This window comes from Arthrobacter sp. efr-133-TYG-120 (genome assembly GCF_030209785.1).
Taxonomy (GTDB): Bacteria; Actinomycetota; Actinomycetes; order Actinomycetales; family Micrococcaceae; genus Arthrobacter.
The window spans coordinates 114,998-171,629 of sequence record NZ_JARVRI010000002.1 but is presented as its reverse complement, the minus strand read 5'-3'; the positions used below and the strand labels follow the sequence as shown (position 1 = coordinate 171,629).

Annotated in this window: 57 protein-coding genes (2 of these 57 cut by a window edge); 48 read left to right on the top strand and 9 right to left on the bottom strand. The window is 64.3% G+C overall.

What is annotated here, in order from left to right:
* The 10 genes from argS to QRN51_RS02010 all read left to right on the top strand — a co-directional run.
* Positions 1-1,357, top strand: partial view of an arginine--tRNA ligase gene (gene argS, locus QRN51_RS02055; protein WP_284988419.1) — the 3' portion only. 293 nt of this gene lie to the left of the window's left edge; only the last 1,357 of its 1,650 coding nucleotides appear in the window; the start codon falls outside the window, past its left edge; the stop codon is at positions 1,355-1,357.
* 5 nt (positions 1,358-1,362) lie between these two features.
* Positions 1,363-2,832, top strand: coding sequence for a diaminopimelate decarboxylase (gene lysA, locus QRN51_RS02050; protein ID WP_284988418.1), 1,470 nt, complete (start codon positions 1,363-1,365; stop codon positions 2,830-2,832).
* Positions 2,825-4,141: a homoserine dehydrogenase gene (locus QRN51_RS02045; RefSeq protein WP_284988417.1), complete on the top strand. Its 1,317-nt coding sequence runs from the start codon at positions 2,825-2,827 to the stop codon at positions 4,139-4,141. The genes lysA and QRN51_RS02045 overlap by 8 nt, the downstream gene beginning before the upstream one ends.
* Positions 4,142-5,248 carry a threonine synthase gene (gene thrC, locus QRN51_RS02040; protein WP_059387608.1) on the top strand — a complete coding sequence of 369 codons (1,107 nt, stop codon included), beginning with the start codon at positions 4,142-4,144 and terminating at the stop codon, positions 5,246-5,248.
* A 2-nt stretch (positions 5,249-5,250) separates the two neighbouring features.
* Complete coding sequence (gene thrB / locus QRN51_RS02035) at positions 5,251-6,225, top strand: homoserine kinase (protein WP_284988416.1); 975 nt, start codon at positions 5,251-5,253, stop codon at positions 6,223-6,225.
* Positions 6,226-6,526: 301 nt separating this feature from the next.
* Positions 6,527-8,629, top strand: coding sequence for a transcription termination factor Rho (gene rho, locus QRN51_RS02030; protein WP_284988415.1), 2,103 nt, complete (start codon positions 6,527-6,529; stop codon positions 8,627-8,629).
* Positions 8,630-8,805: 176 nt separating this feature from the next.
* On the top strand, positions 8,806-9,879 hold the full coding sequence (gene prfA, locus QRN51_RS02025) for a peptide chain release factor 1 (protein WP_028264759.1): 1,074 nt from the start codon (positions 8,806-8,808) through the stop codon (positions 9,877-9,879).
* 18 nt (positions 9,880-9,897) lie between these two features.
* The gene (gene prmC, locus QRN51_RS02020) at positions 9,898-10,770 is read left to right on the top strand and encodes a peptide chain release factor N(5)-glutamine methyltransferase (RefSeq protein ID WP_284988414.1); all 873 of its coding nucleotides are present in this window, start codon (positions 9,898-9,900) and stop codon (positions 10,768-10,770) included.
* A 12-nt stretch (positions 10,771-10,782) separates the two neighbouring features.
* Positions 10,783-11,598, top strand: a complete 816-nt coding sequence (locus tag QRN51_RS02015; protein WP_284988413.1) for an L-threonylcarbamoyladenylate synthase — start codon at positions 10,783-10,785, stop codon at positions 11,596-11,598.
* The gene (locus tag QRN51_RS02010) at positions 11,595-12,374 is read left to right on the top strand and encodes a WecB/TagA/CpsF family glycosyltransferase (RefSeq protein WP_284988412.1); all 780 of its coding nucleotides are present in this window, start codon (positions 11,595-11,597) and stop codon (positions 12,372-12,374) included. The genes QRN51_RS02015 and QRN51_RS02010 overlap by 4 nt, the downstream gene beginning before the upstream one ends.
* A 22-nt stretch (positions 12,375-12,396) precedes the next feature.
* Here the strand turns inward: QRN51_RS02010 and QRN51_RS02005 are convergent, their stop codons facing one another.
* On the bottom strand, positions 12,397-13,293 hold the full coding sequence (locus QRN51_RS02005) for a glycosyltransferase (protein ID WP_284988411.1): 897 nt from the start codon (positions 13,291-13,293) through the stop codon (positions 12,397-12,399).
* Between the two features lie 213 nt (positions 13,294-13,506).
* Here QRN51_RS02005 and QRN51_RS02000 point away from each other — a divergent pair, with 213 nt between their 5' ends.
* The 14 genes from QRN51_RS02000 to QRN51_RS01935 all read left to right on the top strand — a co-directional run bounded on the left by QRN51_RS02000 (position 13,507) and on the right by QRN51_RS01935 (position 26,992).
* Positions 13,507-14,616 carry an MraY family glycosyltransferase gene (locus tag QRN51_RS02000; RefSeq protein ID WP_284988410.1) on the top strand — a complete coding sequence of 370 codons (1,110 nt, stop codon included), beginning with the start codon at positions 13,507-13,509 and terminating at the stop codon, positions 14,614-14,616.
* A 128-nt stretch (positions 14,617-14,744) separates the two neighbouring features.
* Positions 14,745-15,233 (top strand): Cg1360 family ATP-synthase-associated protein, encoded by a 489-nt coding sequence (locus tag QRN51_RS01995; RefSeq protein ID WP_284988409.1) that lies wholly within the window; start codon positions 14,745-14,747, stop codon positions 15,231-15,233.
* The gene (locus QRN51_RS01990; RefSeq protein WP_284988408.1) at positions 15,220-15,558 is read left to right on the top strand and encodes a hypothetical protein; all 339 of its coding nucleotides are present in this window, start codon (positions 15,220-15,222) and stop codon (positions 15,556-15,558) included. Before QRN51_RS01995 ends, QRN51_RS01990 begins: the two co-directional genes overlap by 14 nt.
* A gap of 81 nt (positions 15,559-15,639) precedes the next feature.
* On the top strand, positions 15,640-16,440 hold the full coding sequence (atpB, locus tag QRN51_RS01985) for a F0F1 ATP synthase subunit A (RefSeq protein ID WP_059387612.1): 801 nt from the start codon (positions 15,640-15,642) through the stop codon (positions 16,438-16,440).
* 82 nt (positions 16,441-16,522) lie between these two features.
* On the top strand, positions 16,523-16,741 hold the full coding sequence (gene atpE, locus QRN51_RS01980; RefSeq protein ID WP_028264751.1) for an ATP synthase F0 subunit C: 219 nt from the start codon (positions 16,523-16,525) through the stop codon (positions 16,739-16,741).
* 54 nt (positions 16,742-16,795) lie between these two features.
* On the top strand, positions 16,796-17,356 hold the full coding sequence (locus QRN51_RS01975) for a F0F1 ATP synthase subunit B (protein WP_078108476.1): 561 nt from the start codon (positions 16,796-16,798) through the stop codon (positions 17,354-17,356).
* Complete coding sequence (locus tag QRN51_RS01970) at positions 17,356-18,183, top strand: F0F1 ATP synthase subunit delta (RefSeq protein ID WP_284988407.1); 828 nt, start codon at positions 17,356-17,358, stop codon at positions 18,181-18,183. Before QRN51_RS01975 ends, QRN51_RS01970 begins: the two co-directional genes overlap by 1 nt.
* Before the next feature lie 83 nt (positions 18,184-18,266).
* The gene (gene atpA, locus QRN51_RS01965) at positions 18,267-19,904 is read left to right on the top strand and encodes a F0F1 ATP synthase subunit alpha (RefSeq protein WP_059387613.1); all 1,638 of its coding nucleotides are present in this window, start codon (positions 18,267-18,269) and stop codon (positions 19,902-19,904) included.
* Between the two features lie 93 nt (positions 19,905-19,997).
* Positions 19,998-20,885, top strand: coding sequence for a F0F1 ATP synthase subunit gamma (locus QRN51_RS01960; RefSeq protein WP_059387614.1), 888 nt, complete (start codon positions 19,998-20,000; stop codon positions 20,883-20,885).
* 86 nt (positions 20,886-20,971) lie between these two features.
* The gene (gene atpD / locus QRN51_RS01955) at positions 20,972-22,426 is read left to right on the top strand and encodes a F0F1 ATP synthase subunit beta (protein ID WP_059387615.1); all 1,455 of its coding nucleotides are present in this window, start codon (positions 20,972-20,974) and stop codon (positions 22,424-22,426) included.
* A 1-nt stretch (position 22,427) separates the two neighbouring features.
* Positions 22,428-22,712 (top strand): F0F1 ATP synthase subunit epsilon, encoded by a 285-nt coding sequence (locus QRN51_RS01950; protein ID WP_059387616.1) that lies wholly within the window; start codon positions 22,428-22,430, stop codon positions 22,710-22,712.
* Between the two features lie 10 nt (positions 22,713-22,722).
* The gene (locus QRN51_RS01945) at positions 22,723-23,154 is read left to right on the top strand and encodes a DUF2550 domain-containing protein (protein WP_059387617.1); all 432 of its coding nucleotides are present in this window, start codon (positions 22,723-22,725) and stop codon (positions 23,152-23,154) included.
* A gap of 5 nt (positions 23,155-23,159) precedes the next feature.
* Positions 23,160-24,431, top strand: coding sequence for an alpha/beta hydrolase (locus tag QRN51_RS01940; RefSeq protein ID WP_284988406.1), 1,272 nt, complete (start codon positions 23,160-23,162; stop codon positions 24,429-24,431).
* A 68-nt stretch (positions 24,432-24,499) separates the two neighbouring features.
* Positions 24,500-26,992 carry a bifunctional lysylphosphatidylglycerol flippase/synthetase MprF gene (locus QRN51_RS01935; protein ID WP_284988487.1) on the top strand — a complete coding sequence of 831 codons (2,493 nt, stop codon included), beginning with the start codon at positions 24,500-24,502 and terminating at the stop codon, positions 26,990-26,992.
* A gap of 73 nt (positions 26,993-27,065) precedes the next feature.
* Here QRN51_RS01935 and QRN51_RS01930 read toward each other — a convergent pair whose 3' ends face one another.
* The 3 genes from QRN51_RS01930 to nucS form a co-directional block, all read right to left on the bottom strand.
* Complete coding sequence (locus tag QRN51_RS01930; RefSeq protein WP_028264741.1) at positions 27,066-27,269, bottom strand: cold-shock protein; 204 nt, start codon at positions 27,267-27,269, stop codon at positions 27,066-27,068.
* 303 nt (positions 27,270-27,572) lie between these two features.
* The gene (gene nagA / locus QRN51_RS01925; protein ID WP_284984682.1) at positions 27,573-28,820 is read right to left on the bottom strand and encodes an N-acetylglucosamine-6-phosphate deacetylase; all 1,248 of its coding nucleotides are present in this window, start codon (positions 28,818-28,820) and stop codon (positions 27,573-27,575) included.
* A gap of 64 nt (positions 28,821-28,884) precedes the next feature.
* A complete protein-coding gene (nucS, locus tag QRN51_RS01920) occupies positions 28,885-29,580 on the bottom strand; it encodes an endonuclease NucS (RefSeq protein WP_284988405.1) in 696 nt (231 codons plus the stop codon).
* Between the two features lie 69 nt (positions 29,581-29,649).
* Here nucS and QRN51_RS01915 point away from each other — a divergent pair, with 69 nt between their 5' ends.
* Positions 29,650-29,982, top strand: coding sequence for an Rv1322 family protein (locus QRN51_RS01915; protein ID WP_236811708.1), 333 nt, complete (start codon positions 29,650-29,652; stop codon positions 29,980-29,982).
* Positions 29,983-30,000: 18 nt separating this feature from the next.
* Positions 30,001-30,795 (top strand): alpha/beta hydrolase, encoded by a 795-nt coding sequence (locus QRN51_RS01910; protein ID WP_059387619.1) that lies wholly within the window; start codon positions 30,001-30,003, stop codon positions 30,793-30,795.
* A gap of 24 nt (positions 30,796-30,819) precedes the next feature.
* Here the strand turns inward: QRN51_RS01910 and QRN51_RS01905 are convergent, their stop codons facing one another.
* Positions 30,820-32,010, bottom strand: a complete 1,191-nt coding sequence (locus QRN51_RS01905) for an AI-2E family transporter (protein ID WP_284988486.1) — start codon at positions 32,008-32,010, stop codon at positions 30,820-30,822.
* Positions 32,011-32,309: 299 nt separating this feature from the next.
* On the opposite strand from QRN51_RS01905, the gene QRN51_RS01900 reads away from it, so the two are divergent.
* The 8 genes from QRN51_RS01900 (at position 32,310) to QRN51_RS01865 (ending at position 41,872) form a co-directional block, all read left to right on the top strand.
* Positions 32,310-34,115: a DUF8094 domain-containing protein gene (locus QRN51_RS01900; protein ID WP_284988404.1), complete on the top strand. Its 1,806-nt coding sequence runs from the start codon at positions 32,310-32,312 to the stop codon at positions 34,113-34,115.
* A gap of 36 nt (positions 34,116-34,151) precedes the next feature.
* Entirely contained in the window at positions 34,152-35,117 is a 966-nt protein-coding gene (locus QRN51_RS01895; RefSeq protein WP_284988403.1) for a tetratricopeptide repeat protein, read from the top strand.
* Positions 35,117-36,220, top strand: a complete 1,104-nt coding sequence (locus QRN51_RS01890) for an NADH:flavin oxidoreductase/NADH oxidase (protein WP_284988402.1) — start codon at positions 35,117-35,119, stop codon at positions 36,218-36,220. The genes QRN51_RS01895 and QRN51_RS01890 overlap by 1 nt, the downstream gene beginning before the upstream one ends.
* Positions 36,221-36,317: 97 nt before the next feature.
* Positions 36,318-37,109: an ABC transporter ATP-binding protein gene (locus QRN51_RS01885; RefSeq protein ID WP_284988401.1), complete on the top strand. Its 792-nt coding sequence runs from the start codon at positions 36,318-36,320 to the stop codon at positions 37,107-37,109.
* The gene (locus QRN51_RS01880; RefSeq protein ID WP_284988400.1) at positions 37,091-38,662 is read left to right on the top strand and encodes an ABC transporter permease family protein; all 1,572 of its coding nucleotides are present in this window, start codon (positions 37,091-37,093) and stop codon (positions 38,660-38,662) included. Before QRN51_RS01885 ends, QRN51_RS01880 begins: the two co-directional genes overlap by 19 nt.
* A 93-nt stretch (positions 38,663-38,755) precedes the next feature.
* A complete protein-coding gene (nagB, locus tag QRN51_RS01875) occupies positions 38,756-39,538 on the top strand; it encodes a glucosamine-6-phosphate deaminase (protein WP_059387621.1) in 783 nt (260 codons plus the stop codon).
* Between the two features lie 36 nt (positions 39,539-39,574).
* Positions 39,575-39,913, top strand: coding sequence for a DUF3039 domain-containing protein (locus QRN51_RS01870; RefSeq protein WP_059387622.1), 339 nt, complete (start codon positions 39,575-39,577; stop codon positions 39,911-39,913).
* A gap of 180 nt (positions 39,914-40,093) precedes the next feature.
* Positions 40,094-41,872: a DEAD/DEAH box helicase gene (locus tag QRN51_RS01865; protein WP_284988399.1), complete on the top strand. Its 1,779-nt coding sequence runs from the start codon at positions 40,094-40,096 to the stop codon at positions 41,870-41,872.
* A gap of 24 nt (positions 41,873-41,896) precedes the next feature.
* On the opposite strand, the gene QRN51_RS01860 is transcribed toward QRN51_RS01865, so the two are convergent.
* Complete coding sequence (locus QRN51_RS01860; RefSeq protein ID WP_059390254.1) at positions 41,897-42,523, bottom strand: isochorismatase family protein; 627 nt, start codon at positions 42,521-42,523, stop codon at positions 41,897-41,899.
* A complete protein-coding gene (locus tag QRN51_RS01855) occupies positions 42,524-43,852 on the bottom strand; it encodes a nicotinate phosphoribosyltransferase (RefSeq protein WP_284988398.1) in 1,329 nt (442 codons plus the stop codon).
* Between the two features lie 169 nt (positions 43,853-44,021).
* On the opposite strand from QRN51_RS01855, the gene clpS reads away from it, so the two are divergent.
* The 6 genes from clpS (at position 44,022) to rdgB (ending at position 48,379) form a co-directional block, all read left to right on the top strand.
* Positions 44,022-44,420, top strand: coding sequence for an ATP-dependent Clp protease adapter ClpS (clpS, locus tag QRN51_RS01850; protein WP_059387623.1), 399 nt, complete (start codon positions 44,022-44,024; stop codon positions 44,418-44,420).
* Positions 44,413-44,979, top strand: coding sequence for a DUF2017 domain-containing protein (locus tag QRN51_RS01845; RefSeq protein WP_284988397.1), 567 nt, complete (start codon positions 44,413-44,415; stop codon positions 44,977-44,979). Before clpS ends, QRN51_RS01845 begins: the two co-directional genes overlap by 8 nt.
* Positions 44,980-45,074: 95 nt before the next feature.
* Positions 45,075-46,145, top strand: coding sequence for a glutamate racemase (gene murI / locus QRN51_RS01840; protein WP_284988396.1), 1,071 nt, complete (start codon positions 45,075-45,077; stop codon positions 46,143-46,145).
* Positions 46,142-46,939: an MBL fold metallo-hydrolase gene (locus QRN51_RS01835; protein WP_284988395.1), complete on the top strand. Its 798-nt coding sequence runs from the start codon at positions 46,142-46,144 to the stop codon at positions 46,937-46,939. The genes murI and QRN51_RS01835 overlap by 4 nt, the downstream gene beginning before the upstream one ends.
* 43 nt (positions 46,940-46,982) lie before the next feature.
* Complete coding sequence (gene rph / locus QRN51_RS01830; protein WP_078108499.1) at positions 46,983-47,741, top strand: ribonuclease PH; 759 nt, start codon at positions 46,983-46,985, stop codon at positions 47,739-47,741.
* Positions 47,738-48,379 (top strand): RdgB/HAM1 family non-canonical purine NTP pyrophosphatase, encoded by a 642-nt coding sequence (gene rdgB / locus QRN51_RS01825; RefSeq protein ID WP_284988394.1) that lies wholly within the window; start codon positions 47,738-47,740, stop codon positions 48,377-48,379. Before rph ends, rdgB begins: the two co-directional genes overlap by 4 nt.
* A gap of 75 nt (positions 48,380-48,454) precedes the next feature.
* Here rdgB and QRN51_RS01820 read toward each other — a convergent pair whose 3' ends face one another.
* Positions 48,455-49,219, bottom strand: a complete 765-nt coding sequence (locus tag QRN51_RS01820) for a VTT domain-containing protein (RefSeq protein WP_284988485.1) — start codon at positions 49,217-49,219, stop codon at positions 48,455-48,457.
* A 188-nt stretch (positions 49,220-49,407) separates the two neighbouring features.
* Here QRN51_RS01820 and QRN51_RS01815 point away from each other — a divergent pair, with 188 nt between their 5' ends.
* The 4 genes from QRN51_RS01815 to QRN51_RS01800 all read left to right on the top strand — a co-directional run bounded on the left by QRN51_RS01815 (position 49,408) and on the right by QRN51_RS01800 (position 52,766).
* On the top strand, positions 49,408-50,646 hold the full coding sequence (locus tag QRN51_RS01815) for an MFS transporter (protein WP_284988393.1): 1,239 nt from the start codon (positions 49,408-49,410) through the stop codon (positions 50,644-50,646).
* Positions 50,647-50,793: 147 nt separating this feature from the next.
* A complete protein-coding gene (locus tag QRN51_RS01810) occupies positions 50,794-51,054 on the top strand; it encodes a DUF4235 domain-containing protein (RefSeq protein ID WP_284988392.1) in 261 nt (86 codons plus the stop codon).
* A 71-nt stretch (positions 51,055-51,125) separates the two neighbouring features.
* On the top strand, positions 51,126-52,151 hold the full coding sequence (locus QRN51_RS01805; protein WP_284988391.1) for a 3'-5' exonuclease: 1,026 nt from the start codon (positions 51,126-51,128) through the stop codon (positions 52,149-52,151).
* 66 nt (positions 52,152-52,217) lie between these two features.
* The gene (locus QRN51_RS01800) at positions 52,218-52,766 is read left to right on the top strand and encodes a DUF4395 domain-containing protein (RefSeq protein ID WP_284988390.1); all 549 of its coding nucleotides are present in this window, start codon (positions 52,218-52,220) and stop codon (positions 52,764-52,766) included.
* Between the two features lie 12 nt (positions 52,767-52,778).
* On the opposite strand, the gene QRN51_RS01795 is transcribed toward QRN51_RS01800, so the two are convergent.
* Entirely contained in the window at positions 52,779-53,864 is a 1,086-nt protein-coding gene (locus QRN51_RS01795) for an ADP-ribosylglycohydrolase family protein (protein ID WP_284988389.1), read from the bottom strand.
* A gap of 77 nt (positions 53,865-53,941) precedes the next feature.
* On the opposite strand from QRN51_RS01795, the gene QRN51_RS01790 reads away from it, so the two are divergent.
* The 4 genes from QRN51_RS01790 to QRN51_RS01775 all read left to right on the top strand — a co-directional run.
* The gene (locus QRN51_RS01790) at positions 53,942-54,298 is read left to right on the top strand and encodes a YidH family protein (protein ID WP_059387628.1); all 357 of its coding nucleotides are present in this window, start codon (positions 53,942-53,944) and stop codon (positions 54,296-54,298) included.
* Positions 54,295-54,645 carry a DUF202 domain-containing protein gene (locus tag QRN51_RS01785; protein ID WP_059387627.1) on the top strand — a complete coding sequence of 117 codons (351 nt, stop codon included), beginning with the start codon at positions 54,295-54,297 and terminating at the stop codon, positions 54,643-54,645. Before QRN51_RS01790 ends, QRN51_RS01785 begins: the two co-directional genes overlap by 4 nt.
* A 142-nt stretch (positions 54,646-54,787) precedes the next feature.
* Entirely contained in the window at positions 54,788-55,714 is a 927-nt protein-coding gene (locus tag QRN51_RS01780; RefSeq protein ID WP_284988388.1) for an MIP/aquaporin family protein, read from the top strand.
* Between the two features lie 90 nt (positions 55,715-55,804).
* On the top strand, positions 55,805-56,632 hold the 5' portion of the coding sequence (locus QRN51_RS01775; RefSeq protein WP_284988387.1) for an exonuclease SbcCD subunit D. 360 nt of this gene lie beyond the right edge of the window; 828 of the gene's 1,188 nt are visible here — the first part of the coding sequence; the start codon lies at positions 55,805-55,807; the stop codon falls past the right edge of the window.

The window sequence follows — 56,632 nt, the reverse complement described above, 5'->3', positions numbered from 1 at the left end:
GGCCGCGGGTGCGCTGGCAAAGGCCATCGTCGAGGCGGGAAGCTCCTACGGAACCAACCAGGCGCTCGCAGGCCATGTGGTCAACATGGAATTCGTCTCGGCCAACCCCACGGGACCGCTGCACATCGGCCACACACGTTGGGCGGCCCTGGGAGATTCGATTGCCCGCGTCCTCCGCGCCTCCGGTGCGGACGTCACCGCAGAGTACTACATCAACGACGCCGGCTCGCAGATGAACGTTTTCGCGAACTCGGTGCTGTCCCGCCTGCACGGACGCGGCGTTCCGGAGGGCGGCTACCCCGGTGAGTACATCCGGGAACTCGGCGACGAGGTGCTCAAGGCCCATCCGGCAATCCGCGAGCTGACCGACGAGGCCGCACTGCCGGTGATCCGTTCCGCGGCCTACCAGGCCCAGATGAAGGACATCAAGGACACCCTGGCCGAGTTCGGCGTGGCTTTCGATGTCTTCTTCTCCGAGCAGGAACTGCACGACGGCGGTGCGATCGAGTCCGCCGTCGCCCGCCTCCGCGAGCAGGGCCACGTGTTCGACGACGGCGGGGCGGTCTGGCTGCGCACCACGGACTTCGGCGATGACAAGGACCGCGTGATGATCCGGGCCAACGGCGAACCCACGTATTTCGCCGCCGACGCCGCGTACTACCTGTCGAAGAAGGACCGCGGCTTCACGGAGAAGATCTACCTGCTCGGCGCCGACCACCACGGCTACATCAACCGGCTCAAGGCCATCGCAGCCTGTGCGGGCGACGACCCCGAGGTCAACATCGAGGTCCTGATCGGACAGTTGGTCTCGGTCAATGGCGCCAAGCTGTCCAAGCGTGCCGGCAACATCATCGAGCTCAAGGACTTGATCGAATGGCTCGGGAAGGACGCCGTGCGTTACTCGCTGGCCCGCTTCCCCGCCGATTCTCCGCTGACGCTGGATCCGGAACTGCTGAAGAAGAACAGCAACGAAAACCCGGTGTTCTACGTGCAGTACGCGCATGCCCGCTCCCGCGGCACGGCACGCAACGCGATCGAGGCTGGCGTCGACCACAGCGCCTTCGACGCGTCCTTGTTGGACCACGCCACCGAGAACGAGCTGCTGTCCTACCTCGGCAGCTACCCGTCCATCGTTGCCAAGGCCGCCGAGCTCCGCGAACCGCATCGTGTGGCCCGCCACCTCGAGGTCATCGCCGGTGCCTACCACCGCTGGTACGACGCTTGCCGCGTCTCACCGCTCGGCGACGAGCCGGTCCAGGACGTCAACCGCACACGGCTGTGGCTCAACGACGCCACGAGCCAGGTACTTGCCAACGGACTCGAACTCCTCGGCGTTTCAGCTCCGGAACGGATGTGATCAGCGTGCAAAACAACACCGCCGCCTCGCCCCTTGCCCCCGAGTGGCTCGTCGTGCCGGAGGACGTGAACGCGCTTCACGCGCCGATGTGGGCCGAAGGTGTCCAGAGGACCGACGACGGCGAGCTCGCCATTGACGGCGTTCCCGTCAGTGAGCTCAAGGCGCAGTTCGGCACTCCGCTGTTCGTCATGAGCGAAGGTGATTTCCGTGCCCGCGCCCGCTCCTTCAAGGACGCCTTTGACGCAGCTTTTGAGGACATTTGCGGGGGAGTGGACGTCTACTACGCCGGAAAGTCCTTCCTGTGTACTGCCGTGGCCAGTTGGGTGGCCGAGGAAGGCCTGCGCCTGGACACGTGCTCTGGGGGCGAACTCGCCGTCGCGGCCCGCGCCGGCATCGACGGCGCCAATTTGGGGCTGCACGGCAACAACAAGTCCGACGCCGAGATCAACCGGGCACTGGACATGAAGCTCGGCCGCATCGTGGTGGACAGCCTCGATGAGCTTGAGCGGGTCGCCAAGATTGCCTCCGGCCGCGGCGAGACGGCGAAGGTCATGCTGCGGCTGACTCCCGGCGTGCACGCCCACACCCACGAATTCATCGCCACGGCCCACGAGGACCAAAAATTCGGTCTCTCCATGGCCGGGGATACCACGGAGTCAGCCGGCCTCTCGGCCGCCGAAGAAGCGGTCGCTGCGGCGACTTCGTACTCCAATGTGGAACTCCTGGGCCTGCACTGCCACATCGGTTCCCAGATCTTCGAGCCTGACGGTTTCGCCCTGGCAGCCGAGAAGCTGTTGGGATTCCTCGCCGCGATGCAGGCGAAGTACTCCATCGTCCTGCCGGAACTGGACCTCGGCGGTGGCTACGGGATCGCCTACACGCCCGTGGACACACCCCGCCCGCCGGCCGAAATCGCGCAGGCGATGGCCGCCGTCGTTCGCTCCAAGTGCGCTGAGCTGGGAATCGCCTCGCCGCGCATTTCGATCGAACCGGGCCGCGCAATCGTGGGCACCAGCACCTTCACCTTGTACGAGGTCGGGACGCTGAAAACCGTCCGCGTGGACGCGCCTGTAGATGCCGGTGGCAACCAAAACGTTACGTTCCCGCGCCGCTATGTGTCGGTGGACGGCGGCATGAGCGACAACGCCCGTCCGGTGCTGTACGACGCGGATTATTCGGCCATTCTCGCCTCGCGGACCTCGGACGCTGCCGCGCAACTGTCCCGAGTAGTGGGCAAACATTGCGAGAGCGGCGACATAGTTGTTAGAGATGTATATCTGCCCGAAGACGTGGCAGCCGGTGATCTGCTCGCTGTACCGGGAACCGGCGCTTACTGCTGGGCCCTCTCAAGCAACTACAACTATCTGGCCAGGCCTGGCGTTGTCGCTGTGCGCAATGGATCCGCCCGGCTGATCGTCCGCGGGGAAACCGAAGAAGATCTCTTGAACCGCGACATGGGAGTGGCGAATGTCTGAAGTGCGAACCCTGAAGGTGGCCCTGCTGGGCTGTGGCAACGTGGGAGCCCAGGTAGCGCGGATTCTCCTTGACGACGCCGACGCCCTTGCGGCCCGCACCGGCGCACGCTTGCAGCTGTCCGGCATCGCCGTGCGGAACCTTGATTCAGAGCGCGACGTCGAACTGCCGCGCGAACTGTTCACCACCGACGCCGACACCCTGGTCAAGGACGCCGATCTGGTGATTGAGCTCATGGGCGGCATCGAGCCTGCCCGTTCGCTCATCCTGACCGCCATGCAGAACGGCGCCTGCGTCGTCACTGGCAACAAGGCACTCCTGGCACAGGACGGCCCGACCCTCTACGAAGAGGCCGACAAGGCGGGCGTCCAGCTCTCCTACGAGGCCGCCGTCGCCGGAGCCATTCCGATCCTGCGACCCATCCGCGACAGCCTCTCCGGCGACCGCATCACCAGGGTCCTGGGCATCGTCAACGGCACCACCAACTTCATCCTCGACCAAATGGACAGCACCGGTGCGCAGTTCGCCGACGCGCTGGCCGAGGCCCAGCGGCTCGGATACGCGGAAGCCGACCCGACTGCCGACGTCGAAGGCCATGACGCCGCAGCAAAGGCCGCCATCCTCGCGTCGTTGTCCTTCCACACGCGCTTCGCCCTCGAAGACGTGTACTGCGAAGGCATCACAAAGGTCAGCGCAGCGGATATCGCCGCCGCGAAGGACGCAGGCTTCGTCATCAAGCTGCTCGCCATCGCGGAGAAGATCACCAACGCAAACGGCGACGGCGGCATTTCAGTCCGCGTCCACCCCACCCTCCTGCCCCGCGAGCACCCGCTGGCGGCCGTTCGCGGTGCGTTCAACGCCGTCTTCATCGAGGCCGAGAACGCCGGCGAGCTCATGTTCTACGGCCAGGGAGCCGGCGGAACCCCGACGGCGTCTGCCGTCCTGGGCGACCTCGTCTCGGCAGCCCGCCGGGTGGTACTCGGCGGTCCCGGCCGTACCGAGACCACCACGGGCTACGTGCCTGCGCTGTCGATCGATGCCTCGACCACGAGCTACTACATCGGCCTCGACGTTGCCGACCAGGCCGGCGTCCTGGCCCGGATCACCCACATCTTTGCGGAGCACGGCGTGTCGATCGAAATCATGCGCCAGACGATCCACCGCGACGCCGCCTCGAAGGTTGAGTCGGCCGAGCTGAAGATCGTCACCCACCGCGCATCCGAAGCCGCACTCGCGGCAACCGTCGAGGCCGTCAAGGGCCTGGACGTCATCAATTCTGTGACATCCGTCCTGCGGGTAGAAGGGGTCTAAGTGGCTCACCAATGGCGCGGAGTAATCCGCGAATACGCTGATCGTTTGCCTGTAACGGAAGCCACGAAGGTCATTACCCTCGGCGAGGGCGGAACTCCGCTCGTCCACGCGCAGAAGCTCTCCGAACTCACCGGATCCACCGTGTACCTCAAGGTGGAGGGCATGAACCCCACCGGGTCCTTCAAGGACCGCGGCATGACAATGGCCATGACAGCTGCTGTCGAAGCAGGAGCCAAGGCCGTTGTTTGCGCCTCCACGGGCAACACCTCGGCCTCCGCCGCAGCCTACGCCACCGCAGCCGGGCTCAAGTGCGCCGTGCTGGTCCCCGAAGGCAAGATCTCCATGGGCAAGCTCAGCCAGGCGATCGCGCACGGCGCGACGCTCCTGCAGGTGGACGGCAACTTCGACAACTGCCTCGACATCGCCCGCAAGCTCGGCGAGTCCTACCCGGTGTTCCTCGTGAACTCGGTCAACCCGGCGCGTATCCAAGGCCAGAAGACCGGTGCCTTCGAAATCGTCGACGCCCTCGGAGACGCTCCGGACATCCACGTCCTGCCGGTAGGCAACGCGGGCAACATCAGCGCGTACTGGAAGGGCTACAAGGAGTATTCCGCCCCCTTCGAGTCCGCGACCGCCGGCACCCTTCCCGCCGTCTCCACCAAGACGCCGGCCATGTGGGGATTCCAAGCGGCAGGCGCGGCACCGTTCGTGGCAGGCCACCCCATCACCGAACCGGACACGATCGCCACGGCCATCCGCATCGGCAACCCGGCGTCCTGGGACACGGCCATTGCGGCGCGTGATGAATCCGGCGGCTTCATCGACGCCGTGACCGACGAGGAAATCCTCGATGCCCACCGCTGGCTCTCCGCCAAGGAAGGCGTCTTCGTGGAACCCGGTTCCGCGGCAGGCGTCGCCGGGCTTATCAAGAAGCACGCCGCAGGCGAGGTTCCCACCGGCAAGACGATCGTCATCACCGTCACCGGACACGGACTCAAAGACCCGCAGTGGGCACTCCGTACCGAAGACGGCAGTGAGGTCCAACCGGTCAAGGTGCCGAACGACGTCGTAACCGTGGCATCCGAACTGGGACTGGAAGAAAACTAAGAGTGGAAACCACGCAGCCCACCGCGACGGGTCTCACGCTTGTCGCGGCAGGCCAGCAGCTGACCGTCAGGGTCCCGGGCACCAGCGCCAACCTGGGCCCCGGCTATGACAGCCTCGGCCTGGCATTGTCGATCTACGACACCCTGACCGTCGAAACACTCACCACCGGAGAGCTCGAGTTCGAGCTCTCCGGTGAGGGAGCCGATTCCCTTCCCCGGGATGCGAGCCACCTCGTCGTGCGTGCCCTCAACACGGCCTTGGAGCGCCTCGGTTTCCGGCACAGCGGCCTCAGGATCACCGCGGACAACGTCAACCCGCACGGCCGCGGACTTGGCTCCTCGGCGTCGGCCGTGGTTGCCGCCGTGACCGCGGCCAACGCCTTGGTGCCCGAATCCGCACAGCGCGACCGCGACTGGATCCTGCAGCTCACGAGCGAGATGGAAGGGCACCCGGACAACGTCGCACCCGCGATTTTCGGCGGGTTGGCCCTGTCATGGCAGGACAGCGAGCAGTACAGCAGCACCCGCGCAGAAGTGGTCCCGTCGGTCATCCCGATCGTCGCCGTGCCTGACTATGAATTGTCCACCGAGACTGCCCGCGGTTTGCTGCCTGCTTCCATCGGCCACCACGCAGCAGCCATGAACTCAGGACGCGCGGCGCTCCTCATCCACGCATTGACGGCCGACCCCCGTTTCCTGCTTCCCGGAACCGAGGACTACCTGCACCAGAGCTACCGCGCAGAGGCAATGCGGCCCAGTGCGGCGCTGATCAAGGCACTGCGGTCTTCGGGCCATGCAGCCGTGGTCTCGGGAGCGGGACCCACAGTTCTGGCACTGGCCAACGGCGCGGATGAAGCCGAGGCGATCGCCGAATTGATTTATTCGTTCACCGCGGACAACACTCCGGATGTTGCGTGGCGCGTGATGACACTGGCAGTGGACGTTGAAGGTGCTAGAGTGGACTTGCACCGGCGGTAGAACCGCGGGCAGTTCCCTGACATTGGATCCCGGCTTATTGCCGTTCCCGTCTCCTACTGTGTCGAAGTCTGCCGGTGTCGTCTCCTTATCGGCCTGTCGCAGGTGCCACAGAACCCTTTCTGTTACCCGAGCCGTCAGCCCGCGCCCCGCCCGCCGGAGCATCGAAGACGTATTAGTATCCGGCCCTGCTGAAACTAAACCGGCAAGACCGAAATCACGGCTGCAGATCTGAACTGCAGTCCAGAACAAATCATCGCGTCCAGCTCTAGGTCTGGACGCCGTCGAGGGGGAAGGATCCTTCGTGACAGAAACCACTGAGCTGGCTTCAGCTGTGGACACAACATCTTCTGCAGCTGAATCAACGGCCGCAACCGCTAAGAGCAGCGGCCTTGCAGGCCTCAAGCTCGCGCAGCTCCAGGCTCTCGCCAGTCAGCTGGGCATTTCGGGCGGATCCCGGATGCGCAAGGGGGACTTGGTCTCGGCTATCTCGGCCCACCGTGCCGGTGCAACCACCAGCAAGGCTCCCACCGCGGCCAAGGCCGTGGCAGCAAAGGCCGCGCCTGCAGCCCCGGAAGCTGAGACCGCTGCCGCACCTGCCGCAGCACCTGTTGAAGCTCCTGCGCAGGACGGCACCCGTGCACGTGGCCGTGGCCGAAGCCGTCGCGCCACCAGCGATGGCGTTGTTGCCGCTCCTGCCGCCACGGAAACCGCGGAGGCTCCCGCCGCCGTCGTCGAGGCTCCCGCCGCTCCCGTCGCAGAAGCAAGCGAGGCCGCCGGTGAACGCCGCCAGCCGCGCACGCGGAACCGTCGTCGTGGCGAGGCCGCTCCGGTAGAGGCCGGTGAAGCCGCCGAAACCCGCGCCGCAGAGCAGCCCCAGGCCGAACAGCCCCGCGTAGAACAGCGCCAGCCTGAACAGCGCCAGACAGAGCAGCGCCAGCCCGATCAGCGTCAGGCACAGCAGCGCCAGGGCGAGCAGGCCTCTGTCGAAGCCGGCGAACCCGGCCAGCGCGAACGCCGCGACAACACCCGTACGCGTCGCGAAGACACGAACGACGGCGATGACACCGGCAACCGCCGCAATCGTCGCAACCGTCGCGACCGCAACGATCGTCCGGGTCCGCAGGACAATCGTGACAACCGCGATGGAAACACCCGTAGCGACCGCTTCCGCGACCGCAACGAACGCCGCCGTGGCCGTGGCCAGGGTCCCGACGTCGACGACGTCGAGGTCACCGAGGACGACGTCCTGCTGCCTGTTGCCGGCATCCTGGACGTACTGGAGAACTACGCGTTCATCCGCACCTCGGGGTACCTGCCCGGCGCCAACGACGTGTACGTGTCCCTCGCCCAGGTCAAGAAGTACAACCTGCGCAAGGGTGACGCCGTCGTCGGCGCAATCCGCGCCCCGCGCGACGGCGAGGACCGCAGCCAGCAGACCGCACGCCAGAAGTTCAACGCGCTCGTCCGCGTCACGTCGGTCAATGGCAAGACGCCCGAAGAGCTCAAGGACCGCGTCGAATTCGCCAAGCTGGTTCCGCTGTACCCGTCCGAGCGACTGCGCCTCGAAACGGACCCCAAGAAGATCGGCCCGCGCGTCATCGACCTCGTGGCCCCGATCGGCAAGGGCCAGCGCGGCCTGATCGTCTCCCCGCCCAAGGCCGGCAAGACGCTCATCCTGCAGTCCATCGCCAACGCGATCACCACCAACAACCCTGAGGTCCACCTCATGATGGTGCTGGTTGACGAACGTCCCGAAGAAGTCACGGACATGCAGCGCACCGTCAAGGGCGAGGTCATTGCCTCCACCTTCGACCGTCCTGCCGATGACCACACCACGGTTGCCGAGCTTTCCATCGAACGCGCCAAGCGCCTCGTGGAAATGGGGATGGACGTGGTGGTCCTCCTGGACTCCATGACCCGCCTGGGCCGCGCCTACAACCTGGCAGCACCGGCCTCCGGCCGTATCCTGTCCGGTGGTGTCGACTCCGCTGCGCTCTACCCGCCGAAGCGCTTCTTCGGTGCTGCGCGCAACATCGAAAACGGTGGCTCGCTCACTATCCTGGCAACCGCGCTCGTGGAGACCGGTTCCAAGATGGACGAGGTCATCTTCGAAGAGTTCAAGGGCACGGGCAACATGGAGCTCCGCCTGTCCCGCCAGCTGGCGGACAAGCGCATCTTCCCGGCCGTGGACGTCAACGCTTCGGGTACCCGTCGCGAAGAGAACCTGCTTTCGGCCGAAGAAGTCAAGATCATGTGGAAGCTGCGCCGCGTCCTCTCCGGACTCGAGACCCAGCAGAGCCTTGAACTCTTGACCAACAAGATCCGGGAGACCGGGAGCAACGTCGAGTTCCTCATGCAGGTACAGAAGACGACTCTTGGAGCCAAGTCGGATAACGACAAATAGCTGTTTTAGGGGCGGGCGCTGGTTCGTTCGTGCGGTTGGTGCCGCGCGGATGTTCCGCTCCCGCCCCTTCCCTTTGCAACGCGGGGTCACTTACGGCCCATGCCGAGGGCCTGGATGGGCCGTAAGTGACCCCGCGTTGCGTTATTAGACTTGTAGAAGTCGAAAGAGGTTTGAAAATGTTTGAGTCCGTACAGGGATTGCTTGACGAGCATGCTGCTATCCAGGCGCAGTTGAGTGATCCTGCCGTTTATGCCGACCAGGCTTTGGCCCGCAAGTTGGGGCGGCGCTCTGCCCAGTTGCAGGGCATCGTTGAGGCGTACAACCGTTGGCGCGGGCTCATGGACGATCTCGAAGCGGCCAAGGAAATGGCTTCCGAGGACGCCGAATTTGCTGCCGAGGTAGACGAAATCGAGGCGAAGCTTCCGGCAGCGCAGGAGAAGTTGCGCAGGCTGCTGATCCCTCGCGATCCCGACGACGCCCGCAACGTCATTCTCGAGGTCAAGGGCGGCGAAGGCGGCGACGAAGCTGCGCTCTTCGCCGGGGACCTGCTGCGCATGTACATGCGTTACGCCGAGTCCCGCGGGTGGAAGACCGAACTCATTTCGGCCACGGAATCGGACCTGGGCGGCTACAAGGACGTCCAGATGGCCGTCAAGGGCAACTCGAACGATCCCGCAGAAGGCGTCTATGCCCGCTTGAAGTTCGAAGGCGGCGTGCACCGCGTCCAGCGTGTTCCCGTCACGGAGTCGCAGGGCCGCATCCACACGTCCGCGGCCGGCGTACTCGTGCTTCCCGAAGTGGATGAGCCTGAAGAGCTCGAAATCAACCAGAACGACCTCAAGATCGACGTCTACCGGTCTTCAGGTCCCGGCGGCCAATCCGTCAACACCACGGACTCTGCCGTCCGCATTACGCACCTCCCCACGGGCATCGTGGTGGCCATGCAGAACGAAAAGTCCCAGCTCCAGAACCGTGAAGCCGGCATGCGCGTCCTTCGTGCCCGTATCCTGGCACACCAGCAGGAGCAGATCGACGCCGAGAACTCGGCCCAGCGCAAGTCGCAGATCCGCACCATGGACCGTTCCGAGCGCATTCGCACGTACAACTTCCCGGAAAACCGGATTGCCGACCACCGGACGGGCTACAAGGCCTACAACCTCGACGCCGTCATGAACGGCGACCTGGAGCCGGTCATCCAATCGGCCATCGAAATGGATGAACAGTCGCGCCTGGATGCCCTGGGCGAGTAACAGCCTGCAAGGATCTTCATGACGTTCTTTCCGGGCCAAAGCCTCGCCGACGCTGTCCGCGAGGCAACAGCCATCCTGTCCGACGCCGGAGTCCCCACTCCGCGCGTGGACGCTGAACTCCTCGCGGAACACCTCCTGGGCGTCGGCCTCGGCCGCCTGCGCGCCATGCTGCTGGGCGATTCCGAGGCCCCGGAAGGCTACGCGGACTTGGTGGCCGAGCGGGCCCAGCGCGTCCCGCTCCAGCACATCACCGGCGTCGCGCACTTCCGCTACCTCACACTCGCCGTGGGCCCTGGCGTGTTCATTCCGCGACCGGAAACGGAATCCGTGGTCCAGCTCGTCATCGACCACCTCCAGGGACTCGAGCACCCCAAGGTGGTTGACCTTGGCACAGGCTCCGGCGCCATCGCGGCGTCGATCGCCCACGAAGTGCCCGGGGCCGAGGTCCACGCCGTCGAATTCAGCACGTTCGCCCACGCCTGGGCCGCGAAGAACCTGAAGCCCCTCGGAGTGAAGCTCGTGCAAGGCGACCTTCGCAATGCACTGCCCGAACACGATGGAACGTTCGACGTCGTCGTTTCCAATCCGCCCTATATCCCGGCTGAAGCAATTCCGAACGAACCTGAAGTGGCGCTGCACGATCCGCCGGAGGCACTGTACGGCGGGGGAGCGGACGGAATGGAGCTTCCGACGGCGGCTGCAGCCTCCGCTGCCCGGCTCCTCAAGGGCGGCGGCTACTTCGTGATGGAGCACGCGGAAGTGCAGGCGGGCTGGATTGCCGAACACCTGAAGGCTGCCGGTTGCTGGACGCACGTCGCCACCCACCTCGATCTCAATGGCAAGGAACGTGCCACGAGCGCAGTGTTGGCAATCGCTGCCTCCGGGAAATGAAAGAATAGCGCTGTGACCACAAGCTACAACTGCACGTCAGAGGAACAACGCGCCGAAGGCCTGGAGCATGCGCAGCGCGCCATCAGCGAGAAAAAGTGTGTCGTCATGCCGACGGACACTGTCTACGGCATTGCCGCCGACGCTTTCTCGCCGCAAGCCGTGACCATGCTGCTTGTCTCGAAAGGCCGCGGCCGCCATATGCCGCCCCCGGTGCTGATTCCGCGGCTCAATGCGCTGGACGGGCTGGCAACCGATGTATCGGAAGAAGCCCGCAAGCTCGCGGAAGCCTTCTGGCCCGGCGGCCTGACGCTGATCTTCCACGCCCAGCCGTCCTTGGATTGGGACCTGGGGGAGACCCGCGGAACCGTGGCCCTGCGCATGCCCGACGATGAAATTGCGCTTGAACTGCTCAACCGCACCGGACCGCTAGCGGTGTCCTCGGCAAACCGCACCGGCCAGGCCGCCGCGCAGACAGCCTCCGAGGCGAGGACCCAGCTTGCTGAATCGGTCGAGGTGTACCTTGAGGGCGGCTTCCGGCCTGTCGAGGGAACCGAGTCCGTAGCGTCCACGATTGTCGACGCCACCGCGCTGCCGCTTCGGGTGGTCCGCGATGGTGCGATTTCCCTGGAACGCCTCCGCGAGATTGTTCCCGGGGTGCTGGCCCTCGGGGAAGCGGCGCCCGAACCCGCGGCTGAAGCCGCACCTGATACTGAACCGGCGCCTGAAACGGCCGCGGCTGAAACAGCGGCGGAACCGGCGTCCGAGACGGAAACAGCCCCGGAGGAACAGGCCGAGACCCCTGTCCACACGGAGACCAGGGCCGAATGAGCCTGGTCCGGGATCGCGTTCCCCTTCTGGACGTAGACGTCACCGCACTGTGCGCCGACGAACTCATCGAGGCCATCAGCGGGTACGTTTCGGACGGCACCACCAAGGTTGTCCTCGGGCACAATCTGCACAGCGTCACGCTGTTCCATTCGAGCCCGGATTTCCGCCGCCTCTATGAACGCAGCGATGTGGTGCTCATGGATGGTGCGCCTGTCGCCATGCTCTGGGGACTTGGACGGCGCGGAGCTTCACGGGGCGATGCCGCGGGGTTGATGGAATACCGTCTGGGATCCACTGACTGGGTGCCGGCGCTAGGCGGCGTCGAAGGCCTGCGCAGGATCGCCGTTGTCGGCGCCGGCCCCGAGGCCAACAGCAAGACGGTGGAGCGTCTCCGCAAAATCGTGCCGGGCGCCGAGGTCTCCGGGCGGCCCGGTGAGAATTGGGACGATGACAGCGAAGAGGCCGCCGTCGCCTGGCTCGCGGAATTCCGCCCGCAACTCGTGCTTCTTGGCCTTGGAATGCCGCTGCAGGAATCGGTCCTGCACCGCCGTCTCGACGAGCTTCCGCCTGCCGTCTACTGCACCGTGGGTGGCGCCATCGAACAGTTGGCGGGCCTCCAGAAGCTCGCTCCACGCTGGCTGGGCCGCCTCGGGCTCGAATGGGCATGGCGGCTCGTCCTGCACCCGGGACGCGTCGCCTACAGGGTCTTCGGCGAGCCGTGGGTGCTCCTCGGCCTGCTGGTCCGCCGTCGGCTCTCCGGCAGGAACTGCGCCTGAACCGAAGCGCCCGGCAGGACCGCTAGAACTTCTGGTCCTCCAGGGGGCCAAAGCCCTTGTCCCGCAAGCCGGCGGAGAACGCCCGGAACCATTCGGCGAGCCCGCGGAAGTCACCCCGGGGGAGGAAGTAGCCCAAGTAGCCTCCGACGTCGGCCACCATGGATTTTCCGCGGCGGTAGCGGCGGATCAAGTAGCCGCGGTTGCGGTAGTAGAAGTATCGCTTGAACGCCGAATCCGGCACGATCACGTGCCAGCGCGCGCCGAAGACGTGCTTTGTCTCGGAAAACGCGTGCGGGTGGCTGATCCAGGCCGTCGCGACGGTACCGAAGCGGATTCCCGCTTTCCTGAGGCGGATCATGAAGTCCACCTCGTCGCCCCGGATGAACAGCCGGATATCCGGCACTCCCACCTTGAAGAACACATTGGAACGGATGAGCGCGCCGTTGAAGAAGTGCCCGACGTCGGGCAGGAACCCCGCCTTCTCGACTTCGGCGCGTTCGTGGGTCACCTTGCCGTCGATGCGGAAGAAGAAGGAGAGCTTGTCCGGGTGGCCGGGCGCAACGACGAGCGGCACGACGGCGTCGAGTCCGCGGGCGTCTGCTTCGCGAACCAGGGTTTCAAGACAGGCAGGATCGCCGGGTTCGGCGTCGTCGTCCATGATCCAGACCCATTCGGCGCCGCTGGCGACCGCCTTGAGGATTGCGAGGGCGAAGCCGCCCGCGCCGCCCAGGTTCGCCTCCGAGCGGACGTAGTCCACTTTTGGATGGCTTGACGCAAGCTCCCGCGAAGGAATGGTTCCGCTGTCCACGAGGCAAATGGTGTCCACGGGCATGGACTGCTTGTTGATGGCGTCGAGCAAGACTGCTAGCTCTCCGGGGCGGTCAAAGGTCACAGCCGCTACGGCAACGGAGACAGTCATGTAGGGTTCCTTCCGGGCACTCGCGGGGAGGGTCCTCCCGGCTCGCCCTAGGGGCGCGTGAAACGGAGCAAAGCCGCCGTTGACGCTAGTATCTTGACAGAGTCCAACTGTAGTACAGCAATATTCGGCGGTGCGCAGAGGTGTTGCAGGTGTTGTGCCGGCAGCTAGTCGCCAGGGACATAATCCACCACCACCGCCAACAGGAGCCGCCACGTGATCATGTATTCGCTCATGATGCTCACGGCTGCCGTCGTGTCGTATCTCGCTACGTGGGTAGCCCGCCAGATGGGTAACAAACTCCGGCTTTTCGCCCCCATCCGCAGCCGGGATATGCACTCAGTCCCGATTTCCAGGCTCGGAGGCCTGGGACTCTTCGCAGGCTTCGCCGTGGCCCTCGTGGTAGCCAGCAATTCGTTCTTCGTGAAGGACATCTTCCACGGAAACGGTGCGCCGTGGGGAATCCTGGCGGGTGCCTTGGTGATCGTCGCGGTCGGTGTTGCCGACGACGTGATGGACATCCGCTGGTGGGTCAAGCTGATCGGTCAATGCACGGCGGGTACGATCGTTGCGGTCTGGGGCGTGCAGATGTCCGTGATTCCTTTTGTTCCGGAACCCATCCGGATCGAGGCGGAACCGCTGCGGATTGTCCTGACTGCGCTCCTCATCGTGACCACCATGAACGCCGTCAATTTCATCGATGGCCTCGATGGCCTCGCGGCCGGCGTCGCCGCGATCGGCGGGGTTGCGTTCTTCCTGACGGCGTATTGGGTCCACCGCAATGCAACGCTGACGGACCGCTCGGATCTGGCGGCGCTGCTGATGGCCATCATCGTCGGTTGTTGCATCGGATTCCTGCCGCATAACTGGTTCCCGGCCAAAATCTTCATGGGCGACTCCGGCGCCATGCTTCTGGGCCTCGTGATGGCCTCGGCCGGTGTGGTGTCCACGGGCCAGATCAGTTCCGGACTCTACGACCGCGCCAACGGTATTCCGACCATCGTGCCCATCCTGCTGCCGTTCGCGATTTTGTCGCTGCCGTTGCTGGACCTTGGCTTGGCGGTGTTGCGGCGGACAGCTCGCGGCCAATCGCCATGGTCTGCGGACCGCGGTCACTTGCACCACAAGCTCATCGAGCTCGGCCACACCCACCGCACGGCGGTGCTCATGATGTACGTGTGGACCTGCATTCTGGCGTTCGGAGGCCTCGCGTTCGCCATCTTCCCCTGGCAGATGGTCCTCACGGTCGACATCGTGGCCGCATTGATCATGGCCGGGGTGACGGCCTGGCCCTACTTTGTCCGAAAAGGGCGCGCTGCCCAGTAGACGATGTGTGACGAGGGCGTTAACATCACAGTTCTATCTCATGTAGAATTCTAGGGCGGACAGTCACTCGCCCGCGCACCCACCCTTTTTGAGACTTTGGCATTCTTGCCACGACGATTGGCATCCCCATGACCTCCAACGCCGGCGGACAGCAGTCCGACTCAAGCGGCGTTGCTGCCCCCCGCTCCATGTCTTCGCTGTGGCTCCGGCTTCTTTTCCTCAGCTCGACGACGGCGGTGGCGGCCCTCGCGGCAACGTCGGCTGTTGCGGCGGTCATGAACGGTGGCGTAGGGGTGCTCTCTGCCGCATTCGGCGGGGCGATCGTGATGGCATTTTTTGCTATCAGCCTCCTGATCGGCCATTTCGTCGGCCGGGATAACCCCTCCGGCGCGGTGGGCCTTTTCGTTGCCAGCTACTTTGTCAAGGTGGTCGGCTTCGCGGTGGTGCTCTTCGTCGTGGGAGCGCCCGCCTGGCTGCACGGACGCTGGTTCGTGATCGGCGCCGTCGTCACGGTTGTCTCGTGGCAAGCCGCCGAAATCTACGGCTTCAGCAAGGCCCGGCTCCAGATCTACAACGACCCCGCAGCGGGCAAAGGGGGCGGCGATGTTCACTCCTAGGAACAAGCGACGCTCCGAGACATCCAATGCCCCAAAAACCGGCGATTCCGCTGAGCAAGTGAGCGACGGAAGCGACGGCGGATACAACGCCGGCATAGCCGTCTTCAGCTACATTGTTGGCGGAATCATAGTCTGGAGTTTGATAGGCTGGGGTCTGGATAATCTGTGGGGGACTCGCTGGATTGTGCTCCTTGGCGCTCTGCTTGGAGCCGCAGGAGGGTTCTATCTTTCCCATATGCACGGCCTCACAAGTCATCGCTCGTCTTCCGGTGGAAGCAAAGCAGACAGTGGTCCGTCCCAGGACGGGAACAGTAATGCCAAATAATTTCACACGGGAAATGGCTGCAAGAAACGCGGCCGGATCCTCAACAACGCCCAATGATGGACACTGCAGAGAGGAAACGCGTTGATCGCGCTTGCGCTCCCGGCCCAGGATTCAGGGACCTTCACTCCTCCCGGAATCGACCAAATGCACCTGCCGGCTATCCTGCCGTGGGGTGCGAGCGATGGCTTCTCCAAGCAGATGTTGCTGGTGATCCTGTCGGTGGTTCTTATCGCCACATTCTTCATTGCTGCTGCACGCAAGCAGCAGTTGGTTCCCGGCAAACTGCAGTTCGCAGGCGAGATGGCCTACGGCTTCGTCCGCAACAGCATCGCCAAGGACATTATCGGCGGCCGCGACTTCATGAAGTTCGTGCCGCTTCTGTTCTCCTTGTTCTTCTTCATCCTGGTGAACAACATCTACGGCGCCATTCCCGTGATCCAGCTTCCGAGCTTCTCTCACGTCGGCGGGGCCTATGTGCTGGCCGCAGTCGTGTACGTCACCTGGATCGGCATCGGCATCAGGAAGAACGGCCTGAAGTACTTCAAGCTGGCCACGGTTCCTTCCGGAGTTCCTTGGTACATCCTGCCGATCGTCGTACCGATCGAAATTATCTCCAACTTCCTGGTCCGGCCCGTGACGCACAGCCTCCGTCTCTTCGCCACCATGATGGCCGGACACCTCATCGTGATGATCGCCGGCTCCGGTATTGAGTTCCTTGTCATGCAGGAGAACGTCCTTCTCAAAGGCGCATCCGTGCTGGTACTTGTTGGCGCCGTCGCCATGTACATGCTCGAAGCCTTGATCATGGTGCTTCAGGCATACGTCTTCACCCTTCTGACTGCGATCTACATCGAAGGCGCGCTCCACGCCGACAGCCACTAGGCACAACCCCTCAATCTTCCCCTTCGGGGGTTGAAGCAAACCAAACAACCTGCCGCGACTGCGGCATCTTGAAAGGAATACAATGAACGGCGACATCAACGGCTCCCTTAACCTCATTGGCTACGGTCTCTCCGCAATCGGCGGTGGTATCGGTGTGGGTCTCGTATTTGCTGCTTACATCAACGGTGTTGCACGTCAGCCGGAAGCCCAGCGCGTGCTCCAGCCGATCGCGTTCCTTGGTCTGGCTCTGACGGAAGCCCTCGCCATCCTCGGCCTGGTCTTCGCTTTCGTTCTCAAGTAAACCGCTAAGAACCAAGCGAACATTCAGAACCGAGTAGATAAGGACGGGTGAAACATGAATCAGCAGATCATCTCAGCCGCCGCTCAAGGTGCCGCCGAGTCGGCTAATCCGCTCGTTCCCAATCTCTGGGAAATGGGCGTCGTCTTCGCCGGCTTCGTGGTCCTCTTGTACATCGTGGTCAAGTTTGTTGTCCCGATGTTCGAGAAGACCTTTGCCGAGCGCGCAGAGGCGATTGAGGGCGGCATTGCCAAGGCTGAAAAGGCCCAGGCCGAAGCTTCTGCAGCTCTCGAAGAGTACAAGCAGCAGCTCCACGATGCCCGCGCCGAAGCCAACCGCATCCGCGAAGAAGCTCGAGCCGAAGGTGCCCAGATCCTCGCGGAGCTGAAGACCAAGGCAGCAGCCGAGTCGGCTCGCATCACTGAGCAGGCGTACGCCCAGATCGAATCGGAGCGCCAGGCAGCTGTTGTCTCCCTGCGTTCCGAGGTGGGCACCCTTGCCACGACTTTGGCAGAGCGCATCGTTGGCGAATCGCTCAGCGATGACGAGCGTGCCGCCCGCGTGGTGGACCGCTTCCTTGCAGATCTGGAGACCCAGAGCGCAGGTGCAGCTAAGTAATGGCAGGTGTATCGAGCGAATCGCTGACCAAGGCGCTGGAGCAGTTGGAAGCCACGCTTCCGACGGCCTCGCTGCAGTTGGCTAAGGACCTCTTCGGAATCCTGGGAACGGTGGACAGCTCGGCTGGCTTGCGCCGCGCCCTGACTGACCCCTCCCGCAGCGGAGAAGAAAAGTCGGCGCTGGTCAAGCAGCTGGTTGGCGGGAAAGTCTCCGCTGATGCTGCGGAAATCGCGAGTGGATTGGCCAGCTCACGCTGGGCATCGGCACGCGATATCGGCGATGCACTCGAGACTCTTGCCGCCACGGTGGTCATCGCCGTGGCTGAGAACAAGTCGGCCGTTTCTGCCTCCGGAATCACGGGGCTGGAAGAGCTGGAAAACGATCTGTTTGCTTTCAACCAGACCGTTGCTTCCAGCCACGAGGTACAACGTGCCCTGGGAGAGTCGCAGGCAAGTGCCGCGGCCAAGATCAGCCTGGCTGAGAAGTTGGTTCCTGGCGCAAGCCCGGAAGCCCAGCTCCTCATCGCCCAGGCCGTATCGCAGCCACGCGGCGTCAAGCCGAGCAAGCTCATCGACAATTTCGCCAAGCTTGCAGCCAAGCGCCAGCAGCGCTGGATCGCAACTGTCCGCGTTACCCGTCCGTTGACGGATGCGCAGGCCAGCCGTCTGCAGGCCGGGCTTGATGCCCTCTACGGCCGCGAGCTGAAGGTCAACGTCAGCGTTGATCCAACTCTGATCGGTGGAATCCGGGTCCAGGTGGCAGACGAAGTGGTTGACGCTTCCGTCGTAGCCCGCCTGTCCGAACTCCGCCGGCAACTCGCTGGCTAGCCAGACAAGCACAACTTAACTGATACAAACACCGGTCATCGTGAGCAACGATGATCACGAAAACAGGAGAGCAGGGACTGCAGATGGCCGAATTGACCATCAACGCCGACGACGTCCGTAATGCGTTGAACGAGTTCGCGGCGTCCTACGAACCCGGAAACGCAGAGCGCGTAGAGGTCGGCCGCGTGACCGCCGCAAGTGACGGCATCGCCCGTGTTGAGGGCCTTCCCTCGGTCATGGCGAACGAGCTGCTTCGCTTCGAAGACGGCACCCTGGGCTTGGCCCAGAACCTCGACGTCCGCGAAATCGGCGTCATCATCCTCGGTGACTTCACCGGTATCGAAGAAGGCCAGGAAGTCCACCGCACCGGTGAAATCCTGTCCGTCCCGGTAGGCGACGCCTTCCTTGGCCGCGTAGTTGACCCCTTGGGCCAGCCGATCGACGACCTCGGCGAGATCAAGGCCGAGACCACCCGTGCCCTGGAACTCCAGGCTCCGGGCGTGACCCAGCGTAAGTCGGTTCACGAGCCCATGCAGACCGGTCTCAAGGCAATTGACGCCATGATTCCGATCGGCCGTGGCCAGCGCCAGCTGATCATCGGTGACCGCCAGACGGGCAAGACCGCCATCGCCGTCGACACCATCATCAACCAGAAGGCCAACTGGGCTTCGGGCGATGTCAGCAAGCAGGTGCGCTGCGTTTACGTCGGTGTCGGCCAGAAGGCTTCCACCATTGCCGCTGTGCGCCAGACCCTGGAAGACCACGGCGCGCTGGAATACACCACCATCGTGGCTTCCCCGGCATCCGACCCCGCAGGCTTCAAGTACTTGGCTCCGTACGCCGGCTCGGCCATCGGCCAGCACTGGATGTACGGCGGCAAGCACGTCCTGGTGATCTTCGACGACCTGTCGAAGCAGGCCGAAGCCTACCGTGCAGTGTCCCTGCTGCTCCGCCGCCCGCCGGGACGCGAAGCGTACCCGGGTGACGTTTTCTACTTGCACTCCCGTCTGCTGGAGCGTTGTGCCAAGCTCTCCGATGAGCTCGGCGCAGGCTCGATGACCGGTCTTCCGATCGTGGAAACCAAGGCGAACGACGTCTCGGCCTACATCCCGACCAACGTCATCTCCATCACCGACGGCCAGATCTTCCTGCAGTCGGACCTGTTCAACGCCAACCAGCGCCCCGCTGTTGACGTCGGCGTGTCCGTGTCCCGTGTTGGTGGTGCGGCACAGGTCAAGTCCATGAAGAAGGTCTCCGGTACCTTGAAGCTGGACCTGGCGCAGTACCGCGACATGCAGGCCTTCGCGATGTTCGCGTCCGACCTCGACGCGGCGTCACGCCAGCAGCTGACCCGTGGTGCCCGCCTGATGGAACTGCTCAAGCAGGGCCAGTACTCGCCGTTCCCGGTCGAGGACCAGGTTGTCTCCATCTGGGCCGGTACGAAGGGCTACTTGGACGACGTTCCGGTTGAGGATGTCAGCCGTTTCGAGTCCGAGTTCCTGGAGCACCTCAAGCACAAGTCCTCCATCCTGACCACGCTGGCGCAGACCAACGTCCTGGACGACGACACCGCTGAAGCGCTGAAGTCCTCGATCATCGACTTCAAGAAGGGCTTCTTCGGAGAGGGCGACAACCGCTTGGTTGGCGCCGGCCACGAAGAGCACGAAGCGATTTCCGGTGGCGAAGTCGACCAGGAAAAGATCGTCAAGCAGAAGCGCTAGAGCATTGGTTACCGGGCCTGCGGAATCCGCAGGCCCGGTACCTTCGCCAAAGCCTTAGCCGCTGATCCATCGGGATCTTAGGAAAGGAAATGTATGGGAGCCCAGATCCGGGTCTACCGCCAGAAGATCAGCTCGACGACGTCGATGCGCAAGATCTTCAAGGCGATGGAACTGATCGCTACCTCGCGCATCGGTAAGGCCCGCGCCCGCGTTGCAGCTTCGACGCCCTACGCAAACGCGATTACCCGTGCTGTTTCTGCTGTCGCAAGCCAGAGCGAAATCGATCACCCGCTAGTCACCGAGCCGGAGCAGATCCGCCGTGCCGCCGTCCTGGTCATCACCTCGGACCGTGGCCTGGCTGGTTCTTACTCCGCAAGCGTGCTCAAGAAGGCTGAAGGTCTCAACGAGCTTCTCCGGGCAGAGGGCAAGGAAGTCAAGACCTACCTGGTTGGCCGCAAGGCCCAGGCATACTTCGACTTCCGCAGCCGTTCGTACTCCCGCGTGTGGACCGGCGGAACGGACGCACCGGAATTCGAGACTGCCAAGGAAGTCGGCGCCGCTCTTCTCGAAGAGTTCGCCAACGACTTCGCTGAGGGTGGCGTGGATGAGATCCACGTCGTTTACACCCGCTTCAAGTCGATGGTGACACAGGAGCCCACGGTTGTCCGTCTGCTGCCGCTCGAGGTCGAAGAGCAGGCAGTCAGCGAGTCCGAGCTTCTGCCGCTGTACGAGTTCGAACCGGAGTCGGAGCAGGTGCTTGACGCTCTTCTTCCGCGTTACATCGAGTCCCGCATCTTCGCGGCAATGTTGCAGGCAGCGGCTTCCGAGCTCGCCGCCCGCCAGCGCGCCATGAAGTCGGCAGGCGACAATGCGACCGAACTGATCAAGAAGTACACGCGTCTGCGCAACACGGCCCGCCAGGCTGAGATCACGCAGGAGCTTTCCGAAATCGTGGCCGGTGCCGACGCCCTGAGCGCGTAGTTGCCGGTGCATGGTTCGGCGCAAGCTGCACCTGCACCAAATAGATAAACTTAACCCCACGCCATCTACTGAGTGAAGTGAGAGAGATGACTGCCACCGCTACCGAGCACGCAGCCGCAACGGCCGGCGCCACCGGCCGCATTGCCCGCGTCATCGGCCCGGTTGTCGACGTCGAATTTCCGGCTGACGCAATCCCGTCGATCTACAACGCACTCACCACCGAGGTAACCCTCAACGGTGAGACCAAGACCATCACGTTCGAGACCTCCCAGCACCTGGGTGACAACCTCGTCCGTGCCATCTCCCTGCAGGCCACCGACGGACTCGTCCGCGGCACCTCCGTGCAGGACTCCGGCTCCCCGATCTCCGTGCCTGTCGGCGACGGCGTCAAGGGCCACATCTTCAACGTTCTCGGCAAGCCGCTGGACGTTGACGAGTCCGAGATCAACGCGGACGCTTACTGGCCGATCCACCGCAAGGCCCCGGCCTTCGCGTCCCTCGAGGGCTCCACGGAGATGCTCGAGACCGGCATCAAGGTCATCGACCTTCTCACCCCGTACATCAAGGGTGGAAAGATCGGTCTGTTCGGTGGCGCCGGTGTCGGCAAGACCGTTCTGATCCAGGAAATGATCACCCGTGTGGCCCGCAACTTCGGTGGTACTTCGGTATTCGCCGGGGTTGGCGAGCGTACCCGTGAAGGAAACGACCTCTGGGTTGAAATGGAAGAGGCAGGCGTCCTCAAGGACACTGCCCTTGTATTCGGCCAGATGGACGAACCGCCGGGAACGCGTTTGCGTGTGGCATTGTCTGCGCTCACTATGGCGGAGTACTTCCGCGATGTGCAGAACCAGGACGTGCTGCTCTTCATCGACAACATCTTCCGCTTCACGCAGGCCGGTTCCGAGGTCTCCACCCTGCTCGGCCGCATGCCGTCCGCAGTTGGTTACCAGCCGAACCTCGCTGACGAGATGGGACTCCTGCAGGAGCGCATCACCTCGACGAAGGGCCACTCGATCACGTCGATGCAGGCTATCTACGTGCCGGCTGATGACTACACTGACCCGGCTCCGGCAACGACCTTCGCACACCTCGACGCGACCACGGAACTTTCCCGTGAAATCGCCTCCCGTGGTCTGTACCCGGCCGTTGACCCGCTGACGTCGACTTCCCGCATCCTGGACCCGCAGTACATCGGCAAGGACCACTACAACACGGCTGTCCGTGTGAAGCAGATCCTGCAGAAGAACAAGGAACTCCAGGACATCATCGCCATCCTCGGCGTTGACGAACTGTCCGAAGAAGACAAGATCGTCGTGTCGCGTGCACGCCGCATCCAGCAGTTCCTGTCCCAGAACACCTACACCGCCAAGCAGTTCACCGGCGTCGAAGGCTCCACCGTGTCCATCAAGGACACTGTCGAAGGCTTCACGGCGATTTGCGACGGCGAGCTGGACCACATCGCAGAGCAGGCGTTCTTCAACGTCGGCGGCCTGGATGACGTCGAGCGCCAGTGGGCCAAGATCCAGGAACAGACCAAGTAGTATGGCTGAGCTCGAGGTTGAGATTGTCGCAGCGGACCACTTCGTGTGGTCCGGTGCGGCCAAGATGGTCAAGGCCCGTACCAGCGATGGTGAAATCGGGATCCTGCCGGGCCACTCGCCGCTCCTCGCCATTCTGGCCGCGGGCGAGCTGGCCATCGAGCCGGTTACCGGAGACCGCCTTGCAGTAGTTGTGGACGGCGGGTTCTTCTCCGTCGACAACAACCGCGTGGTGATCGTCGCTGACAACGCCCAGTTGGGCGATTCAGCTACTGCGGGGATCCGATAGCAAGACCTTGATGGACGATTCTGCTATTCCGTTCATCGCCTTGGCAACGGCGTTTGCGTTGCTGATCTTTACACTGTGCCTCGTCGGGGTGCGCCGCTTCAATCTGCGGCGCGCCCTGGGCACGGTCGACGCCTCCATTTGCACGGCTGGAAACAGCTGGCGGATGGGGGTTTGTCGTTATCAGGACTCGGAGCTTGAGTGGTTCCGCCTGCTTTCCCTTAGCTTCCGTCCAAGACACAGCTTCCGCCGCAGCTCCCTGGAACTCTTGGGCCGCCGGAAGCCAACGGAGGAAGAACTGACGAGGCTGCAGCCCGACGTCGTGGTCGTCGAACTCCAGCACGAAGGCCAGCGGTTCATGCTGGCAATGAGATTTGATGCCTACGCCGGGTTGTCATCCTGGCTGGAGGCCGGCCCCGTGGTGGGCGTCGGCACCTGGCGCTGAGGACAGTGGAATTCCTGTACAACCTGAGCCTTGTTGATGGTCCGTTCTATTGGACCATCTTTGGCGCTGGAATTGCCGGGAGCGCATTCCTTCTCCTGCGATGGGACCGGCGCTGGCTGCTTTCCATTGTTGTGTCGCTTGTCGCCGCAAGCGGAGTTGTTGCGGTCATTCATTGGCTGCTCGTCAACGTCCTCACCGTCTTCCCGGAGGATCTCCCCTTCGATGTCCTTGCTTGGTCGACGGTTGCCTTTTCCGCGCTGGCCCTCTTCCTTTTTCGGCTTCCGGGTTCCTCGTGGCGCGGCAGGAGCGCCGCAGGGGTCTCGTTCTTCGCGGTCCTGCTCCTCTCCGCACTTCAGACCAACAGCTACTTCGGGCTTAACCACACGGCGGCTGATCTCTTCGGCCACAATGTTGGCCGGATCCCACAGCTTGAGGAGGGGTTCAAGAGGGGTTCTTCCCGAACCCTCCCGGTGTCGCTGCCTGAGGGGGGACTTGTCCGCAGGGCGTCGATCCCCGGAATCGAATCCGGATTCACGGCCCAGGATGCTTTCATCTACCTGCCGCCGGCCTACCAATCCGCTGACCGCAGCCAACTACCGGTTCTGGTGCTCTTTGCCGGCCAACCCGGACGTCCCGCCGACTGGCTGACCGGCGGTCTCCTTGAACCGGCCATGAATACTTTCGCCGCCCGGCACGGAGGCGTGGCGCCCGTCGTCGTGGTGGTCGATCCCAACGGTTCCGATACCGCAAACACGATGTGCATGGATAGCCGGATCGCACGTGCGGATACCTACCTAGCGATCGATGTTCCGCGTTGGATCAATTCGACGCTCGAGGTTTCGGCCGACCCAAGGAAGTGGGCGGTCGGCGGGTTCTCCTTCGGCGCAACGTGTGCCGTGCAGATGACTACGCTGCATCCCGAAATCTATCCTTCGTTCATCGCGTTCTCGGGAGAGCGGGAGCCTTCACTTGGCCCGGACCGCCGGCGGACCATCCAGACCGCATTTGGCGGCGACTCTACGGCCTTCGACGCCCTGACACCGTTGAACCTGATGAAACAGCGAAGCTACGACGGGCTTGCGGGCTTCTTCGCCGTCGGGGCCTCGGACGGCGAATTCGTCGGCTACGCCACCGAGCTTGCGGCGGCCGCCCGCACCTCCGGCTTCGAAATCCGGCACGCTTCAGTTTCCGGAGCCGGCCATTCGTGGGCAGTCGCCGTGCAAGAGCTTCCTTCCGCCATGGAATTCCTGGCCCCTCGCTGGGGACTCGTCCAGTGAGCACCCAGGAAGCCCGGTTATCCAAGGACCAGACGACTGATCCCGAAGAAGGCAAACCCGCCCGGAAGATGGTGGCAACGCTTGCCCGGGCCATCCTGGGCAACGTGGCTGCCCACATCGGGGCAATCCCTTTCACCGTGATTGTGCTCGCCCTGTACCTTCTCACTCCCGCGATCTTCGACTCAGATCTCGGGTACGGCCCCGACGTCTTGCGGCACCTTTCAAGCGTGAGCGGCGGAGGATTGAAGTCGGGGGACTGGTGGTCCATCTGGACGTCGATGTTCTTTGCAGCCAACCCCCTCGATTACGTGATGAGCTCGTTGTTGTTTGTCGTGCTGTTGGGCTCTGCAGAGCGCAAGCTGGGGTGGTTCCGCACGGCGGCGGGCTTCTTTGGCGGACAGTTTGCCACGGTCACCGCTTTTCTGTTGGTGGTCCAGTTGGCAGCCTACGCCGACGACGGCTGGCTGGGGCGGATGATGGACGCCAGGACTTCCGGGCCGCTTCCGGCAACCCTCTTCGTCTCGATGGCGGCCAGCGGCCTTCTCCCGACCCTGTGGCGCAGGCGCCTGAGGGCGACCGCTGTGTCCTTGGCGCTCCTCTTGGTCCTGTACGTCGGCGACCCCTCAGCCGTCATGGCCCTGGCCGGAGCCGTGCTCGGACTGGGGGCGGGCCTGTGGCTCCAGCTCGACCACGGGATTCAACCGAGCCACCGGGCGACCAGGCGTGAAACCCGAAACCTGTTGTCCCTCATGGTGGCGATTTTCGGCGTCGGGCCCTTGGTGGCGGGCGCGGTGAGGAGCCCCGCGGGGCCGCTCGCGTTGCTCCGCGAAATGGTCCTGAACCCGGTCCCGACGCTCAACCAGTTACAGGCGAACTGCGGTGGAACCGTGGACATCAGCTGCCTTGAGCTTGGACGCCAGGGCTATCCCGGGCCCGCCGGCGTGGCCCTCGCGGTGGTGCCCGCGTTGCTTCTCCTGATCTGCGCGGTGGGCATGCGCCAAGGAAGGCGTTTGGCATTGAAAATCGCCATCGCCGTGCAACTCGGTGTGGTGGCTTTGTCCTTTGCCTATCTGGTGTTGTTTGCCAGCATTCCGCATTTTCCAGGGCGGGGCCGTACGGTAGTCATGGGCTCCGCGGTGTTCCACATTCTGACCCTCGCCCTGGTTCCCCTTGTCCTGGCGGTCCTGCTCTTCCTTTTCCGGGGCAACTTTGTGGTGGGCTCCAGGGCGCCGCTCCGCCGGAAAATGGCATGGCTGGTTGGCGGTACGTGGCTCATCTTGGCGAGTGGCTACACCGGGGCCTGGCTCGGCTCGGGCGGTATGGCGCACGACGGCGGCATCCTCGGCCTCATTGCGGAACTCGCCCGGCAGTATCTTCCCTTGCCCATACCCACGGCCTTCGGTCGAGTGTTCGCGGAACGTAGCGCCGCCGAGTCGATATTGTTCGCGTGGTCCGGGATCACTTTCTGGCTCGTGGCCATGGCAGCGGTGTGGACGCTGCTCCTGAAACGGCAGCACGGGCCCGGCGGCGACGATCCGGCCCGCCTGGCGGCCAAGGCTTTGGTCAAACGCGGCGGGGAGTCGCTTTCGTGGATGGCGCTATGGGAGCCGAACAAGTTCTGGTTCACTCCCGGAATGGACGCTGGAATTGCCTACCAGCAGCACGGAAACGTGGCACTGACCCTTGCCGGACCGTTCGGTGATCCCGCACAAGCCCCTGCCGCGACCGAGGGGTTCCTGGACTACTGTGCGCACCATGCATTGGTGCCGTGCCTCTATTCCTGCACCGAGGAATTGTGGCCGATGCTGCAATCCGCGGGATTTCGCCGAATTGCGGTCGCCCAGGAAACCCGGCTCTCCATCCGTGACCTTGAGTTCACGGGCAAAGCGTGGCAAAACGTCCGTACAGCAAAGAACCGCGCGCTAAAGGCCGGCGTTGAAGCCCGGTGGGGGCGCTATTCGGAGTTTCCGCAACACGTACGCTCCCAACTCGGCGAAGTGTCGGAAGAGTGGGCCGCCAGGAAAAAAGTACCCGAAATGGGCTTTACCTTGGGTTCCCTCGACGAGCTGATGGACGATGAAGTGCTGTGCTGCATCGCCGTCGACCGCAAAGGGTTTGTCTTTGGGGTCACCAGTTGGCTGCCGGTGTTTCGTGACGGGCGGGTGATCAGCTGGACCTTGGATTTCATGCGTCGGCGAAGCGATGCCTTTCCTGGCCTCATGGAATTCATGATTGCCTCGGCAGTGCACGAGTTGCGGCAGGGAGTGGAGGTCATTTCTTTGTCGGGCTCTCCTCTTGCCGGCGAGACCGAGGAATTCTCCAGCGGGGAAGCCGGCCTGGCGGGCATTCTCGACCTCGTGGGCAGGACCCTGGAACCCGTTTACGGATTCCGCTCATTGGCCCGCTTCAAATCGAGGTTCCAGCCGGAGTACAGGACTTTGTATATGTACTATCAGGACAGCCTGGAGATTCCCGCGATCGGCGCCGCGCTAAGCCGCGCATATTTGCCGGGGCTATCCGTTCGCCAAACTGCCAGGCTTCTCCGCACCCTGGTCGCCTGAAAAGGAAAAGGGGTCCCGCAGCCTGTGCGGAACCCCTTCCCTGAACCTGCCAAGCAGAATTCAGGCAGTCAAACTAGACGGCGGTTACGCCGGTGGCCTGCGGGCCCTTTGCGCCCTGACCGATCTCGAACTGAACACGCTGGTTCTCGTCGAGGGTGCGGAATCCGCCGGTCTGGATCTCGGAGTAGTGGACAAAGACGTCGCCTTCAGCGTCGTCCGGGGTAATGAAGCCGAAGCCCTTTTCAGCGTTGAACCACTTGACGGTGCCCAGTGCCATTTTTGTTTCTCCTCATTGTGGAACTATTAAGTCCGGCACACCGCGTGCCGGCCTTGGTTACTCCGCGAGAAGACCTGGTATTCCGTCCAAGCAAGGCCTGGTTGGCTTCGCAGGAGCTTCACGCTCGCAACACGTCTTGCGAGCATGAATCACACCTACACAAAGACTGCTACAACACTTTCATGGCGGATAGTGGAGGTCAACGGTCTGCTGGGGAATTCCGACAAATTTTAAGTAAAAAGAAGGTAACGGAAGAAAGCGCGCCGGCCACTGGATCCGCCATGGGGAGCCCGCCAATTCGGCCTAGGCGAGCCAATCACCATTGCGCAATACGCCAGCGAGTTGAAGCTCCTTGTCCACGACGACGAGATCGGCCCGCAAGCCCCTGCGAAGGCCGCCAAGTTCATCGGAGAGCCCCAGGACCGCGGCGGGAACCGCCGTGGCCGAGGCAACCGCGTCGGCGAGCCCGACGCCGGCCGCAACCGTGCGCCTGACGACGTCGAGCATGGTGGCGGTGCCACCCGCGATGGATCCCGTGGCATCCAAGGTAGCGACGCCGTCCGTCACGGTCACGGGGGAGGGGCCAAGCATGTAGTTTCCGTCGGAGAGTCCCGCCGCCGCCATCGAATCGGTCACGAGGACAACGTTTGCTGCGCCTACCAGCTGAAAGACGGTTGCGACCGTGCTTGGGTCCAGGTGCGTGCCGTCCGCAATCAGTTCCACCACGGCCTTACCTTCCTGGGCCGTCCGAAGGGAGGCGGCCACGGGGCCGGGGGAGCGGTGGTGCATGGGAGGCATGCCATTGAACAAGTGCGTGACGGTGGGCAGAGAGCTGACGCCGTCGAAACCGGCGGATTCCAGGCCCTCGCGCGCCGCAGTGAGGGAGGCTGCCGCCGTCGCGTCGTCGCAATCCGTGTGGCCAAGAGACGGCGTTACTCCGTGGAACGTCATCAGGTCCACGAGTGCAGCGGCGCCCGGAAGCTCGGGGGCATAAGTCATGGTTGCGAGCTTGCCTGCAGCGGCTTCAACCAGCTCCGTCATGAGGTCCAGGTCCGGCTCCAGCAAATAAGCAGGGTTCTGGGCACCGCATCGCGCGTGCGAGAGGAAAGGCCCCTCAAGGTGGATTCCCGCTACGAGTCCTTCATCGGCCAGGCGCACGAAAAGCTCGATGCCGCGGAGCAGGTCCTCCCGGGGCGCCGTGACCATGCTGGCGAGGAGCGTGGTGGTTCCGGAGCGGTGCAGGAAATCGATGGCCTTGCGCGCCGACGATTCATCAGCCCCGGGGAAGTCGCCTCCATTGCCGCCATGGCAGTGCACATCCACGAACCCGGGAACGATATACCGTTCAGCGGGGAAATCGGTCCGGGGAGTTTCCTCGAACCCCTCGAAGGCTGCTTCGTGGAATTCGGCGGCCGGCCCGGCGAAGGCGATGCGGTCGTCTTCCACCGCCACCAGGCCATCTTCGATCACCGCACCGTCGCTGACGATGGTTCCGGTGATCAGGTGGCGCACAGGCGCAGAAGAAGATACAGGCCGGTCTGGGACAGTCATGTTTTGATTCTAGTTGCCGGGGCCCGCGCTTGGCCCGGTTTACCCTGCATGAGGGCCCGGACCGCTAGAACAAGCGGGACTCGCTGTCGTCCACGCCCCGCATCGCGTCATAGTCCAGGGTGACGCAGTCGATTCCGCGGTCGTTGGCAAGGACCTTCGCCTGCGGCTTGATCTGCTGGGCGGCGAAAATGCCCCGCACCGGGGCCAGCAGCGGATCGCGATTGAGAAGTTCGAGGTACCGCGTGAGCTGCTCGACGCCGTCGATGTCGCCGCGCCGTTTGAGTTCGACGGCGACCGTCCTGCCGTCGCCGTCGCGGGCGAGGATGTCCACCGGACCGATGGCAGTGAAGTACTCGCGCCGGATGAGCGAATAGCCGGCACCAAGTGTTTCGATCTGCTCGGCGAGCAGTCGCTGAAGGTCGGCCTCGACGCCGTCCTTGATGAGCCCGGGGTCCGTTCCGAGGTCGTGGGACGTGTCATGGAGTTGCTCGTAGATGTTGATGATGAGCCGGTCATCGGTCTTGGCCGACTGCACGGTCCACTGCTCCACCACGCCTTCTTCCACCTCGGTCTCTTCCGGCGTCGTCACCCGGAGGGTTGCGGGCGGGCTCATCCAGTTCAGCGGCTTGTAGGAGCCGCCGTCGGAGTGGACCAGCACCGAACCATCGGATTTGACGAGCAAAAGCCGGGTGGCAAGGGGGAGGTGGGCCTTGAGGCGGCCAACGTAATCTACGGAACAACGGGCTATGACGAGTCGCACCCGCTCCACTTTACTTCCTCTGCCGCATCCCCTGCCCCGCGCAACTAGCGACTGGGGCAGAATGGAGTCATGCCCCGCTCCAACCGCCCCCGACGCACCGAATCAGCCAAGGCAAGCTGGAAACGGACAGGCGAGTCGCCGGAACTGGACCTGGAACGTGCCCGCTCGGGCATCGCCCGCCGGGAAAGCGCCCCCGACGGCGACTGGATGGTCCGGACCATGACCGCACGCAATGCCGAGAAGACGTATATATGTCCCGGCTGTTCGATGGCCATCGTGCCTGGCATCGCCCACCTGGTGGTGTGGTCCGAGACGCACCTCTTCGGCGATGCCGCGGGCCTGGCGGAGCGCCGCCACTGGCACAACAACTGCTGGACCGGCCGGACCTACAGATACCGCTGAGCGCTTAAGCTTGGAAGCATGAGTTTCGATCCCGCTTCCCTCGTTTTCAGCCAGCCGGAGTCTGCCACGGACATCAGGGCATCCACCGTTTTGCCGGCGCACCGCGAAAACGTGGAATTCCGCACCGAAGACGGCAAGTTGCTTGTGGGTGAGCTGGCGCTGCCGGAATCCGGCGAGATCTCGGCGACCCTTATTACCCTGCACCCCCTGCCAACGCACGGCGGATTCATGGATTCGCACGTCTACCGGAAGGCGTCCTATCGGCTTCCGGCGCTGGCCGGCGTCGCGGTTCTGCGCTTCAACACGCGGGGAACGCATTCGCCCCGGGGTACCAGCCAGGGGCACTTCGACGAGGGCATCGGCGAGCGGTACGACGTCGAGGCTGCTGTTCGCTTCGCTGTGGAGCGCGGGCTTCCGAACCGCTGGTTGGTGGGCTGGTCCTTCGGCACCGAGCTGGCCTTGATGTACGGTGCGGTGGAACCGGTGGCTTCCCAAGTGGAGGGCGCCGTCCTGCTGTCTCCGCCGCTGCACCGTGCAACGGACGTGCATTTGAAGGAATGGGCTGCTTCGGGAAAGCCGCTGACGGTCCTGGTTCCGGAACACGACGACTATCTTCAGCCCGCCGAGGCCGCGGAACGATTCAGTTTGGTGCCCCAGGCCCGGGTGGTGGGGATCGACGGCGCCAAGCACTTGTGGGTCGGCGAGAAGTACGCTGCCCGGGTTTTGGACGAGATTGTGGACGACGTGACGGAAGCCGGTGCAGGACCCCATGGCTTGCCTCGCCAGTGGGCAGGCCCAGTGGCCACGGCCTAATGGCTACGGTTTAACAGCCACCGCTCAGTGGCGGTCCTGGCGGACGATGAAGACTTCCTTGATCAGCAGCATGATGGCTGCGGCCGTCGGGATGGCGATCAATGCACCGAGCACGCCCAGCAGGCTGCCGCCCGCGATCACCGAGATCACGGCGACAGCACCCGGGACGGCAACTGCCTTCTGCATGATGCGCGGAGAGATGAAGTAGGCCTCGAACTGCAGATAGGCGAAGTAGCAGATGGCGTAGATCACGGCGGTCTGCCAGCCGGCGGTCAAAGCCACCAGGATGACCACCACAGCGGCAATCAGCCCGCCTACCAAGGGGATGAAGGCAAGCAGGGCAACCACGAACGCCAACAGGACGCTGAACGGAATGCCCAGGATGCTCATGACGATGAACGCGAACAGCGCGTTGAGCAAGGCAACACAGACCTGGCCGATCACGTAGTTGCCCACCGAGCGCGTGATTTCTTCGGATAGCGCTTCCACCCGGGGCCTGCGCGACCGTGGTGCGAGCCTGTATCCCCATCTCTTCATGGCAGGCAGGGCACCGAGGAAGTAGAGGCTGAGGACCAGGACGATCAGCGTCCCGAAGACCCCGTTGGCCACCGTGGATCCGAAGCCGACGACGCCGCCGAAGATACCGCCCATGGCGTCCGGGTTCTTGACGAACTTGTCGAGTTCCTGGCTGATCTTGTCGCGGACGCCGAATTGGCTGTCCAGGGAGCGGAAGAAATCCGAATCCACGAAGCCCCGGATCCAGTCCGGAGCCTGCCGGACGATCTGTGAGACCTGTTCCACGATGGTGGGGATCAGGGTGGCGAAAAACGCCGCCACTCCGGCAACGAGGACCCCGACGGCGATGACGACGCCGGCCGGGCGCGGCACCTTGCGCTCTTCGAGCCCGCGGACCACAGGGTCAAGTCCCAAGGCAATGAACAAGGCCGTCACGATCCACAACAGCAGTTGGGCGGTGTTGGTGCCGATGTAGTACAGCATGAGGGCGACGCCTACGCCGGCCGTGCCCATGAAGCCGACATACAGCGGGTGTTGCGCGGACATCCTCGGGCCAGGGGAACCGAAGCGCGGGCCGTCGGATTCATCCAAGGCGGGTTCGGCGGTTGCATCGTGCTCAAGTTCGGGAGGCATTTCGAAACGGACCCGCGGTTGGGCGCCGGGAATGGGCTGGCGGAGGCGGCGCACGAAGGACGCCATCAGGCCCTCGCCGTGATCCCTGCCGTCTTGGGCAGACCCATCATCCAAGCCACCCGGGCTGGTGCCGGGCCCTTGTTCGGCGGGTGTGGGATCCTTGCGCTCTTTCACGTGTTTCAGCTGCCTTTTCGTTCCGCGGTCAGGCTCGAGGGGTGCCCGATGTCATGTTGTTCGCCACACTATCAGCAGGCCGGAATTGCCGAATTCTAGAGGGTAAGCCCTCCGGCGGGAAGCCCTCTGGGAGGACCCCGAACTGACTCCTTGGTAACAAAACCGTTACCCTTGAAGTTCAACGACCGCTGATGATTGGTATTCCTGTGCGATTGAAGACTGCAGTTTCGCTGGTGCTGCTTGGCCTGCTGACACTGTTGGCCGGCATTGGCCAGCTGACCTTTTGGGCCCCGGCCGAGACCGTAACCGCGTCCGCCCCTGGCGACTCCAAAGCCGCTCCGCTGACGGTGATCACCCAAGACGTGTTGACCCACAAGGGCGGTCCGAGACAGATCAGCGTCAAGGGCGACGGCAAGTTCGTGTTGGCTGTGGGACGTCCGGATGACGTCGATGCGTGGGTCGGTAAGACCGCCCACAACACCATCAACGGCGTCTCCGAGGACGGCAAGTCCCTCCAGCTTGCAGGCACCGACGGCGAAGCAAACGCCCCCTCTCCTGCCGGATCGGACTTGTGGGTCCAAACGGAGAACGCCGACGGACAGCTGGAGTACACCTTCACCCCTCCCGCGAGCGGCAACTGGTCCCTCCTTCTGGCGAGCGACGGAACCAAGCCGGCGCCGTCGTCGGTCTCCATTACATTCGCCAATGATGCCACCATGCCGTGGGCCGTACCGCTCATCGTCATTGGCGCGATCCTCATTGTCGCGGGTGCGGCGTTGCCGTTCGTCAGCAAGTTCACCAAGGGCCGGGGCGGCCGCCCCAACGGTCCGCGGGGCGGCGTAACCACCGGAAACTCCCCGGAGGCCGCCAGCAAAGGCACCGCCGATGAAACCGACAAGGACCCCCTGGGCGAGGACACACCTGCCGGGGACGCACCCGCCCAGGACACCAACAAAGGCACAGCCGCGGGTCCCGCACTTCGTATTTCGCTTGTAGCCGCAGCTGTTGTGACGGCCCTCGTCGGCGGCACCGCGGCAGGTGCCCAAGCGGCCGAGACTCCTTCTCCCTCCGGATCCGCGACGCCGAGCCCCGCGGGGACCGCCGGAGCGCAGAACGTCCCCGTCTTGGTGGACGCGCAGCTCAAGCGCATCCTGGACCAGGTCGCCGGCGCCGTGGCGGCCGGAGATGCCGCACGCGATGCCTCCAAACTTGCTCCCAGGGTTGACGGCGCGGAACTGCAGGTGCGCACGCAGAACTATAAAATACGGTCCCAGGTTGCTACTCACGAGGCGCGGATGCCCGTCCGGTCCAGCAAGTTGCTGGGCAGCGTCATCTCCAACCAGCGAACCTGGCCCCGCACTGTGATCGCCCTGACCCAGGGCGATGGCAACGTGGTTCCCCAGGTCCTTACCCTCGTGCAGGCCTCGCCGCGGGAGAACTACAAGCTGAAGAGCACTTCCCCGCTTCAGCCGGGAACGTCCTTCCCGGCGATCCCCTTGGGCGGAACCGCGCAGTTGGCGGCCGGAGACAAGTCCGGGCTGCAGTACAGCGGGACCGAGGCGATGGCAGCCCTGGGCGATCGCTTGACCAAGGCCGATTCGGCATTCAAGGACAAGCTCGTGGAAGGCACCAACTCGCCCTACATAGCCGATGTCCTTGACTACCAGGCGAGCACGGTCAAGTCCGGTACCAACGGCAATTTCACCTTCACGCACACGCCCTCTCCGACGGATACGGCAGTGTTCCGCACCTCCGACGGCGGCGCCGTGGTGGTGGGAAAGCTGAACTTCGATTTCACCAGCAAACCCAAGTCGGATGGAGACACGCTGACCGTGGACAAAGCCGCGGCAGTGCTCGCGGGCGGGGATTCCACGAAAGTCGGCCTTGTGCAGACCTTCTCGGAGTCGGTAGCCGTTTACATTCCGCCGGCAGGCTCGACCGCTCCCATGAAGCTCGTTGCCGCGGTCCGCGGCCTGGTGGGAGCCAGCTTCCAGTAGGCAAATGCTGTCGGCGCAGCGGCTAGAGTGGACGGTATGAGTTCGCCAGGATCCCGTCCCGTCTCTCCAGCCGCTGCCAGCCAGCTCAACCTGCGCGGCGCCGTCGACCTCTCTGCATTGCGGCGCCCTGCGCCGGCGGCACCGAGCGGTGCCCCGGCTGCCTCCGGCGGAAGCCCGGGAAGCGGCCAGCCCCTTCGCGTAGATGCCACCGAGGCCAATTTCCAGGACCTCGTCCAGCTCTCCGCGCAGATTCCCGTCCTTTTCCTCTTGTGGTCCAATCGCTCCTTGGAGGCCTCGACCCTCCTTCATAGCCTCGAAGGCGTCGTCGAAAGCTACGCCGGCAAAGTGGTGCTGGCCGCGGCGGACGTGGACGCGTTCCCGCAGCTTGCGCAGGCATTTCAGGTCCAGGCTGTCCCTACCGCCGTCGCGGTCCTGAAGGGCCAGCCCGTGCCGCTCTTCGAGGGGCCCGCGTCGGACCAGGAAATCCGTGCCCTCATCGATGAACTCCTCAAGGTGGCCGAAGCCAACGGCGTAACGGGCAGCATCGGTGCTGGCCCCGCTGCTGCGGAGGCCCCTCCTTTGCCGCCGCTGCACCAGGCAGCCTTCGACGCCATTGAAGCGGGGGATTACGCCGCCGCCGCCAGTGCCTACCGCCAGGCGCTGGCCGAGAAACCGGCTGACGCCGAGGCGAAGGCCGGACTTGCCCAGGTGGAACTCATGGGCAGGATTGAGCTCCTGACGGCAACGGATGCCGAAGCCATGCGTCAGCGTGCGGCGGAGGAGCCGGACGATATCGAAGTACAGCTCACAGTGGCCGACCTCGACATCTCGGGCGGACACATCGAGGACGCGTTCAACCGCATCATCGCATTCATTGGCCGCAACTTCGGGCCCGAGCGCGAGACGGCTCGTGTGCGCCTGCTGGAGCTGTTCGACGTCGTCGGCATTGCGGACCAACGCGTTGCCAAGGCCCGGCAAGGTCTGGCGCGGGTCCTCTTCTAATGACGCAGCCGGCGTTGTTCAGTCCGCTTCAATTGCGCTCCTTGACGTTGCCGCATCGCGGCTGGGTTTCCCCGATGTGCCAATACAGCTGCTCGCCCGACGGCGGGGGCGGCGTGCCGAACGATTGGCACCTGGTGCATCTTGGAGCGTTTGCCACGGGCGGCGCGGCGCTCATCCTCACCGAGGCGTCGGCCGTCAGCCCGGAGGGGCGGATCAGCCCGCGGGACGCCGGACTGTACACGGACGAGCAAGCGGGCGCCTGGGAGCGGATTGTGGACTTCGTCCACCGCAACAGTGCGGTGGGCGGCAAGATCGGCGTCCAACTGGCGCACGCCGGCCGCAAGGCTTCCACCTATTGGCCTTTCGCCGAAGAGAGCGGATCCGTAGCGGAGTCCGACGGCGGGTGGGTTACCCGCGGCCCCGGAGTTGAGGCCTTCGCCGGGCTTGCAGCTCCTCTCGCCATGAGCGAGGCGGATATCCACGCCGTGATTTCGGATTTCGCCGCGGCGGCCGGACGGGCTGTGGACGCCGGGTTCGACACGGTGGAGATCCACGGCGCGCATGGCTACCTCCTGCACCAATTCCAAAGCCCGCTCATCAATAAGCGCGAGGATTCCTGGGGAGGCAGCGAGGCGGCACGAAACCGCTTGATGCTTGAGGTCGTTGACGCCGTCCGTGCGGTCATTCCGGATTCGATGCCGTTGCTGCTGCGGATTTCCGCCAGTGATTGGGCCGAGGGCGGCATCGACATTGACGCCTCGGTGCGTCTCGCGAGGGCCGCGGCCGAGCGCGGCGTGGACTTGGTGGACGTCTCCAGCGGGGGTGCGGTGGCCCACCAGCGGATCAAGGCCGGCCCGGGATACCAGACGGGATTCTCCGAACAGATCCGGCGCGAAGCGGGAGTTCCCACCGGAGCCGTCGGATTCCTGACATCCTCAGGACAGGCCGAACACACTGTAGCTACGGGCCAAGCCGACGGTGTATTCATGGCACGGGCAGCCCTCCGCGATCCGCACTGGTGGCTCCGCGCGGCATTTGAACTCGGCTTCCCCTTGGATTGGGCGCCGCAGTATCAGCGCGCGGTTCCACGGCACAGCTTCTAGGAGCTAGTCCTTTGGGATGAGGCGGATCCGTAAAGGCGCCCCGTAGTTCCCCCTCCGGGACGACCCCTGGCACGGCCCCCGGGGCTAGGCTGACTGCATGACTGTCCAGCTTCCCGGTTCCCCTCCCACATCCCCGGTGCCCGCCTTGGCCCTGCGCGGACTGGCGAAACGCTTCGGCGGCAAAATCGCCGTCGACGGCATCAGCCTGGACGTCCCGGCCGGCTCCTTCTACGGCGTCGTTGGTCCCAATGGGGCGGGCAAGACCACCACATTGTCCATGGCCACCGGCCTCTTGCGGCCGGATTTCGGGACGGCCTACATCCACGGCGTGGATGTGTGGACGAAGCCGCTCGAAGCCAAGAAGCTGATGGGGATACTGCCCGACGGCGTCCGCCTCTTCGACCGCTTGACGGGTGAGCAGCTTGTTACTTACGCCGGCTTGCTCCGCGGCATGGACAGGGACGTCGTTGCCCAAAGGGTGGGAGAGTTGATGGCCGCCCTGGATCTCAGCGCCGACGCCGGCACCCTCGTGGTGGACTACTCCGCCGGCATGACGAAGAAGATTGCCCTCGCGTCGGCGCTCATCCATGCGCCCAGGCTGCTGGTGCTGGACGAGCCCTTTGAGTCCGTGGATCCCGTCTCGGCAGCCAATATCAGGGGAATTCTTGACAACTATGTGGCCTCGGGAGGGACGGTCATCGTCTCGAGCCACGTCATGGACCTTGTGCAGCGCATGTGCGACCACGTAGCCGTCGTGGCTGCCGGCAGGGTCCTCGCCGCCGGTACCGTCGACGAGGTCCGCGATGGCGCCACGCTCGAGGACCGCTTTGTGCAGCTCGTGGGCGGCGGAAACCAGACGGGGGGCCTGGAATGGTTGCGCACCTTCTGAGCCTGAAGTGGCGGCTCCTGCTGAACGGCTTTCGGCGCAGCCCCGGCCAGCTTGTGGGAATCGCGATCGGAGGGCTCTATGCGCTGGGGGTCGTCGCGACCCTCGTGGTGACGCTCGTCGCCCTGCGGTGGGCCGACGCCGAGACGGCCCACACCGCCGTCGTCCTCGGTGGCGCCGCCGCGATCCTTGCCTGGGCAATCGTTCCCCTGATGGCCTCGGCCGCCGATATGACGCTTGACCCTTCCCGCTTCACGACGTCGGCGATTCCCATGCGCCAGCTGCTGGCCGGGCTTACCCTCGCCGGATTCATCGGATTGCCGGGCTTGTCCACGACGATTGTGGCCCTGTTCACTGCGGCCACATGGTGGCGCAGCGTGCCGGCGGCGCTCGGCGCCCTGCTGGGTGCCGTGCTGGGCGTGCTGAGCTGCGTGGTCCTGTCGAAAGTCATCACGACGGCGACTGCCAGCCTCGCGGCCTCCCGTCGTTTCAAAGACGTGAGCAGCATTGTGGTCTTTGTGCCACTCGTGCTGATGGGACCGATCGTAGCTGGCGTCTTCAGGGGAGTATCCGGTTCCACGGGCTATCTCCCGGAACTTGCCCGGACGGTCTCCTGGACTCCACTCGGAGCTTCCTGGTCGCTTGGCGGGGATCTGGCGTCCGGAGATATCGCCGCAGCCGGCTTGAAGACATTGATCGGCCTCGCCACTCTCCTCGTGTTGTTTGCCGCCTGGAATGCGTTGCTCAAGCGGGCGCTGGTCACTCCGCCATATTCGGGTGGATCAAGGAAACGCGGCGGCAAACTTGGCTTGTTCGGACTGCTGCCGGCAACTCCCACCGGTGCCATTGCCGCACGCTCCCTCAGCTACTGGGTCCGCGATCCGCGCTACGCAGCTTCGCTGATGGTGGTCCCGTTGTTGCCCATGATTTTCCTGTTCCAGTCAGCGCAGTCCGGAAGCTACTCCATGCTGGTGATTCTGGGACCCATGGCCGCCTTTGTGCTCGCATGGTCTATTTCCGCGGATGTCTCCTACGACAACACCGCCTTTGCCTTGCATCTGGCCACCGGGGTCCGCGGCATTCACGACCGGCTCGGCCGGGCCTTGGCCTGCCTGGCATTGGCCCTCCCGGTGGTGTTGATCTTCGCCGTCGGGCCCTTTTTCCTGACCGGCGACTGGGGTTGGTTGCCCGGTGTCCTGGGTCTTTCCCTCGGTGTGCTGTTCACCGGCCTGGGCCTGGCCTCCATCGTGTCGGCACGGTACACGTCCACCGTGCCGTTGCCCGGTGACAGCCCGTTCAAGAAGCCGCCGGGAAACGTTGCCCAGACACTGGCGGTCCAGTTCGGGGGAATGGCAGTCTTGTTCCTCCTCGTCCTTCCGGAGCTTGTCCTGGTGATTGTCCAGTCGGTCACGGGCGATCCACTGTGGGGATGGATCAATCTGGCAATTGGTACGGTTCTCGGAGCGGCATTGTTCGTTGCGGGTGTCCGGATCGGCGGCCGATGGCTTGACCGGCGCGGGCCGGAGCTCTTCGCGCAATTGAGCGTCAACCGTTGATTCCATGAACGACAATGACAAGTTATGGGACATGGGATAACCTCGAGTTTGAACCAGTCGATCCGGGAAACACAGCTAGAAAGGTCGTGGACGATGGAAGTTGTCATCCTTCCGGGAAGCAAGCAGATCGGGGCGCTTGCCGCGGATGCCATCGAGGCGCTGCTCCTCCGAAAGCCGAATGCCGTCCTGGGCCTGGCCACAGGGTCCTCTCCGCTCCCTGTCTACGACGAATTGGCGCGCCGCCATCAGGAAAGGGGCCTCGACTTCAGCCAGGCACACGCCTTCGCCCTTGACGAATACGTGGGGCTCGAGCCTGGCCATCCGGAGTCGTACCGTGAAGTCATCCGCCGTGAATTCACGGACCGCGTCAACATCGACCCCTCCAACGTCCACAGCCCGGACGGTACCGCGGCCGACCTTCCCGCGGCCTGCCAAGCGTACGAGGACTCCATGCGCGAACTCGGCGGCGTTGACTTGCAGATCCTCGGCGTGGGCACCGACGGCCATATTGGATTCAACGAGCCCGGCTCATCGCTCGCTTCGCGGACCCGGATCAAGACGCTGATCGAGCAGACCCGCAAGGACAACGCACGGTTCTTCAAGAGCATCGACGATGTTCCCCACCACGTGGTCACACAGGGTTTGGGAACCATCATGGATGCCCGGCACGTGGTCCTGATCGCTACGGGTGCCCAGAAAGCCCAGGCCGTCAGGGACTTCGTCGAGGGGCCGGTTGCGGCCATTTGCGCGGCATCAGTGCTGCAGATGCACCAGCACGCCACCATCTTGATCGATGAGGCTGCGGCGTCCTCGCTCAAGCTCGCCGACTACTATCGCCACACCTATGACAACAAGCCGAAATGGCAGAGCATCTGACACGGTGCATCTGATCGCGAAGCTGCAGCGGCTAAGATGGATGGCATGACGACGCTGCCTCCGGACCCATTCGAAAACGATCCCATGCGCGAGCTTTCCGGAGCCGGAACTTCCACTGCAACCATTGAGCGCGAGGAATTGCGCCAAGAAGTGGAACCCGGTGACCGGGAGCGTTTCTCGCACTATGTCCGCAAGGAAAAGATCATGGAGTCCGCCCTGACGGGCGAACCCGTGATTGCGCTGTGCGGTAAAGTGTGGACCCCTGGCCGGGACCCGCAGAAGTTCCCGGTCTGCCCCGAGTGCAAAGAAATCTATGAAGGACTTCGCCCAGGTAACGACGGCGGAGACAAAGGCGGCTCGGGCGGCTCCAAGTAGCGAGTAAGCCCCAGTAGTCGGGTATTTCCTGGTAGTAGGCGGGGGAGCGCTTTCCCCTGCCTGTGTGCTGCCCTGCGTGATTCGGCGCATCCGGAACAGATTGGTGTTTTTTGTGGTTATTTGGGTTTCGCTGGCTGCAGCGGCCTTGCTTGGAATCGTTGCTGGTCGGGGGGAACCCGCGTGACTGAAACACTCTTCGGCGGCCCGGCGCTGCCTCCGGCCTATCCGGAACGCGCGGCCTGGGGAACCGCCCCGAAGCTGCGCGCCTGGCAGCAGGAAGCGCTGGACCTGTACTTGAACGCGAGCCCGCGCGATTTCCTCGCCGTGGCAACGCCGGGCGCGGGTAAGACCACCTTCGCCCTGCGGATTGCGTCCATGCTCCTTGACAGCGGAACCGTGAACCGCGTGACGATCGTCGCCCCTACCGACCACCTGAAACGGCAGTGGGCGGACGCCGCCGCCAGGGTGGGCATTGCCATCGATCCGAACTTCAAGAATGCGGACGGCCAGCACGGCAGGGGGTTCGTCGGCGTCGCAGTGACGTATGCGCAGGTGGCCAGCAAGCCCATGCTCCACCGGGCCAAGACCGAGGCAGCCCGCACGCTGGTCATCCTCGACGAAATCCACCACGGTGGCGAGGCGTTGTCCTGGGGCGACGGATTGCGCGAGGCATTCGATCCAGCGGCTCGGCGCCTGGCCCTCACAGGAACGCCTTTCCGTTCCGACACCTCACCCATCCCCTTCGTGGAATACGCCGAAGACCGTGACGGCATCCGCCGCTCGAAAGCGGACTACACCTACGGTTACGGCAATGCCTTGAGGGACCACGTCGTCCGTCCCGTGCTGTTCATGGCGTATTCGGGCCAGATGCGTTGGCGCACCAGCGGGGGAGACGAAATGGCGGCTTCCCTCGGCGAGGCCGCCGTGACCAAGGACATCACCTCCCAGGCGTGGCGGACCGCGCTGAACCCCAGCGGCGAATGGATCCCCGCCGTGCTTGCTGCCGCTGACAAGCGCCTCAGTGAAGTGCGGCGCACCGTGCCCGACGCCGGCGGTCTGGTGATTGCCACGGATCACGACGACGCCCGCGCCTACGCCGGTCAGCTCAAGAAGATCACGGGTCAGTCGCCCACCGTGATCCTGTCCGATGATTCCAAGGCTTCGCACAAGATCGAGGAGTTCACCGCCAGCGACAAGCGCTGGATGGTGGCCGTCCGCATGGTGTCCGAAGGCGTCGACGTCCCCAGGCTTTCGGTCGGCGTCTACGCGACGTCCACCTCCACGCCGCTGTTCTTCGCCCAGGCCGTGGGCCGCTTCGTCCGTGCCCGCAAACGCGGGGAAACGGCGTCGGTCTTCCTGCCCTCCGTGCCACCCCTCATGGCCTTGGCCAACTCCATGGAAGCCGAGCGGGACCACGCGCTGGACCGGCCGGAGAAGGAAGATCCGGACGGCCTCTTCAACCCCGAAGAGAACCTGATGGCTGAGGCCAACCGCGAAGAGAAGGCCTCGGACTCCCTGGAGAAGGGCAAATTCGAGGCCCTCGATTCGCAGGCATCCTTTGACAGGGTGCTGTTCGACGGCGGCGAATTCGGTACAGGAGCCGATATCGGCTCCGAGGACGAACTTGATTTCCTCGGGATCCCCGGGCTGCTCGACGCCGAACAAGTGGGAACCTTGCTCCGGCAGCGGCAGCATGACCAGCAGTCGAGGAAGAAACGCCAATCTCCGTTGGCTGCCGCTGCGTCACCCGCGGTCCCGGACCACCGCATGCTGATGGACCTGCGCAATGAGCTCGCAAAAAACGTCGCGGCCTGGTCGGCCCGTACCGGCACCCCGCACGGCGTCGTCCACAACAAGTTGCGCGAAGTGTGTGGCGGACCGGCAGTCGCGCAGGCGAACGAGGAGCAATTGCAGTCGCGGCTGCGCAAGCTCCAGGATTGGTTCATTGGACGGAAGTAGAACTGCTTGGCAGGGCTCCTGCCCTTAGCGCTGCCCCAGCTCGACGCCGTTTTCTTCCAGTTCCGCGTAGGTCTCGTCAAGATCTTCCGCGATTCCGGCGGTGAGTTCACCGATCACCGTCACCGAGTAGCCCGCCTGCACGGCGTCCAGCGCGGTGGCCCTGACGCAGTAGTCGGTCGCGATTCCCACCACGACGACTTCTTCCACTCCGTGGCTCTGCAGCCAGTCATCGAGCCCGAGGGCGTCCTCGTCCAGCTCGACGGAGGGGACTGCACCGGGTGCGAGTTCGCCCATGGGCACTTCGTCTTCGGGCGCCAGGACTCCTTCGAATCCCGAGTAGGCGGCCGTGTACTGTCCCTTGCGGAAATAGGCCTGGACGTATTCGGCGTCGAGATCCGGGTGGAGCTCGGCGCCCTTGCTCCCGGCGCGGCAATGCGGCGGCCAACTGTCCACGAAGTCCGGAGTTTCCGAAAAATGGCTGCCCGGGTCCACGTGCCAGTCCTGTGTAGCCACGACGTGGTCGAAGTGCTGATGGTTCGCGTCCAGGTATTCGCTGATAGCAGCTGCCGTGGCGGCGCCACCTTCCACGGCGAGGGAGCCGCCTTCGCAGAAATCGTTCTGGACGTCCACGATAATCAGGGCACGGGACATTCAGTCCTCCTCATAGACGGTGGGGATTGCCGGCTCACCGCGCTGCAGCCTGCGCACTACCGGAGGCAATTCGGCCATGGTGGCAGCGTGGCGTTCCTGTGCCCGGACTACGCCCTCGTGTCCGGTCCATCCCGGGAGCAGTTCACCGTTCTTGATGAACTGCTGGAGCAACTGGCGGTCGTTGCCATCGTCTTCCGGGCGATGTCCGATGCCTACGATCTCCTGGGTTGCGATGCCGAGTTCGTTGAGCTTGCGCAGGGCGTATTTGCGGCCGCCCACGCTGGCCTTGTTCTTGGCTACCTTGGCCACGGGAACGAATTCCCCGGCATCGTTGGTCCGGCTGACGAGCTTGTAGACCATGCTGGCGGTGGGCGCTCCCGATCCTGTGACCAGCGAGGTGCCCACGCCGTACACATCCACCGGGGCCGATTGCAGGGCCGCGATCGCGTATTCATCGAGATCCGAGGTGACGACGATCCGGGTGTTGATGTTGCCGAGGTTGTCCAGCAGCTCGCGGACCCATTGGGCTTGGGCCACGAGGTCTCCGGAGTCCAGCCGGACGGCCCCGAGTTTGTCACCCGCGAGTTCCACCGCGGTCCGTACCCCGACCTCGACGTCGTACGTGTCCACCAGGAGCGTGGTTTCCGGTCCGAAGGCGGCGATCTGGGCTTCGAAGGCCTCGCGCTCGGTGTCGTGCAGGAGAGTGAACGAGTGGGCGGCCGTGCCCACGGTCTTGATGCCGTAACGGCGTCCGGCTTCAAGGTTGGAGGTGCTGCCGAAACCGGCGATGACCGCGGCGCGGGCTGCCGCCGTCGCGGACTCCTCCTGGGTGCGCCGGGAGCCCATCTCGATGCAAGGCCGGTTGCCGGCCGCGCTGGTCATCCGGGAAGCAGCAGAAGCAATCGCGGTGTCATGGTTGAGCACGGACAAGATGTACGTTTCCAGGATGCAGGCTTCCGCGAACGTTGATTCGACGATCAGGATGGGCGAGCCGGGGAAGTAGGCCTCGCCCTCCGGATAGCCCCAGATGTCGCCGGAAAACCTGTAGTCGGCGAGGAAGTCCAGTGTTTGCCTGTCAACGACTTTGTGCTGATCGAGGAACGCGAGCTCGGCATCGCCGAAACGGAAGTCCTTGATTCCCTCAAGCAGCCGGCCGGTGCCGGCGACGATGCCGTAGCGGCGGCCGTCGGGCAGGCGGCGGGCGAAGGCCTCGAAGACCGAGCGCCGGTGCGCCGCGCCCGAATGGAGGGCGGCTTCCAGCATTGTCAGCTCGTAGTGATCGGTATACAACGACGTGCGGGGGTGGTCCCAGGCGACGGATCTACTCACGAATTCACTCTAGTCCCCACCGCCTCCCACGTCTCGCTTCGCTCAACGCGGGGCCCTCGGCGGTGTGGGCCCACCCACCGCCTCCCACGTCTCGCTTCGCTCAACGCGGGGCCCTCGGCGGTGTGGGCCCGTCATTAGCTCGCCCATCCATCACCATTAGAATGGACAGATGACCACTACCGTCGCCCCCGGCATTTATGCAGCCACCTGCACAGTGACAGACGCAGGCTTAAAGGGAGAAGAACGGACGGACATCTCGGAGCAGTCCTCCACCGACCTTCTCAGTGCTGCTGATATCCCTTGGAACCTGGTGGTCTGGAACGACCCCGTCAATCTCATGAGCTATGTGAGCTACGTGTTCCAGAGCTACTTCGGCTATTCCGAGGCCAAATCTAACAAACTCATGCTCGAGGTCCACAAGAAGGGCCGTTCCATCGTGGCGCACGGAGGCAAGGAACAAGTGGAGCAGCACGCGGTTGCCATGCACGGCTACGGTCTGTGGGCAACGGTTGAAAAGGCAAGCAGCAGCGGCGACGGCCGGGGACGCAAGGGCGGCGCACGTGGCTAAGGCTTTCAAGTACGGACTCAAGGGCATCACCGGCTATCTTGAGCCCGCCGAGCGCGAACTCCTGCGCGGACTCGTGGATGATGTCATTTCGATGCTGGAACCGGAGCTGTCCAGCAACGAAGATCCCCTGACGGCTTTGATCGGCCTGGATATGAACGTCAAGGAACCGTCCGATCGCGCCCTTTTGCGGCTCTTGCCGAACGTCATGAAGAATGACGACGCCGCGTCCCTCGAGTTCCGCCAGCTCACCGAGCGCTCGCTGCGGGAAGGAAAAATCGGCGCCCTTCGAGCCGCTGCCATGGGCCTGGACCGCAACGAGCTCGTCCTCACCCCGGAGGAGGCGAAGCTCTGGTCCATGGCCCTCAACGATGTTCGTTTGGTGCTGGCGGAGCGCCTCGATATCCGCGACGAAGCGGATGCCGACCATGTCCATGCCATGCAGGACTGGTCCCAGGCCGAAGACGTGGAGAGCTACCTGGCGCTCGTCTACAACTTCACCACGTGGCTCCAGGAATCGTTGGTCCAGGCCATGATGGCCTCGATGGACCGGAAGCCCTGAGTGGGGCTTGTGGGCGTCCGTGTGACAAAACAGACACGAGGCCCCCGCCACATGTCGTCGCTGCAGCACATGCCTTGGCTTATTCTCTAAGAATCATGAACTCAGCATCGGACGCGGTATCGGATGGGGAGAGCGCCGCAGCGGCGTTGGAATCCCAGCGCACGCCGGAAACACTGAACAGCACAGCACCCAACCCCTTGCTGGGATCACGCCCCATCGGTGTCTTCGATTCCGGAGTCGGCGGACTCACCGTGGCACGGTCCATCATCGACCAATTGCCCCATGAGTCGATCATCTACGTGGGAGACACAGCCAACGGACCCTACGGGCCGCTCCCCATCGCCGAAGTCCGGGCCAATGCCCTCGGCGTCATGGACGAGCTCGTGGACTCCGGCGTGAAACTCCTGACCATCGCCTGCAACTCGGCCTCGGCCGCCGTCTTGCGCGATGCCCGCGAACGCTACACGGCCCGCTACGGGATTCCCGTCATCGAGGTCATCCAACCCGCAGTCCGCCGGGCGGTGGCCGCGACGAGATCCGGCAGGATCGGCGTGATCGGGACATCGGCCACAGTGGGTTCCCGCGCTTACGAGGACACCTTTGCCGCAGCCCCGGACCTCAGCATCACCTCGGTAGCCTGCCCCGAATTCGTGAGTTTCGTGGAGGCCGGCATTACGACCGGCCCCGAGCTGCTGGCCGCGGCCCACGAATACCTGGAACCGCTCAGGGAAGCCGGCGTGGACACCGTGGTGCTCGGCTGCACGCACTATCCCTTGCTTACTGGCGTGATCTCCTACGTCATGGGGGACGACGTCACTCTTGTGTCGAGTGCCGAAGAGACCGCCAAAGACGTTTACCGCGCCTTGGCCACCCACGGGATCCAGCGGACCGATGCCGGCTTGCCCCGGCACGACTTCATGGCCACCGGCGACGCCGTCCAGTTTGAGACCCTGGCGCGCCGTTTCCTCGGCCCGGAGGTCCTGTCCGTGCGCCACGTGGACCATGTGGCCGCCCAGTACCCGACCGGAAGCCTCGCCCGCATCACCCCGGAAATGTTGGAGGCCGCCCGCGCGGGCGGCCATCATGCGAGGACGTCCAATTTCGTTGACCCCGCAGCCTTCACAGTGAACGAATTCGGCGCGGCCCGCGGAGGCCGCATCCAGTGAAACTGACCATTGTTGGCTGCACGGGTTCCTTCCCTGGTCCCGGCTCTCCGGCGTCGTGCTATCTGCTGACCGCGCACGACGGTGAACGCCAGTGGAAGATCGTCATGGACCTCGGCAGCGGCGCCCTCGGGGCCATCCAGCGGTACACGGACCTCGAAGACATCGACGCTATCTTCCTGACCCACCTGCACCCGGACCATTGCATGGACCTCTGCGGACTGCACGTAGCGGTCCGCTGGAAGCCGGGCGGTTGGGGACGGGACAGGATCCCAGTCTGGGGTCCCGCCGCGACGGCCGACCGCATGGCCACCGCCTACGGCCTTGAGCTGGACCCCGGAATGCACGAGGAATTCGACTTCAGCAACTGGAGCGAACGGCAATCCGTGCAGCTCGGGCCCTTCATCGTGACCCCGTATGCCGTGAACCACCCGGTGGAAGAGGCCTACGCTTTGCGCGTCGAGGTCACCGAGCCGGACAAAGAAGGCAAAGCGGTCAGCAGGGTCCTCACGTACTCGGGGGACACAGACTCGTGCCAGGGCCTTGAGGACGCGGCCCGCAACGCCGATCTCTTCCTCTGCGAGGCCGCCTTCGAAGAAGGGCGCGACGACGACATCAAGGATGTGCACTTGACCGGCAAGCGCGCGGGCCAGGCAGCGACAGCCGCCGGAGCCCGACGCCTCCTGTTGACCCACATCCCGGTCTGGACATCGCAGACCAAGGTCATGGCCGAGGCGCGGCCCGAGTTCGCCGGCGATGTCGCCGTCGCGGTTGCCGGAGTCCACTACACCGTCTGAACCCGCAGTCCAGCGGAGGCCGGGGGATCGCTAAGCTTGCAGTATGACTTCCGAAGCCACATCTGTCCCCGTCATCCGTGCCGACGGCCGCACACCCGATCAACTCCGTCCCATCAGCATCACCCGCGGTTGGTCCAAGCAGGCCGAAGGTTCGGCCCTGATCGAATTCGGCAACACCCGGGTGCTGTGCACGGCTTCCCTGACCGAGGGCGTTCCGCGCTGGCTCAAGGGCGAAGGCCGCGGCTGGGTCACGGCCGAATACGCCATGCTGCCGCGGGCCACGAACACGCGTTCCGACCGTGAGTCCGTCAAGGGCAGGATCGGCGGACGCACCCACGAAATTTCGCGCCTGATCGGCCGCTCGCTGCGTTCCATCATCGACACCAAGGCCCTGGGCGAGAACACGATCGTCCTGGACTGCGATGTCCTGCAGGCCGACGGCGGCACCCGCACCGCCGCGATCACCGGGGCCTACGTGGCGCTCGCCGAAGCGATCCGCTTCGCCCGTGAGAACAAGATGATCGCCAAGAACGCACAGCCGCTGATCGACACCATCGCTGCCGTTTCGGTGGGAATCATCGACGGTATCCCGATGCTGGACCTGCCCTATGTCGAGGACGTGCGCGCCGAAACCGACATGAACGTGGTGGTCACGGGCTCCGGCAAGTTCGTGGAAGTCCAGGGCACCGCCGAGGGAGCCCCCTTCGACCGCGATGAACTGAATGCCTTGCTGGACCTTGCCCTTATCGGCACGGGCGAGTTGGCAGCCATCCAGCGTGAGACCCTGGCCGAGGCCCCGTGAGCGGGGCGACTGCGCCGCGGCTCGTCCTCGCCACGCACAACAAGGGAAAACTGCGCGAACTCAGGGAACTCCTCAGGGGGCAGGTACCGGGACTCGACGTCGATACGCAAGTGATTGACGCGGCTGCGGCCGGTGCTCCCGACGTTGCCGAGACCGGCGTGACGTTTGCCGAGAACTCCCTGCTCAAAGCACGAGCCGTGGCTGAAGCCACGGGAATAGTGGCGATTGCCGATGACTCGGGGTTGGCCGTGGACGTCCTGGGTGGAGCTCCGGGCATCTTCTCGGCCCGCTGGTCCGGCCGGCACGGTGACGACGCCGCCAACCTGCAGCTCTTGCTGGCGCAACTCTCGGACGTCCCCGACGCGCACCGGGGAGCCGCGTTCGTCTGCGCGGCGGCACTCGCTGTACCGGCCGCCGTCGACGGCGGGGCACGCGAGGTGGTCGAGTACGGCCAGCTGGAAGGCACTCTCTTGCATGAGCCCCGCGGCGCAGGTGGATTCGGCTACGACCCCGTGCTCCAGCCGCAGGGACTGGACCGCAGTTGCGCGGAGCTGAGTTCCGAGGAGAAGAACGCCATCAGCCACCGCGGCAAGGCGTTCAGGGCGCTGCTCCCGGCGATCGTAGACGCCCTGCGCTAGAACCTGCGCCAGCATTAACGAGAGAGGCACCCCGCAGACAAAGTGCGGGGTGCCTCTTCTGTTGAAGCAACGGGCTTAGCGCTCGCCGTGCTTTCCGGCTTCGCGTCCGTCGACCAATTCTTCGGCGGGTTCTGCTCCGCCGTTCGTTGCCTTGCGCTTGGCCAGCAAGCCGCGGATGACTTCCACGGCCACGGGGACCACCGAGATCAGGACGATGACCACGAAGATGATGTCGAGGTTGTCCCGGACCCACGGAACTTTGTCGCCGAGCAGGTAGCCGAGCAGCGTGACGCCACCGCCCCAGAGCACCGCCCCGATGACGTTGAAAATGAAGAACTTGCGCTTGTCCATTTGCGCGACGCCAACAATCACCGGGACGAAGGTGCGGATGATGGGCACGAAGCGGGCCAGGATCAGGGCCTTGCCGCCGTGCTTTTCGAAGAAGGCGTGCGCACTCTCGACGTTTTCCCGCTTGAACAGCTTGGAATCAGGCTTGTTGAAGATGGCCGGTCCGGCTTTGGAACCGATGAGGTAGCCACTTTGGTTGCCGAGGATCGCGGACACGATGATGAGGGCCGCGAGTGCCCAGATGTTGAATTTGATGGTATCCGTGGCGACGAGGAGCCCAGCGGTGAAAAGCATCGAGTCGCCGGGCAGGAAGAAGCCCACCAGGAGTCCCGTCTCGGCGAACACGATGCCGCACACGAGAAGGACTACCCATGGCGCCAAGGCGGGGTCGGCCAGGAAGATCTGGGGGTTCAACCAGTCGGGCAGGAGCGCGGACATATGCGGCTGCACCGGTCCTGCACCCACCAAAGCGGATACGGCAAAGTCGTTCATCGCAGAAAGGGTCACCCTTCAAGGGTACGGGACAACCGCCGTCGGGCCCTTGACACATCCGCTGGGGGTGTCTGACAGACACTGCCTCCAGTCGCCCGACATGCGTAGCGTGGTGGACGTGGGCAGAAATGACGAGAACTTCTGCGTCCGCAGCTAACTGAGCATGGATGACGAGGAAGAACTTTTTGATGCGCGACGTAGCTATACCCGAAACAGCGGCGACGGCCGCTCCTGCGTCAGCCCCGGTGTTCCCGTGGGGCGGTCTCCTGATCCTCGCGGCAGCGGGCTTCACAGCGGTGACTACGGAACTCCTCCCGTCCGGGCTGCTGCCCCAGATCAGCCGGGACCTGGGAGTAGACGAATCGGCCGTGGGTTCCCTGACTGCCGCCTATGCGGCAGTTATCGTCTTCACGGCGCTTCCGTTGTCCAGGCTGCTTGGTGGACGGGTTCCCCGCAAGGCGTTGTTGATCGGCACCGTGCTCGCGTTCGCACTCAGCAATGTCCTGTTGGCGTCGAGCCCGAGCCTGGGATTGGCAGTTGCCGCGAGGCTCCTCGGAGGCGTGGCCCACGGGATGCTGTGGTCAAGCATGGCCCCCTACGTTGCCAGGATCGTCCCGGCGCACTCAGTAGGAAGAGCAATGGCCATGGTCTTCAGCGGTAACAGCATCGCGCTCGCCGTCGGCGCTCCGATCGGCACGCTCATGGGCTCGGTCCTCACCTGGCGCGCCTCCTTCCTGATCCTGGCCGGAGTCGGCGCGGTTCTCGCTTTGCTGGCCATTTGGGTACTCCCCGCAGCCCCCGACGAGGACGGCCATGCGACGCCGACCCTCCGCGGAGCCCTGAAGCTGCCCGGCGTGATCGCCGTGGCCACAGCGTGGCCACTCTTGCTTTTGGGCCACTTCACGCTCTTCACCTACATAGCGCCGTTCCTCCACGTCTCCGGACTGCCGGATGCCTTCACGAGCATTTCGTTGTCCGTGGTGGGGGCTGCCAGCCTCGTGGGGATCTGGATCGCCGGCCTCACCGCCGATTCCCATCCGCGGCGCTCCCTGATTTCCGCGGTCGCCCTGCTGGTGCTGGCCTTCGGCCTCTTGCCGCTGCTTGGCGGCACGTGGGTGGGTGAGCTTGTGCTGGTGACCGTGTGGGGAACCGCCTTCGGGGCCATCGGCATCTACAACCAGGCAGCTATCCTTCGCGCCGGCGGAGAGCACAAGGACGCCGCGAACGGCTTGACCGTGGTGACCATTCAACTGGGCATCGCCGTCGGCGCCGGATATGGCGCCGTGGCCCTGACCACTGTCGGCGCGCTGTGGGTGCCCTTAGCCGCAGCCGTCCCGACGGCGGCAGCGCTCGCAATCATCCTGGCGAGCCGCCGCGGCGGCTACCCCGCCGGTCCCCGGGAGACGAAACTGACGAGACGTCGGTAAGTCCCACCGGTGCTGCGCACGGCGTCGCAGGCACGGCCCGCATCGGGGAAGAGAAGATAAGCATGCTGATAATCTTGTGTCCAGGCGGCTGCGTTGACGTATTTCCCAGCCGCGGACCACACGTCTGGCCACAATCGGAGGAACGAGATGAACGTCCTGATCAAACTACTTGGCCTGGTGGTGGGCATGGGCGCCGGAGTTGCGGCGAACAAAGCCCTCGAGGCCATCTGGAGCAAGTCGACCGGAAAGCCCGCGCCGAAGGATGCGACCAATCTGGAGGACTCCTTGCCTGGAGTGCTGCTGTTCGCCTTCGCCGGGGGCGCGGTAGGGGCGGTCATCCATGTCCTGACCCAAAGAACAACCAAGAAGGCCCTGACCAAGCTGCAGGAGACGGCGGACGAGGTCTGAAAGACGCTCCGGGGCAGGGGGCGGCCGACACCGGCGCCATTGGGGCCGCTTTCCACCTGTAACCTTGACCAGTGGCATTGGACTTTACGGCGATCGACTTTGAAACTGCGAACGGCTTCAGGGGTTCTCCGTGCTCGGTCGGCCTGAGCAAGGTCCGCGGCGGCGTCGTGGTGGAGGAAGCCTCCTGGCTCATGCGGCCGCCGGAAAACCACGACCACTTCGAGTACCACAACACCCGGATCCACGGCATTCGAGCCGAGGACGTCGCCGGGGCTCCGCGCTTCGGCGAACTCTTCCCTGAAATCGGGGCTTTCATCGGCGGGGATATCCTTGCCGCCCACAATGCCGCGTTCGATCTGGGCGTGATCCGTTCCGGACTCGAAGTTTCCGGCCTGCCTGGCCCCGCTTACGAGTACGTCTGCACGGTGATGTTGTCCCGGCGCTGCTACTCCTTGGTATCCAATTCGTTGCCCTACGCCGCGGAGGAGGCGGGCGTGCCCCTCGTGAACCATCACGACGCCGCGGAGGACGCCCGGGCCTGCGCCGGAATCCTGGTGGACATCGCGCACAGGAACAACGCCAACAGCATCGCAGAGCTCTACTTGTCCCTCGGCCTGGCCATTCCCAAACAGCAGGCCTTCCAGCCAGGAGACGGACTGTCCAAGCAAACGCTCGCTGCGCTCGCTGGGGCCGGTGGAGGGCGCGACGCGGCCGCGGGCCGGTCCGGCGTCGGGAATGGTGCCGGCCAGCTTGGACGCGCCTGGAGCAATTGGCCTGAAGAAGGCGACAATCCGGAGCCCAACCCTGCAGCGGAACCGGGCCACCCCCTGTTCGGGCAAACGGTCGTTTTCACAGGTGAGCTTGCGATTGCCCGGCCCGAAGCGAAACAGCGGGCAGCGGAGATGGGTGCGCGTCCGGAGAGCCGCGTGACCGGGAGGACCACGGTCCTCGTAGTGGGCGACGGCTTTGTAGCCGGCGATCTCCGGAACGGTCGCCTCACTGGCAAAGCCAAAAGGGTCCTGGAATTGCACAGCCGAGGCCAGCAGATCGAGGTGCTGTCCGAGGGGGAGTTCCTGCAGATGGTCGGCGGACGCTAGCCGCGCCAATATTCACACGGAGCAACAAAGCTTCCCGTTGTGTCGCGGCGCTCCTAGCCTTGAGCCATGACACAGGGAAGACAGGCTGACACTGCAGCGTTCGCCGTAGGAACGCCGGCTCCGGCGGCCACCGGATGGCGCGCCGTCTTCGCTTTCCCCAATCCGGTCAACGAATACGCCGCGAGGATCACGGCCGGCCTGGTGGTTGTTGCCGCAGTGGCCACCCTCGTGAGCGGCGTCGGCTGGGGACTCGTGCTGATCGCGGCCGGCTTCTGGCTGCGGGTGTTGTTCGGGCCGAGGATCTCGCCGTTTGCCCTGCTATCCGTCAAGGTTTTGGCTCCCCGAGTTGGCCCCGCCAAACTTGTCCCGGGGCCGCCCAAGCGTTTCGCACAGGGAATCGGCGCGGTGCTCAGCACGGCGGCCGTGGTCCTGTTCTTCGCCGGTTTCGCCTTAGGTGCTTGGATCCTGCTCGCCTTGCTGATCGTCGCGGCGTCCCTCGAATCGTTTGTGGGATTCTGCCTGGGCTGCGCCATTTTCGGGATCCTGCAGAGGCGCGGACTCATTCCCGCGGACGTCTGCGAAGCGTGCAACAATATCGCGCTTCGCAGGCTTTGAACCGTTTGGCTCTTAGCCCACTGTGACGGCGATGAGCCGTTGCGCCATCCCGCGGATCACTTCCGGGGCTTCAAGGGCTTCAAGCCAGTCCGACGGCAGTGCCTCTTCGCCGTGGAGCGCCCCGAGGATATTGCCCGCGATCGAGGCGGTGGAGTCGCTGTCACCGCTGTGGTTCAGCGCCACGGTTATGGCTTGGCGGAAATGGGCGGCCGGATCACTCCGTGTCTCCGCTGCCCGCGCGGTCGCCAGCACCGCATAGAGCCCGACGGCGAGTGCCTCCTCCGCGACCCAGCCCTCGCCCAGTTGCGCGGTGAGTTCTTCCGGGCTGAGCAGCGTGCCGGTGGAAGACAGTTCCAGCGCCTCCCGGAGGCGCCCCAGGAGCTCGGGGGCTGGATCCGGCAGTGCTGACACCACGCTCAGGGCATGCTCAGCCGCAGTCCGCACATCTGAGCCCGCGGTCACCTTGTGCACGAGCACGCTGAAGGCACCCGCGCTTTGCCGTGCCGAAGGGTGCCCGTGGGTCAAGCACGCGGCATCGGTGCTCAGCTTGTAGACCGCGGCCTCGGAAATATGCGGGACCAGGCCAAAGGGAGCCGAGCGCATGACCGTGCCGCAGCCCTTCGATTCCGGATTGACGGGCCGGAACTTGGTTCCCATCTCGCCCGTAGAGAGTCCGCTCAGGCACGCCTTTCCCGGGTGCCTGCGGTGCCGGAGCACCTCCTGGCCGTCGATCCACCGCGGTTGGGGAACGGGGGCGGATGCCGGCAACGCGACGCCCTGGCTCGCGAGCCATCGCAGGTAAGCCAGCCAGAGACATGCAGTTTCATCCGCGGCCACGCCGTCGTTGGCCCACTCCAGGGCTTCCACGAGGCCGTCGACGGTGTACAGCGTCATCTGGGTGTCGTCCGAAAAGTGGCTGCCGCCGTCGAGCTGGCCGAAAGAGGTGAGGCCCGCTGCGCCGAAGCGGGTGCGGATCGTGGCTACGTCGTCGAACTCGACGGCGTAGCCGAGCGAATCGCCCAAGGCACCGCCCAGCAGGCAACCGTTAACCCGGGACTCGAAGGATGGCACGGCGGAGGGGGATGGTTCAGCGCTCATAGTGGTAATTTACCGTGGCTGCCCGGCCGGTCTTCACCTGCCCGCTGATACGGTGGCTCGTGAACCAGGAGGCAATGATGCGTGAACCCGCGTGGCGGAAAACCGGAAAGACCCCGGACTACAGATTCTCCCTCGCAAATGAGCGGACCTTCCTCGCGTGGATCCGTACGTCGTTGGCCCTGTTGGCCGGTGCCGTCGCCATCGACCAGCTTGCTCCGAACATCGCGCCCCAGCCCGTGCGCATTGTCTTGTGCGTCGTTCTTTCCATGATCGGCGCGGGCCTCGCGACGCTCGCCTACCGCCGGTGGGCGCAGATGGAGGCGGCCATGCGGAACGACCAGGCCCTGCCGTTCTCGCGGGTCATGCTGCTCATGACCATCGTGGTTGCGGTGGCGGCATTCACTTTTGCCGTGCTGATCCTGGTGGCGCGTTGACCGTTGAATCCAGGGATCCGGGGCTGCAGCCGGAGCGTACAACGCTCGCTTGGCGCCGGACCCTGATTTCGCTCCTGGTGGTGGATCTCTTCATCTGGCGCAGGTGGTTAACGGCCAAATCCGGTGCGGGGCAATTGCCCACCGGGATACCGGGGCTCGACTACCAGGGAATCTGCGCCTTGACCGCCGCCGCAGCGACGATCGTCCTCGGCTGCGTTGTGTGGGCCAGGTCCCACCAGTTGCACCATGGCGCGGAGGAAGCGTCGGCAGTCTTGATGCTTGCAAGCGCCGTGTCCATCATCGCGCTTGCCGGCGCTGCGGTCGCCGCAATCGCCTTGGGCGGCTAGGCTCGGATTCAGGAAGCGTCCAGACTCGGCTGACAGGATGCTGCGGGGCAAGAAAGCGGTCCGCCGCACGGCTTCTTGCCTTGCCCGGAGTGTCCGCCTCCGCAACAGACCACCCGAACTTCGAACAAAGGAATCCCTCGACATGACCACAACTGTGTCCGCTCCCTCCTCCCGCGGAACCCGGCTCCTAGCCCGGGCGTCCGCTGAAGCTCTGGGGACGCTGTTCCTTGTGGTTATTGGCTTGGGTGTGTTGATCTTCATCAACCCCCAGGCGGTTCCGATGCCGGCGTCGCTGGCCAGCGGCCTGACCGTCACTGCTGCCATGTTGGCCTTCGGTTACCTGTCCGGCGGCCACTTCAACCCGGCCATCACGGTTGGTCACCTGGTTGCCGGCCGGATGAAGCTTGTGGATGGGGCCGCGTACCTGGGGGCCCAGATTGTGGGCGCTTTGCTGGGCGCGTTGGCGATTTTCGCCGTCGTCCGAACTGTACCGGGGATCACGGACAGCCGGACTGTGTTTGACACGGCGACCTCCGGCTTCGGTACGCACTCCAGCTTCCAGGTTCCCGTGACCGGCGTGATGCTCATTGAGGTCCTCGGCGCCGCGCTCCTGGTAGGGGTCTTCCTGGGTGTCACCGCTCGACGCAATCCCAGCAAGCTCGCAGCACCGTTCGCGGTCGGCCTGACAGTCGCGGTCTTGCTGCAGCTTGGCCAATCCACGGGCAACCTTGCCTTTAACCCCGCACGTGCCACTGCCTCCGCAATCTTCAGCTCGAGCTGGGCAGTGGAGCAGCTCTGGCTCTTCTGGGTCGCACCGCTGGTCGGAGCGGCGATCGCAGGCCTTATCTTCCGCGGTTTCGGCGAAACCACCCCGGTCGCCGTGGCTGAGGTCGAGGAGCCATTGCCGGCCGACGGCTGGGAGGAAAAGTCCGACGACGACGCTGAAGCGGCTGTCCCGGAAAGCGCGGCCGAGGTTTCCACGCCCGCTGCGGAGTCCGCCGTGGCACCCGTCGAAGAGCAGCCCGACGTCGACCCGGCCCGCGATTTCTTCGACGGCAAGCGGGGCTGACGCAGGAATTCAGCTGTCCGGAAGGCCCTGTTACGGCCGGTGCCGCCGCGCCGCACCAATAATGTCGGGGCCTCCAGTTAGCTTGAAAACATGAGGCTTTTGCACACTTCGGATTGGCACCTGGGACGCTCGTTCCATGGCGTCGGGATGCTTGACGCCCAGCGCAACTTCATTGAGCAATTGCTCGCAGTCGTCCGGGAACAGTCGGTGGACGTCGTCTTGATCGCGGGCGACGTCTACGACCGTGCGCTGCCTGGCCTGGATGTCGTGAAGCTCCTCGACGACGCCCTCGTACGGATCACGGATGCTGGAGCCAAGGTGGTGCTGACCAGCGGCAACCACGATTCCGCGATCCGCCTTGGTTTCGCTTCACGCCTGCTGGAGCGCGGGGGAGTCCATTTGCGGACCCGCGTAGAGGATCTCGATTCGCCCGTCCTGTTTCCGCTGGATAGCGACCACGGTGCAGCTCAGCCGGGTGCGCCCGTGGTTGCCGTCTATGGAATTCCGTACCTTGAACCGCGGCTTGTCGCCGAACGGCTCGGCACCCAAACCCCGAGCCACTTTGACGTCACGCAGGCCGCGGTGGAGCTCATCCGTGAGGACATTGCCCGGAGAAGCGAAGCAGGGCCGGTGCACTCCGTTGTGCTGGCACACACCTTCGCGAGCGGCGGCATCACCTCGGACAGCGAACGCGATTTGAGCATCGGCGGTTTGGGGGCTGTGCCCCTGGATCTCTTTGATGGCTTCGGCTACACGGCCCTCGGACATCTGCACGGGCGGCAGGAACTTTCGGAGCGCGTCCGGTATTCGGGTTCGCCCCTGGCGTATTCGTTCTCCGAGGCCAGGCATCGGAAGGGTGCGTGGCTGATTGATATCGGCGTCGGCGGTGTTGAGGGCGTCGAGGAAGTTCTGTGGAAA

What these genes read in the sequence shown, in the direction of transcription:
- QRN51_RS01890 (WP_284988402.1), top strand. Translation starts at nt 35,117, where the DNA reads ATGACGCAGCCGGCGTTGTTCAGTCCGCTTCAATTGCGCTCCTTGACG.
- QRN51_RS01960 (WP_059387614.1), top strand. Translation starts at nt 19,998, where the DNA reads ATGGGAGCCCAGATCCGGGTCTACCGCCAGAAGATCAGCTCGACGACG.
- rph (WP_078108499.1), top strand. Translation starts at nt 46,983, where the DNA reads ATGACTTCCGAAGCCACATCTGTCCCCGTCATCCGTGCCGACGGCCGC.
- atpD (WP_059387615.1), top strand. Translation starts at nt 20,972, where the DNA reads ATGACTGCCACCGCTACCGAGCACGCAGCCGCAACGGCCGGCGCCACC.
- QRN51_RS02010 (WP_284988412.1), top strand. Translation starts at nt 11,595, where the DNA reads ATGAGCCTGGTCCGGGATCGCGTTCCCCTTCTGGACGTAGACGTCACC.
- QRN51_RS01930 (WP_028264741.1), bottom strand. Translation starts at nt 27,269, where the DNA reads ATGGCACTGGGCACCGTCAAGTGGTTCAACGCTGAAAAGGGCTTCGGC.
- nagA (WP_284984682.1), bottom strand. Translation starts at nt 28,820, where the DNA reads ATGACTGTCCCAGACCGGCCTGTATCTTCTTCTGCGCCTGTGCGCCAC.
- QRN51_RS01900 (WP_284988404.1), top strand. Translation starts at nt 32,310, where the DNA reads ATGATTGGTATTCCTGTGCGATTGAAGACTGCAGTTTCGCTGGTGCTG.
- QRN51_RS01910 (WP_059387619.1), top strand. Translation starts at nt 30,001, where the DNA reads ATGAGTTTCGATCCCGCTTCCCTCGTTTTCAGCCAGCCGGAGTCTGCC.
- QRN51_RS01800 (WP_284988390.1), top strand. Translation starts at nt 52,218, where the DNA reads ATGACACAGGGAAGACAGGCTGACACTGCAGCGTTCGCCGTAGGAACG.
- QRN51_RS01815 (WP_284988393.1), top strand. Translation starts at nt 49,408, where the DNA reads ATGCGCGACGTAGCTATACCCGAAACAGCGGCGACGGCCGCTCCTGCG.
- QRN51_RS01880 (WP_284988400.1), top strand. Translation starts at nt 37,091, where the DNA reads ATGGTTGCGCACCTTCTGAGCCTGAAGTGGCGGCTCCTGCTGAACGGC.
- QRN51_RS01780 (WP_284988388.1), top strand. Translation starts at nt 54,788, where the DNA reads ATGACCACAACTGTGTCCGCTCCCTCCTCCCGCGGAACCCGGCTCCTA.
- QRN51_RS01990 (WP_284988408.1), top strand. Translation starts at nt 15,220, where the DNA reads ATGTTCACTCCTAGGAACAAGCGACGCTCCGAGACATCCAATGCCCCA.
- clpS (WP_059387623.1), top strand. Translation starts at nt 44,022, where the DNA reads ATGACCACTACCGTCGCCCCCGGCATTTATGCAGCCACCTGCACAGTG.
- QRN51_RS01945 (WP_059387617.1), top strand. Translation starts at nt 22,723, where the DNA reads ATGGACGATTCTGCTATTCCGTTCATCGCCTTGGCAACGGCGTTTGCG.
- QRN51_RS01975 (WP_078108476.1), top strand. Translation starts at nt 16,796, where the DNA reads ATGAATCAGCAGATCATCTCAGCCGCCGCTCAAGGTGCCGCCGAGTCG.
- QRN51_RS01935 (WP_284988487.1), top strand. Translation starts at nt 24,500, where the DNA reads ATGGTGGCAACGCTTGCCCGGGCCATCCTGGGCAACGTGGCTGCCCAC.
- QRN51_RS01915 (WP_236811708.1), top strand. Translation starts at nt 29,650, where the DNA reads ATGCCCCGCTCCAACCGCCCCCGACGCACCGAATCAGCCAAGGCAAGC.
- atpA (WP_059387613.1), top strand. Translation starts at nt 18,267, where the DNA reads ATGGCCGAATTGACCATCAACGCCGACGACGTCCGTAATGCGTTGAAC.
- QRN51_RS01795 (WP_284988389.1), bottom strand. Translation starts at nt 53,864, where the DNA reads ATGAGCGCTGAACCATCCCCCTCCGCCGTGCCATCCTTCGAGTCCCGG.
- nagB (WP_059387621.1), top strand. Translation starts at nt 38,756, where the DNA reads ATGGAAGTTGTCATCCTTCCGGGAAGCAAGCAGATCGGGGCGCTTGCC.
- QRN51_RS02045 (WP_284988417.1), top strand. Translation starts at nt 2,825, where the DNA reads ATGTCTGAAGTGCGAACCCTGAAGGTGGCCCTGCTGGGCTGTGGCAAC.
- QRN51_RS01810 (WP_284988392.1), top strand. Translation starts at nt 50,794, where the DNA reads ATGAACGTCCTGATCAAACTACTTGGCCTGGTGGTGGGCATGGGCGCC.
- QRN51_RS01995 (WP_284988409.1), top strand. Translation starts at nt 14,745, where the DNA reads ATGACCTCCAACGCCGGCGGACAGCAGTCCGACTCAAGCGGCGTTGCT.
- QRN51_RS01820 (WP_284988485.1), bottom strand. Translation starts at nt 49,219, where the DNA reads ATGAACGACTTTGCCGTATCCGCTTTGGTGGGTGCAGGACCGGTGCAG.
- QRN51_RS01905 (WP_284988486.1), bottom strand. Translation starts at nt 32,010, where the DNA reads ATGGCGTCCTTCGTGCGCCGCCTCCGCCAGCCCATTCCCGGCGCCCAA.
- prfA (WP_028264759.1), top strand. Translation starts at nt 8,806, where the DNA reads ATGTTTGAGTCCGTACAGGGATTGCTTGACGAGCATGCTGCTATCCAG.
- QRN51_RS01950 (WP_059387616.1), top strand. Translation starts at nt 22,428, where the DNA reads ATGGCTGAGCTCGAGGTTGAGATTGTCGCAGCGGACCACTTCGTGTGG.
- QRN51_RS02005 (WP_284988411.1), bottom strand. Translation starts at nt 13,293, where the DNA reads ATGACTGTCTCCGTTGCCGTAGCGGCTGTGACCTTTGACCGCCCCGGA.
- QRN51_RS01870 (WP_059387622.1), top strand. Translation starts at nt 39,575, where the DNA reads ATGGATGGCATGACGACGCTGCCTCCGGACCCATTCGAAAACGATCCC.
- murI (WP_284988396.1), top strand. Translation starts at nt 45,075, where the DNA reads ATGAACTCAGCATCGGACGCGGTATCGGATGGGGAGAGCGCCGCAGCG.
- QRN51_RS01885 (WP_284988401.1), top strand. Translation starts at nt 36,318, where the DNA reads ATGACTGTCCAGCTTCCCGGTTCCCCTCCCACATCCCCGGTGCCCGCC.
- QRN51_RS01895 (WP_284988403.1), top strand. Translation starts at nt 34,152, where the DNA reads ATGAGTTCGCCAGGATCCCGTCCCGTCTCTCCAGCCGCTGCCAGCCAG.
- QRN51_RS01970 (WP_284988407.1), top strand. Translation starts at nt 17,356, where the DNA reads ATGGCAGGTGTATCGAGCGAATCGCTGACCAAGGCGCTGGAGCAGTTG.
- QRN51_RS01860 (WP_059390254.1), bottom strand. Translation starts at nt 42,523, where the DNA reads ATGTCCCGTGCCCTGATTATCGTGGACGTCCAGAACGATTTCTGCGAA.
- atpE (WP_028264751.1), top strand. Translation starts at nt 16,523, where the DNA reads ATGAACGGCGACATCAACGGCTCCCTTAACCTCATTGGCTACGGTCTC.
- prmC (WP_284988414.1), top strand. Translation starts at nt 9,898, where the DNA reads ATGACGTTCTTTCCGGGCCAAAGCCTCGCCGACGCTGTCCGCGAGGCA.
- QRN51_RS01790 (WP_059387628.1), top strand. Translation starts at nt 53,942, where the DNA reads ATGCGTGAACCCGCGTGGCGGAAAACCGGAAAGACCCCGGACTACAGA.